This is a genomic window from Symbiopectobacterium sp. Eva_TO (genome assembly GCF_053848865.1).
The window spans coordinates 53,593-109,070 of the sequence record NZ_JBSPEY010000004.1; the positions used below are offsets into that span (position 1 = coordinate 53,593).

Sequence of the window (55,478 nt, forward strand, 5' to 3'; positions counted from 1 at the left end):
TGGCTCAACGGCGTTACCACCATCGGGCCACGTTGCATGCTCAGGCAGCATCATGAAACCCGCATCAGCATATTGAGCTTTAAGTTGCTCACCGCCGCCCTTCTCATGCTGATTGCCATCGTGAGGCCACGCCGTGGGAATTTTACTTGCCCATGATTTGACAGCGCCCCATGCTTGAACCGCTGTTTTCTCTTTGTCTTTCCACACGCGAGCGACATATATTGTGTCCGCGTCCTTGTCCCACCAGAGTTGAATCTGTGCTTGCGGGTGATCCCATCCGAAATCCATCGCGTCGATAACATAGAAATGATCAGGACATTCGAACGGCTGGCACTTAATCGTCTCTTCCGGTATCTGGAAGATGCGACCGCTACCCATCGTCGGGATGCCACGCGCACGAGCTTCACGCTCATGCTCTGGGTAGCCAGCAATGATTTGCTCTCGCAGCTCATCAGAATAATGTTCAGCGTCATAAATGGTCATGTTGACCACCTTCTGCGCCTTGCTGGGATTTTTGAGGAACTTGATTACAACGTCCGACATTCCCATTAACGGGGTAAATGTCAGGATGGAGAATTGCCCGTGCTTGTTGGTACGCGTCAGGCCTTCACCATAAATGCTATACGGCGGCTCTTCGTCGAACCACACCCCATGGATGGTGTCACCTTGCCAACGGGCGCGACCTTGTGAGTACGGCTTGAAGTAGCAGATAGACATGCCATCTTCAACACCATCGGCAGTGTGGTGCCTAACAAGCAGGTGATCGACAAGGTTCGGGAAGAAGGGTGACTTCTTCCAACTAATGATGTCCTCTTTCGGGATTGATCCGTAGCCGGGTTCATCATTCTCTTCGATACGACCACACAGAATGCGCTGTGTGGTCTTCGTTACTGTCTCGTTAGTCTCACCACCGACCCAGAACACAACCGGCTCATAGAAGCGCTTACCTTTCCAGTCCTCGCCGTATTTACCATCATCGGGATATCCTTTAGTGCCGGGATAGCGCCCGGTGAGATGAAAGGCCACCTCAGCACCACCGGTATAAGATTTACCCAACTGGTTGCCAGCCATAAAGCATCGCTCGGGGTAATCATGCCCTGCGTCGATAAATTCTCTTTGCTTGCTGTATGGAGTGAACTCGTAAAGCAGGTGGGTTTTGCGGTAGTTCTCTTCTTCTTCCAGTAATTCGAGCAATTCTATCTGCTCGTCTTCTGTTAGCTCATCGATATCAATCGTCGCTGCGTTTGCCACGTAAAAGCTCCTGAATTCGAGAAAGCCGCTTGCCGCGATCTCCCTTATCAGATGTCACGTCTTCAACCTGTGACTGTTCTTTGAGGCCCAGGTCTCGGGCAATGATGTTTGCGTTGAGCAGGTCAGCAGCAGCGCCAGAGAATTTCTGGTCGTAGATGACTTTCTCCGCTCGCGTAGTGACCATCATAAAATCTTCACGAGCGCGATATAGTTGCCACGTGCTTTCGGCAATATCTAAGAACAGGCATAGACCCGTTAATGTCATTGCTCGCATCTTTGCGATGGGTTCTTGCGTCACTTCCCCTTGATACGAGAAGGCCTTCATTTCCCACAATGGGTGCTCTTCTACCCACTCGAAGTATTCACAGCAGGCTGACCATAGCACCTCGGGCGAATCGAACTTAGGGTTGCGCCCATGACTGCTACGAGCCTCCCAGAATCGGTTACCCTTTGGCGCTGCCATAATCATTTCCTCATCCAAATAGTGTCAGCGCTTCTTTTGCCTCGCGGATAGCTTTTTCAGTGCGAGCAAGCGGGGTTTGTTCGGCGGCTGCGAGTGTGTACTGGTCTTTGAACAGCTCGTAATTCAGCTTAACGCCAGCAACAAATTCAATGGCCTTTTCTGCCGCTGCGGTGTCAGATTGAACCAGTCGCAGCAGTTCAAGATTCATTTGCTGAACGTCTGTTAATTCGGTGATTGCGGTCATTTTGGAGTTTCCTGCTATTGAGTGGGGATTCTTCCTGTAGGTGCACATAAACTTCATGCTGAAATATCGAACACTCTCGGGAGAATGCTCTGGATTTCGTCATTTCTTTTTGGACTGGTATTTCATCGCCCATGCCTTTGCTATGCGAAAGCAATCGTCAAACATCTTGCCCCTGGCGCTGGCGGAAGCACTGTGACGGTAATGGTCTACCGCCCTGTCTGCCCCCTTCAGGGCGACCGATGGCTCATAGCCCTGTTTCACCAGTTCGGCGACAACATGCTTTTCAATGAATGGCGTGTAGTCTTTCATGCTGCTTCCGGATCCTCGTCAGCATCGGGAAAGTCACCCAGATCCGGAATAGCTACCTGAGATAATTCACATATCAATTTTTCCGCTTCCCGAATCTTTTTCAGGTGCAGCTTACGGATTGTCATGCTTTTGCTGCCTGGACGACCAAATGTGTCCAACGACCATTCATTTACCTGCAATAAGCGGTTTTGCATCTCACCCAGCGTCAGTTCTTTAAGCTGGTTAATATTCATTAGTGCCAAATTTGGCTGAGATTCTTTGTCAACCAGATCAAGTAACCAGCGGCGTAATGCTTTGGCTATCTTAGTATCCGCCAGCATACCCAGCAGATGGCCTCCCCGCGGAGAAAACACACGCACACGATTGTATTGTATCTCTTTGTTTTTATTACGAGAGGTCACACTGACCACCCGGCTCATTTCGTCTGTAAATTCATTTTTATTGCGGTTATACAAGCGATTTACTGATTTCTCATCAGAGTATTCGAGCAATTCAGCCATATGTGCACTGGTAAACCAGATTTTCCCGTCACCGTTGTCGAACGGCACCACAGAGTGATTTTTAAACGTTAATGCTTTCATTGGTGTTTACCTTCAAAAAAGAGACCTCAGATCACACGAACAGCCAGCCCCTGAGCACACCCATTACTGGCGTTCTCCAAGGTCGCTTTTGTGAATAGTCTCAGGGTTGTGTTGATATGCGCGTGTGAAGCGCAGGCGAAAAAAAGCCCCGCGTTTGCGAGGACGGGAGTCTTTCAGGCTGCCAGTCGCTAGCATTGCCGCTGAATTAGCAGACTCATTGACAATGCTTTTGTGTCACTCACCACCAGTTAAAACGTCAGCAAAAATTGAGCTTCTTCAATCAGCACTTTTATTTTCTTCGCATGTGCCGCCTTAATACCTTTCCACTCGTTCAATACCGTGCCAAACACGCTGGCAACGGCTTTGTCCGTTTTTAATTCGGCGCAAGCTGCATTGAGTTCCTGAATGACGCTGCGCTTGCGTGGATTGGTAATCTGACCTTTAGTCCAGTATTCATAGAGCACGTCATCACACTCCTCCTGATACTGAACCACTTTGTCGCGGATTTCGGGCTTAACCTTGTTGGGACTGATGGTCTGAAGCCAGCCGTTTAATTTGCGCAGAGCCAGACAAAGCATCTTCTGTGGGCCACCAGACGTAGGGATGGTGATTTCCACCCCTCCTTTAGCAAAGCGCTGTTTTATCTTGGTTCTTTGTGATTTCCAAATCCATCCCCATTCCTTCGACGATAGGTTTCATCGGGGTATAGGGTTCGCCGTTATGGTTGATGACATACAGAGCATTTCCATGAAACGGAACGGTGATTGCTTGCATAGTGCTTATCCTTACTTAGGTAATGAACCTTTGGCGCATAGGAAATCAGCCCGTCGAAGGCAGCACTAGCCAGCTGCTTCCTCAAAGGCTCATTCCTAAACAAGGTCCGACGTGTGATGGGTGCATGCACTGCACCGATGAAAAAGGCCCGGATTAACCGAGCCTCAACGTTTCTCTTTCGCTTTTTGTCATACTAAGCCGCCAGTCGGTGTTGTTCTTCAATCAGTGGCTGGCAATGGTTTTTGTTGAATATTCCCATCAGCGTGGCCTTGCGTTGTTCAACGTCCCACCCCATGCCAATGAATACTGTGTTGGCGCGTTGCAGTTCGGTAATGCAATGGATCTGCTCTGGCGTCAGATAGTCACGGATAGATTCTTTCTTGCCTATTTCATGGTGGACTCGAAATTTTGCGGATGTCATACCAAGTGCAATGCGGTTTATTAAATCGGCCTCGTTGCTGAAGTGGTGCGGCGCAATGGTTTTCCCCTGAGCCTCACGCTCATGCTTGATAGCGTCAGTCATTGGGCGGTACTCAAGGCGGGCGGTATTGCGATCTATCTTTTTGCCCGCTAATGTCTTGCGCATACCAAAGAATTCAGCAACCAGACGCTTTTTAAAAGCACGCACAACCTCATTGTTGCGCATATAGGTAATTAAGAGTGTAGTTTGCTGCTCGTTGAGAAATGCAACACGAAGAGGCTTGCCACCACCTTGGCTTCTTTCAACCATACGGATTTCAAATCCGAGTGGCCCAAACTCTTCCAGATCGGCTTTATTACGGTCAACAAGCTTGATGATGGTGTCATGATCTTTCTTAACACCTTCAGCAATCGCCATAGTATTCGCTACGAGATCAAGTTTCTTTATTTCCACTAATTGCATCACTATTTCCTTTTGGTGATAGAGCCTGCCTCGTAGACATGAGTGGCCCAAGAGTGGTTAGCGATGAAACCGCCACTCTGTCTCAGGCTCATATCCCGAAAGACTCTTGGTTTTGTGCGCACGAGGATACACAGGCGAAAAAAAAACCCCGGATTAACGTGGTGGTTATTTCAAGCACTGCTCACGGACGTATTGCTGCAATCCGGTCAGTTGCTTTGTGATGGTTTCGATTCGCTCTCGGAGAGTGAAATAATTCCGTTGAGCGGTGTCACTAAGTCGGGCGCTGGTAGCATCATCCAGGCTGGGGGTGGAGGTGGTTTGCTTGATGACATTGACGCGCAGCCCGCACTTGCCAGCAGCAACACAGCGCTGCAAATCAGCCAGCTTGCTTTTAGCATCTGCGAGTTCTCCGGTGTATTTGGCATCAAGCTCGGCAACATCACGCTGTCTGGTCTGCAAGTCGGCGATGGTGTCTTTCGCCAGCGCCAAATCGTTTGCTGCGTTACTGTATGCGTCGTGGTAGTAGTAGACACCGAATGACAGTGCGGTAATGAGAGCAACGAGAACGGCGATCACTGTAGCCCTGATAGACATAGTTCACGCTCCTTCTCGCGCCGAGCAACGAGGCTAGGAAGAACTTTACCGCCGCCGTATACCCAACGCGGGAACTGCTCACACGCTGCCTGAATTTTTCCGGCACGGAACAACTGAAATATGGTTGAGGTCTGCACCTTTGCACAGCCAGCATTAAAAGCAATGCTTACCGCTGCGCTAAATGCGTTATCTGGTAATTTCTTACCACCTGCGTATTTATCAACGCAATTTTCAGCCTCAAGGATATTTTTCTGCCAGTCTGCGGCAATCTGCTGGTTTGTCTTGCGGGTGCCATCAACAACGCCATGCGTATTGCCAATGCCATCAGTCAAAATACCGGCTGAGCATACATAGGGGTCACGGCGGCATGATTCGGCATTACCGATAAGCTCCAGACCTGCTTTGTTAGTTCGCACCTGTCCGTTATTCATCACAATGCCGATGATCACCCCCACGGAGCAAATTACACCCGCGGCAGTTTTACGTTTGCTCATCACGCACCGCCTTTTTCCCTCAACTGGTATTCCTTCCTGCGGTAGTACCAGTTGATAGCAAAGGTGCCGACTGTGCAGACCATGCCGACGATGATCGCCCAATCACCCAGCGTTAACCCGGCCATTTTGTTTGCAAGCAACCATACGCTCTCTGTAGTTGATGCGGCGTAGGCTCTGGCAGAAGCGCCCAGCCCTATTAGCCCCGTCCCGCTTCCGTATGAAAGCCTGCTGTAGATAGTACTCATTCGTGTCATAGCCTCACCCTGCTAAGTGGGCGCTGTGTGATTTAGGAAATAAAAAGGCCGCGCGTTAGCGCAGCCTTGCAGAACTACAATAGATTACTCAGTTATATAATTTATATTGCATGAATGTAACCTAATGTTACCTATCTGTTGTTGATAAATCATTTTAGGAGTAAAGGCTGGTCTAATACTTACCGCCATTCGGCGTTTATTAATTTTCGCCGGTAAATGTTTTTCAGTATTATTTGAAATCTGATTCAAATTACAAGCAAGGGGTGACATTTCTCCAGGGCATGTAGCTGAAGTATTTTGGAAAGGTTGTACTGGAACACTTCTGTTTACATCAACAATCATGGCATAACCTATTAATAATGATTAAGAGATCATTATTATATTTTACAACTGATTGTAATTTATATAAATAAAAAGCCCCAACCAAAGTTGGGGCTTCATGTCCTGCGCGCTTTTGCCGCAGTATGGGGTGATTATGTGTTATAACGTTATAACAGTCAAGCACTTTAGCTGATCATTTGATCAGTTATTTAGCCTCATTCCGTCAATGACGCTGTAGGAATTTTTGAATATCCGCCTGCTGCCATCGTGCTAATGTATTCGTCAGTAGCAGATTATACGATTGGTTAGTTTCATCAAGCAGCTGTTTCATTTCTGACACCACGGTGTCTGCATCCTCACGATTCTTGAGAACTCGCCGAGCAGCTTGCTTTTCAGCGTCGTACATGACCTCTTTCAGTGCATTGGTGAAACTGTAAATGCGTTGGCACTCTTCCGCGAGGATCGGGATATGACTCACGCCAAAGTGCTGTGGGGAAGAGACGCCCGCCGCATAGCGCAGTGCATGCCAGATAGCATTGCTCCATGAGCGCTCGAATCGGAAGCCGTTTGCCATGCCCCAGATAAGCCTCGCAAGATGGGATGTATCATCGGTGGTTAGTGGCTCTCGGGCTTCAGGCTGGTAACGTGGCGGATTGTTAGCACGTTCAGTATTGAAGTAGCAATCTTCCAGTTGCTCGAATACTTCCCATGCCTGGTCGGTTTCAAGCATCTTGGCGTGTCTTGCGGCTCCGCGTTCTGTCCAGAGGATGAGACTGCGAGTTTTGGGTGAGATTTGCAAGTGTCTTAAAGACACTCTCAAATTATCAAGGTCACTTCCGGTTACTTTGTACAAATGCTTGCCATCAACGAACCGATCAGCATTACGGTTGTGATTTTTGCGGATTCTAGCTGGCTCTGTGCCGTAAAGTTCAGCTAAAAGCTCAGTGGTAATAACAGGAATATTTTTATGAGTGATAACACTCAAGGATTTTGTAGATACGCGGTTAGCCATAGCTGGCTCCTTCTCTGTTTAGTTTCAGTTCGGATTACCAGTTAGTAGCTGGTAGCCGGGTGTCAACTAGAGCCTAAACAGACGCTCCGGGCATATTCCCCTTGCGGGTATTGTATTACGCCTCTCCACCCGGCCTTCGGATGTGATTACGCCCTTTTACGGGCATAAAAAAGCCGCATGGCTATCGGGTGCGGTTAACCGCTGTTTAGATTCTAGTACATTCAGTATCTCGACAGCTGCGTGAGTTGTCAAGCCGCCTCCAAAAGTTCAGCCACACTACCCGCTATGTAAGCCTCGGCGCGAGCAAGAAAACCCGTTATATAGTAAGTGGGCTTCCCTAACTCTTGGCCTATCGCCCTGCAAGACGCCTTGCCCTTGTAATACGCCACCACGATATCGTACCCCAGCGGGTCGAAGTGCTTGAGTCGCCCTACCGCCCGGTCAACTGTCTCACCGTCGGCATCAGACAGCATGGGCCGGATATCGCTGCTGGCCGTGGCGAGGGGCCATGCTGCCTTGTACTCGGTGCCAATGCGTGAGCCGCTCCAGTTTCCCCATGCCGTCAACAGGTATCGAATATCTCTCATGTCACCGCCCCCCAGTTTTTGCCGTTCCTGATGCTGTAGATATGCTGCTTGCTGGTCTCGAATTTCCTTGCCACCTCCGCTACCGGCATACCGGAGGCCAGTAGCTCCCGGATAAGCGGAATATCTTCCGCCGTCAGTCGCCCTCTTTTTCTCATGCCACCTCCAACTCAGTGATGACGATATCCAGACTGCCTCCACGTTTTTGCTGCCCGCGCCTCACCCTGAAATCGTCTATCTGTTCGTCGTCCAGCATGAAGCCCGCATGCGTGAGCGCATCGAAAACCGCTTTTTGCAGGTTGTCGAGGTCACGGCGTCGTTTGTCTGGCGCGTTGGCGATGATGGAAATTTTTAGTCTTGCGGGCGTGTTGATATCGAGGTTTTGATGTTGAATTATCTGGATGATACTTTGCCGGTATGCTTTGCCTTTCTCGCTGATGTAGTGCCGATGTCGTGCGTGTCGCCAGTAGGTATTAAGCGATGGGGGCCACGGCAGTTTCAGGTGATATTCGGTCATCGCTTAATCTTCCCCTGCGCCAGTAAAATCGCCTGTGTGCGAATGACGCCTTCCAGATGATGCAGCCGGGCATAGTCGGCATCGGTGATACGCGTGCGGCGGTCTATTTCATCGTGACACCCTGAACAGGCCCATGCGCCAAAAAGGTCGTCAGGCTTCATGCCGGTGCCGCAAATGCCGGACATTCGGTAATGGGCCAGCACTACAGTTTCCGCGTTGCCGTTACAGATACCTGAGAGCATCACCTGACACTCCCGACCTCTGGCCTCTTTTCTAAGATTCGCCATATCTACCCCCAAATTTTGTTAACCATTGAGCGTGGTGTTGGTTTGAGGTAGTGCTGTTCGGGAAGGGTGACGACGACATCCCAATATTTGGGGTCGCTGCTCAGTGACCTGACAGCGCAATAGCCGTTTTCTTTGTAGTGCCTGACGAGGCGCTCCGCCTCTTCACTGGTTAACCCATCGTACTTGAAAGGTATTTTTTTCATCCAACTCTCCCAAAGTAATCCCCTGAATAACGTACCTCGCGCATCCTGACGCCGTTGCCGAGCGACCAGGCCTGGGCGTACTCAATCAAACTGTTCATGCGCTTTATGCCCATCTGAGCCGTGCTCTCACGGATGCTGCAAAACTCCCCCTCCAGCCCCGTAACCACCTCCCCCGGCCTGCCGGTAGCGATGGCATGTCCCGAGACAAACAGCGCCTTCCAGTCCAGCAGCGGGCGCGGTTTATCGGCCCACACCACCTGACGCGAAACATCGGTGCATAACGCATGGAACAGGTCGTTCTGCGGTAACGTTCGTTTAGCATCGTTGATGGTGATTTCGAGGGGGCGGTGTAGGTCGGTGGGCAGGGAATCAATAAACGCTTTCAGGTTTTTTCGTATTCTTTCATCACGCAGTAGGAAGCGTGTTTTATCCATGTCACCCTCCGCTTCTGGCGCGAAGCATTCTGTCCTGCTCTATCAACTTTCCAATAAGTGATAGAATGAAGTTTATCTTTTGCTCGCTCGGGGTTATCTCATAGCGTTGTAACAGCGTGACCTCTGGCCTATCCGCGCTACTCAATATCGTGGATATATCATTCAAATAGGGAGTTAACTTATTCATGGCTATGCTTTCCTTCAATACAACCTGTCCTCACTGTTTAAGAGAAAATGCAGTTCTTATTGGTTTAAATGAACAACAAAGGGGGACTACTGATATTTATGATGTGCACTTTGTATGCAATAGTTGCAATAAATCAGGAATAGCCGCCGTCAAAAGCTCTACGGCTCATGGCCCTTTATACTCAGTGCGAACTGGACAAAAGAACATTCTGGTGCCCGCTCCTTCTAGCACGTACTTACTTTATGAAATTTATCCTAAAGTTGAAATCAATAGTGCTCCAGACAATACCCCAGACAGAGCCGCAAAATTTTATGTTGAATCAAAGACCAATTTGCAAAGAGGTAATTTTGAAACAGCAGTGATGCTTTGCAGAAAGGTTATTGACATTGCCACCAGAAATATTCTCGGAGAAGATTCAAATAAAGAGAAACTCTCACAAAGAATATCCATGCTTCATGGCAAGGGGTTAATCACAGAACAGATGAAAGACTGGGCTCACATCGTCCGAATTGATTCAAACGGCGCTGTTCACTCCGATGAAGAGTTCACCCAGGAAGAGGCCGAAGAAATGCTCGGATTCACTGAAGTCTTCCTGCTTTATGCGTTTACCCTCCCAGCGATGGTTGAGGCAAAAAAACGATCCCACGAACAGCAATCATGATTGTGGGCTGGCTATGCAGGCCCCGCTCACTCATCTTAAGTTTCGCTTTTTTTAGGATTTGTAAACCATGTATTTTCGCATTTTTTCTATTTTGTCAACCAAATTGAGGATGTCCCCACCCAAACAAAAAGGGCCGCCATTGCCAGCAGCCCCACGATGCATTCTGTTAGATATGCTGTCATTCCTGTTTCCCTCGCTTTAAAACCCCATGACTTCTTTCAGCGGCTTTCTGTGTATCCCTTTTCATCATTCTGCCGCTGCCGTCAGTGTGTCGCACATGGTCATTTTTCATGCCTGTGATTCCACTCCTCCAGCGTCCTCGCGGCATGCCACCCAAGAAACAGCGGGAAGAACATTACGATGAGATAAGCCGCCCCACGATCAATATCAATAAGTGAACGGATGAAAATGTAACCCGTGCATATCAGGAATATCACGAACCCCATGACGCTGCCTCGCCTATCCATCACTCCTCCTGTTTGTTTGCCTAGCGCCAATCTGCAGATGATTTATCCTGAGAACGCTGGTTTTCTGCGTACTGCTTCGCCGCGGCTGATTGGTCTATGTTGATGAAATGCCCGTTGCGCCAGCCCATATAAAACGTCTTTGGTTGGCCTGAGCGATATTTACCGATAATGATTTCTGCGATGCCCTTCATGTCGCTGTTGCTGTGATAAGCCTCATCGCGGTATGGGAATATCAGAACATCAGCATCTTTCTCTATTGAGCTGGAGCCAGCCAGATCCCCCATGTTCGGGCGTTTTTCCGCTCGGCCCTCTACATTTCGATTAAGCTGGGCAAGAAGTATTACCGGGACCTTGTTTCTTAGGCAGAACTGCTTAAGCTTGCGCGTTACCTCAGCAATGGATAGGTCATAACGATCAGCCTTCGGCAGTTTCATGAGTTCCAGATAATCAATTGCCATGAAGCTAAGGCCGCCATCCATGTTCATTCGTTCAGCATGGGCTATGCACTCATCAACGGTAAATGAGCCGTCTATCACGTAATTATTTTCATCCAGCAACGTTCCAGTAGCCGCTGTCAATCTGGTGTATTGCTCCTGAATCATGTTGATGGGGTTTCTAAGAACTCCGATAGCCAGACCAGACCTATCTGCAACGTGACGCTCAACAACCTGCATATCAGACATTTCAAGCGAGAAAATTAACCCCTTCCCTTTTTGCCTTCCGATTGAGTTAGATATGTTTATCGCTAGCTCTGTTTTCCCCATGCCAGGACGCCCAGCAATGACGATCAGGTCGGTACGGTCAAACCCACCGTATGCCTCATCGAGTGGTTCAATGCCGGTTTTCAGATACATTCCAGACTCAGCACCGCCCATTCGTTTTTCCAACACCTGCAGGTAGTCATCCAGCAAATCACCAATGCGACGCGGTAGCCTGTCGTTGGTTTCGAACTGCAGCTTGCCAAGAATTCCTGATACCTCAGCGATCCGCTCGTTGATATCGTGCGTCCCAGCGCCATCCAGCAGCGATACAGCGCGGAGCAATTCAAGCTTACTCTTGCGCAACATCCAGCACTGACGTACGCGCTTAGCCCAGGCGATGATGTTTGCGGCAGACCAACATCGCTTAGCAACGGACATGACAAGCTCTTTCGTCTCCGCGGGAACGCTAGACTGAACAGCAAACTGATCTACCGGTTCCGCTTTCGCCAGCAACGCGGTGATCACCTCGTACATCTTGCGCAGGTGGAAATTCTCAAAGGCTTCTGCAGGTAGCTTCCCAGCGATATCCCGGCAGTCGATGTGGTCGCCCTTAATCATCATCGAGCCAACCAATTGCTCTTCAAATTCGTAACTGTCCATCAGGCATCCTCCGCAAGGATTTGGTCGATCTTTTCCTGACGCAAGGCGGTCTCAATGCCGTATTTTTTTCCTTCGGGATTGGCACCACAGGCCCATGCAGTGGGTGTGTAGCCGAAATCGATGTAGCCGTTGAGGAGACCGTCGATATCCCTTGGCTGCCTGCCCAGTTCGCGGCATTGCTTCAGGTAGGAGACCCATAAGCGTTTCACCCCGTTCTCGACAGTGGTGGTCACACTGCGAATTTTTGGCAGCCCGTGTTTTTCGGCTTTGCTGTTCCAGGTGTGCTTGAAACGTTCGCGATCAAACGTTGGCATAGCAGAGCGTGGATTCGTGCCTTTGGCTCTGGGATTGGTGCCTTTCTGCCGTGGGGTTAATTTTTCATCATCCGACAAGCCCACTTCGTGGGTTTGGGTATGTGTATTTATTGTCTTTTGAATAATGTCTTTGGTGTCCCCCTGTTTTGAGGGATTGCTATCCCCTAATTTGAGGGATTTTTTATCCCCTATTTTGAGGGATATTCCCTCATTTTGAGGGATACACCATTCGTCTACGTTTTTATTTGGCCCAAACCGGTTACCCTGCTGCTTGAGAAGCCCCATTCTGACAAGCTCTAACTTTGCCTCATTGCAGCGCTTAACAGGCAATCTGGCGATTGCTGATATCTGCGAGTCGCTTATCCTGTCCATGGTTTTATTCCATCCATAAGTGAGCCTCAGAACTGCCAGAAGCACCTTGAACTGACGCTTTGTTAGGTCTGCCCCGGCGTATTCTTCAAGAAGCATGTTTGCCAGCTTAGCGTAACCATCTTCGAGATCCGCCACGCGATGCTCCGTAAAATTTTGTGAGGATTGAACCAGTTTTAGTTTAGGTGCGGCCATCTTTTTTCACCCTCGATTTAGCCAGTCTGAAAACATAGATAAGCCGCTCAGCGAACGGCTTGTTATTAACGGCAGCGACAACTAATCCATCAGGTGAATCGGGATGCACACGTTCCTCTTTTTGCTTGAAATTCCGGCTGTTTCGTGCCATAATTCCTCCTGAAATCAACTGTTTTGTTGTTTATTAAGCCGACCAAGTGTTAGCGCATTGTTCGGCTTTTTCTTTTGTGCTTGCATCATGTTCCCCTCCTATGCAGCAAGGCATTCGTCGCCTGATACAGATTCAGCCGCTTCCAGTTGATACTTCGCAAACTCCATCGCTGAACGAAGCAGATAGCGGTATTCATCCAGCGGCATCTTCTTCTCTCCCTCGAAGACAAAATCCTGCACACCACTGGCGGCTAAGATATCCATCGTCTCGGTGAGCTTCTCTGAGCGGCGCAGGACGGTTGAATCGGCGACACCGAGCATTTTTGCGATGTTGGTCTGGCGTACCCGGACAATGGCCTGATATGCTGTTGTAACGAGGTGACGGCTAATGAACTCAATCGCAGAGTTTTTGCGTGTTTTTGCACGTTCCATTTGGGATGATTTCCTTGTTGAAAGAATAGGTTATCGGATGCACATGTAGATACACGGCACCAGTGTTTTGGTGATCAACAGACGTGACGAAGCCGTGAGCCAGTCACAGTGAGTGTGTTACTGTGGGATGTTGAGTTCGCCACGTTGTCGGTGGCTTCCGTAGGACGAGTGTCCGTTGTGAAGAGCGGTACTGCTGGTTAGGCGACAGAATCAGAATTCTGAAAATAATCAATTACATTCTTTTTGTTGTTTTCATATAGTGCGGGGTTGTACTTGAGTACGCCTTTTGTTCGATATTCAGCTTCTATGGCTCTAGCTTTAGGTATTAGTCGTCCTTTTCGTCTACACCACATTGATATCGCTTCTGGTGTAACACCATAAAATTTAGCAATATTTTTATTTTTCCCAAAATATGACTTTAATTGCTCAACGGTCATACCACCTCCCGCTTAATAAATTAACTTAGATTATAATGACTAGGTTTTTTTAGGTCAATAAAAACTAAAATATCTTAGTAAAATAATTTTTAGGAGCTACTTGTGGAAACGCTAGGTCAGCGCATTAAATCTTTGAGAAAATTAAAAAAATACACTCAGGTTACTCTAGGGAAAAGTATCGGCGTTACAGGCGTCACGGTTGGATACTGGGAGAAAGATTTAAACGAACCTGGAGGGAAGGCACTTAGCAAACTAGCAAAAGCACTTAATACTACAGAGAGTTATTTACTTTACGGCACCGACCCCGGCTCAGTGACAATGATACACGACTCTATGCATATGGTTCCTCTGCTATCTTGGGATGAGGCCATGGCTTTCATTGCAACCGGAGGAAATGAAATGCCTAAAAATGCAAATAATACAGCAACATTTGTTACTGCATCACAAAGGGCGTTTTGTGTAAAAATTGATGATGACACGATGGTAAACCCATATGGAAAACCTAGCATCCCGCAGGGATCAATGATTATTGTTGATCCATTAGTTGAACCCGAAAATGGCAAAATTGTTGCTGCTATTATCTCAGATAGCTCAAATCAACCACCGCGAAGTATGATGACAGTAAAGAAGTTAGTCATGGATGGCTTCAATAATTATTTAATGCCCCTAAACCCTCGATACGATAAGATTCTTGTAACAGATGCATGCAAGATTGTAGGTACTGTTATTGGCGTCCAGTTTGCACTGTAACCCTCTCCTATCCCTTTCATACAGTAAGCCATGACCGCTTAAAAATAAATATTCCTAAATTTACCTTGCCAATAAAACTAAGTTATTTTATATTTTGATTCATCAACCCACCAGACAGCCGCAAGCCAGACGGTGGACCAGCAACCCGCAACGGCAATACCCCGGCAGGCAAGACCTCGAGTTACCCGCCGATTGCCTGAGCGTAAGTAGCCAGCCCGAGGCACACGAACATGACGGCGGTTGTGGCAGATTAAACGCTCTTTCAAAACGAGCCTCGCGCTCTACGGAAGGCACCGACAACGTGCCGAACCTTTGCCCAGATGTTTTTGGGGTGTGGTGGGCTTAATAAAAATTATAGCCAACACCAGGGCCACCACTGGCTCACCACACCACCAAAACTATCTGTTGGAGGACTCATGGCTACTATCATTTACCGTAAATCCGTTAATCCTGTTAGCAAAACAAACGCCGCTATTCGCCGTCATGCCAGACGCAAGGCAGAAGCCATCCGTCGTGAACTGGTGACATCCCGTATTGATAAGGCATTGGGGCAGAAGCCAGAAAAACGCAAAGCGCTTAACCGAATTGAATTAGCCTTCAAGCGCAAACGTGCGCCACGGATTAATTTCGGCATACTGGCCAGTTTCAGGAAGCAAATTAACCGTTTCGCCAAAATGTACGACATGGTTAAGCGTATTAACCATCGCATCTGGTACAGCAAGCCGAAAACGGAGTATGGCATTACCGCCAGAGCAAGACAGACGTATACATCGTGGGGTGTTCGTGAAGTTTGAGGAGGGTCTTATTTGCCTGCCGCAAGTCGCCCCATGCGCAGCAGGCTCTCAGAAATGTGAGAATGTTACCGCCCGTTAGGCATAGTAGCACTAAAATTAAGGCAAGGATCCCATAACATGAGAAAGAGCATCCCCCGAAAAATCAGAAACCCATCCACAGGCACTGCACTGAAAAGGGAAATCCGGAAATCCACTCCCGACTTGTTTAAGACAGTTGGGGCAATAAACCGCGCTGATATAGCCACCAGAGGAATTTTTTCTAAAGGCCGCTCCCATGTGCTGGACAAACTCATCCTTTGCCCGATAAGTCGCTATTTCCTTCTCAAGTTCTACGTTTTTAGCTTTTACCTCGGCAAGTTCTTTTACGGCGGCTTCGTTGGCTTTTTCAATTACTTCAATCTGCTCATAAATGAGAGTAATACGCTCGCGCAAGACCTCGTTGCTTTGAAACGTGGAAAGCGCGCCGATGGCACTTTTGATCGAAGTGATAAGTAATCCGATATCCATACGAGTATCCCTTTAGACTGTGGAATCACCAGTCTATCCGATTTCCTTCGACTGTGGAAAGCAGGGAAACCCTCGCCGCCTGAGAGGGTCACCAAAGCAGGCACTTAACACGGAGGCCACCATGCAAAATCTCATTGACGAAAATATTTTGATAGCCAACGGAGGATTGAATGATGCAACTTAATAAGCCTCATATCACGACCTTCAATCACCCTAATTTCGGTAACATGGTCGCTGTCACCAACGGCAGCAATAATATTAATGATTCACGTTATTTGATGAGTACTGACATCCTCCCTTGTGATGACAATGAGACAAGAGTATATAAGTCAACTATTTTCTATCTGACGGAAGAAAATAAGTGGCTCAAAAAGCAGGTAAAAAAATTAACGGGTATCTATGACTGAAGCACTTTCAGCATTCCCATCATCCGCTTATCGCCGACTCATCCACCACACTGATAATAGATAACACTGAACTACCGCTTTATACCTACGCCGATATTCGCCGGCATATACATCAATCCAAATAGTTAAACGGAGAACGCCATGCAATATGCCTTTGCAGGGTGGCCTATTGCTGGCCGCTCGGAAACACAATTAGACCGAATTATTAAAATAGCTAAAGCCGCTGCCAAATGGCTTAAAGACACGTTAAACCAGCGAGGTGAGCCGTGAAATCTAATCCGTATTTTATAAAAGCCCAAGAGCTATGCAGGGAAGCCGTTCTATACGTAAACAACGAGAAATGGATTGCAGCTATGAAATTATTGCGGAGGGCGAAATATGCTTAGCCCAAACAAGTTATCAGAAATTCGAAAAATTATTGAAACGATGACGGACGACGTCATTGAAGACTGTTACGCAGAGGCTGAGCAATTGGCGGAGAAGTCTATCGAAAGGTTTCGTGTTCCGCTTAGAAAGCACTGGCCTGATGCTTACACAGCTCAAGCCTGTGAATACATGGAAAGCAGCGACGTTGATTATCAGGAAGCAGAGGGTGAACGTATTTTTGACGCCATTTTCCACCGTGTGAAGGTTGAGCGGGCACTCTGGATTTACGACAGGCAGAACAGCACGGAGGATGCAGCATGAGCACGGCATTAACAACAATGGCAGGGAAGCTGGCTGAACGCCTCGGCATGGCACCAGGCACCGAATTAATAAGCACCCTCAAGAATACGGCGTTCAAGGGGGGTAACGTCACGGACGAGCAATTTACCGCCCTACTTATCGTTGCCAACCAGTACGGGCTTAACCCGTGGACGAAAGAGATTTACGCATTCCCTGATAAGGGCGGCATTGTCCCGGTTGTTGGTGTCGATGGTTGGGCCAGAATCATCAACGAGCACCCACAGTTTGACGGGATGGAATTCAGCTACGATAAGGACGAGGGCGCATCGACTTGCAAGATTTACCGCAAAGATCGCAAACACCCCACTGTAGTCACCGAATACATGGGCGAGTGTAAGCGCAATACCCAGCCGTGGCAATCACACCCCACCCGAATGTTGCGCCATAAGTCACTTATTCAGTGTGCGCGCATGGCCTTTGGCTTCGCTGGCATTTACGACAGCGACGAAGCAGAGCGGATCATCGAAAGCAGCCCGGCAAGCGTTGTTGTTGGACAACAAACAGACGAGCGCCGCCCTGCACTCATTGCCCGGTGCGAAGAAGCGGCTCAGATGAGCATGGAAGTTTTCGCTGAAACATGGAAAAACCTGACCCACGAAGAGCGCCAGATTATCGGCAATGCCGAAAAAGAGCGTATCAAGGAAAGCATTCCCGTCGATGCAGAATATAGCGAGGTGGATCATGCAACAGCGCAGTGATGAATGGTTTTCCGCCCGGTGCGGCAACGTGACCGCCAGTCGCCTATCTGACGTAATGGCTAAAACCAAATCGGGCTATTCCGCCAGCCGTCAGAACTACATGGCAGAGCTTATCTGCCAGCGCCTAACTGGAAAGGTGGAAGAAAGTTACTCAAACGCGGCCATGCAGCGCGGCACTGAACTTGAACCGGTAGCGCGAGAGATGTACCTGCTTAACCAGTTTGACGCAGAAGTTACAGAAGTGGGATTTATTCCCCATCCCGATATCGTAGGATTTGGTGCGTCGCCTGATGGCTTGGTCGGAAATGATGGCCTGATAGAAATAAAATGCCCCAACACATGGACGCATTTAGAGACCATCAAGACCGGTAAGCCGAAAAACCAATACCTCCTACAGATGAACGCCCAAATGATGTGTACGGGCAGGAAATGGTGTGATTTTGTCAGCTATGACGACAGGCTACCGCCAGACCTTGCCTATTACCAGTTGAGAATTCATCAGGACGATAAGCTGGTTACTGAAATAGAGGAGGCGTTAAGGCAGTTTCTGTCTGAGCTTGAAAGAGAACTTGAGGTTATTAGAAACTTAGCCAAGGTGGCGGCATGAGTACCTCCACGTCGTCGGGCGGCTGCGCAAACAGGTTCCGCCTGACCCAAGGGGTATAGTGCACCGTCACATTTTGAGAATGGCAGCAATGATACTGACGGCAGCGGCGACCATTAGCCCAAGCCGGATGGTCATCTGCATGCCAAGCTTCTCAAATTTATCATTAATTTTATCAAAACCGGCAGTCATATCCTTGCGGACATCGGCTATCTGAACAGTTAAATCTTTGCGCACGTCTTCAAGGTCACGCTTGGTAGCGACATCCGCAACCTCATGAGACTTGCGTACGACGAGCGAAATCGCCTTGGCCTGCTGACTGGTAAGCCCGGCGGTTTGAAGCTCTTCTGATGCCTGCAAGGTATCAAATGCAACCTGGCCCATAATGTTATTCTCCTTTTTGGGAAGTATAACACAACCATTTTCATTGTGAACTCAGTGAGAAATCGTCGCTGACTGAAGGGAGCTTGATATCCCAACAGCCAGCTAACCCTAAACCTACTCCTAATAAATAAGGATAAGGCTAATGAAAAAGTCTAGTTTTCGTGTGCCCATTTGTGAAGCACAATCGTTAATGTCACGTTTCATCTCTCAAGATACTAGGGCGAAGAAATGAGAATATTCGATTCAAAAAAATTCGCGCAGTTAAATCATATTTTTCCTGAATTAACGCCAGCACAATTTGAAACCGCAATGTTATTTGCTCTGGGAATGACCAAAAAAGAGATTGCCTGGGCACGTAATGTTTCCTATCCAGTGGTAAGAGATACATTGCAAGAAATAAAAAATAAACTTGAATTTTATTCTTTAAGTCATCTTGTTTCGACGATTCATATACGTTTGGTTTTGTTTGCACTGTGCCAATGTACTTTGACAAACAAAGAGCACTGCTGATTAGCCAACTAAAATTGCGACTAAGGCCAGGGCAGATTCCAAGAATTCATTAATCACTAATCCCGCCCCGGGAGCGTGCCGGGGTTCCATTAATCACATTCACTTGTGAGGAGCTTTAACATGCAAAATTTAACCATTGCACAAACATTAACCATGTCCAGCCGTGAAATCGCGGAGTTGACTGACAAGCTACATAAGAACGTCAAGCGAGACATCGAAAAGATGCTCGTTGACCTGGGAGAAGATACGCTCAGTTTTGAGCACATCTATCTGGACTCCATGAATCGCCAGCAGACTGAATATCTTCTCGACCGCGACCACACCGAATGCCTGCTTACCGGCTATAGCGCTGTTCACCGTATGCGCGTTATCAAACGCTGGCATGAGCTTGAAGAGCGTGCAAGCCAGTTCGCTATCCCACAAACCTATCCAGAGGCCCTGCGCCTCGCCGCCGAACTGGCAGAGGAAACCCAGCAGCTAAAACTGATCAACAAAGAACAGGAGGAAGAAATCCACGACCTCAAGAGTCTGTTCAAGGAGGGCATGACCCCCACCCAGTTCTGCAAAATGCTCAACGGTGTTAACACCCAGAAAGTGAACCAGTGGTTAGCAGAGCGTAACTGGCTCTACAACGAAAGCCAATCCGGTACCCGTTGGCGGGCAGCATCCTACGCCCGCGACAAATACCTGACTGAGCACCAACATCTGATTAGCGTTCATGGTGCCGATGACTTCATTAAGCACCAGCCGGTACTCCTTCGCAAAGGTGCTGAACGCCTCTACGTCCTTTACCGCCGTGGAAAAGTGCCCATGAAACTCAACTGGAACGGCGATTTTACCCACCAAAAGCACGTCAGCGTTGCATCGTAAGAGGTTTACTCATGCAAGATTTAATATCTAAACATATTTAGACCATGTCCAGCCGCTACGAGCGGTTTTTTTACGCCTGAATGAAGGAGATGAAGATGGGTGGCTATACGAAAGGCCCGTGGAAATGGTGGACAAGTAATAGCTTTCGCCGCCTGAGTGGTCCAGACGGTAAGGATGGTGGCGTACTTTGCCCGACTGTGAGCAAAAGTGACGGGCACCCTGATTTAATCGTGAGCAAGGCTAATATGGAGCTGATTGAAGCCGCACCGGATTTGCTTGAGGCGCTGGAAGGTGCTTTAGGCTGGCTCAATAACGGGCTGGCACGCAAGCATTACGATAAGGCAGTTGCCGCCATAGCCAAGGCCAAAGGTGAATCATGAAGCGAACAGCGCTAACAGCAAAGCTAGCCATAGCCGCTCTTGTAGCGGCTTTTTTGTGGGGGTCATACATGATTTGGAGCGCGATATGATGCGAATACCCTTTACCCATCCTAATACTAGCACAACATCCAAACAGCCTTGCATCGTGAGAGGAACAACGAATGAAACCTAAAATACCTAACAGGATAAGAGAGCGGGAGAAGCTATTTAAGCGCTTATACCGTGAAGGACTTATTCATGCAAGACGCATACGACGAACCGGTTATTTATCAATACGGCTCTCCCTCTACTGGCGCATGTTATCCAAAGATAATGGCCAGAGCTGGAAGACCATGAGCCACGCCAAATACGACACCCAAATAGCAATATAAAAACAGGAGCACCCATGAATTATGCATTCGCGGGTCATGCTGCCCTCATGGGGAGCTATCACCCGGAAGAAACCCAACTGGATAAATGGGTTCAATGGCTGAGAAACGGATACAGAAGGCTTATCGATATCCTCGGGCAGCAAGGCAAACCTCTACGACCTGCATCAGTACTCTAACCAAGGCTGTTACAGCCTGAAATCACCTGCATCACCGCACACCCTGTCGGCAACCTTCACTGTACCGTTTCCGAGATTCACAAATTCCCCGCCTGCCACCATGACAAATGGCGCAACGGCTTAATTTTAGCAGAGGTAAATAATGGCATACATCACCTTATCCGAGTGGAATCGGCGGCAACCCCGTCCGCGCTGTATGGAAACGCTAAGACGAGCAGCTAGAAATGTACGTTTTGACCCGCCAGCAATACGTGATGGTCGCGAATATCTGGTTGACGAAACCGCCACGAGGCTAAGTCAAAACGACACACTTCATTCATACAGACCTGTTAACTCATCATTAGTATCGAGGATAAAACATGGCACGCCGGAGAAGTCATAAGAACCGCGACTTGCCGCCAAACCTGCAACCGCGCAATGGCGGCTATTTTTGCTACCGTGACCCGCGCACCGGAAAAGAATACGGCCTGGGTCGCCATCGACAGGAGGCCATTACGCAAGCCATCGCCGCCAATATGGCAATTTATGGCTCATCAAAACAATCACCGCTCGTTGACCGCATCAACGGCACACAGGTGACCACAGTTAGTCAATGGACTGAACGCTATCTGACGATACTCGACGGCAGAAAACTCAAGCCGAAAACGATGAGCGAGTACAATAAATACCTGAAAACCGTTAACACCCATTTAGGCGAATTTGTTCTTCAGAAAGTAGAAACCAAAGACATTGCCTCGTTCCTTAATCAGTGGGTAAAGGCAGGAAAACCGACAATGGCGAACCGCATCAGAGCATTGCTGCTTGACTTGTTTCGTGAAGCCATTGCCGATGGGCTGCTCAAAAGCAATCCAGCCGAGGTTACGCGTAATCAGCGGGTGGACATTCAGAGGGAGCGTATAACGCTGGATGAGTGGAGGCTTATACGCAAGGCAGCGGATACATTACCCGCATGGGTTGGGCCCTGCCTTGACCTTGCTTTAGTCACCGGTCAACGTTTAGGGGATATACAGGCGCTACGCTGGGAGGATTTCAAAGACGGACGCCTTTACATCAAGCAAGCGAAAACAGGCATGATGCTTGCGTTCTCCAAGGCAACCCGCATCGACTGCCTCAATTTATGCCTTTCCGATGTACTGAACCAGTTTAGAGAATTAAACAACGGGAGGGCACATATCGTCGCAGACGCCAAATACAAGCAATTTGCCGCAAAAACGATATCTTCTGCATTTCGTGAGGCACGCAAGGCATCAGGGTTAATATGGGAACGTAACCCTCCCTCATTTCATGAAATCAGAAGTTTGTCAGCGCGTCTCTACACCGATGAGAAAGGTAGGGATTACGCGCAAAAACTCCTGGGTCATAAATCAGCAACCATGACCGATAAGTATCGGGATGTAAGAGGGGCAGAATGGATGGAGGTGTAATTATTTCGATCGAATTTCGAGTAATTTCGATCGATTGTTTGTAACCCATTGAATAAAAATGCTGATATTTCTCTGCCGCTGTAAGCCACACAGCGTCATGCAAACGGCAGTCTTCTGCCGTTTGTTCAGCGAGCACCAACACCAGTGGAAAAACAGGACAAATCAAATCGATCAGGGAAGTGAACGACTAAAGGCGGAGGCATCCTTCGCCAAGGCGTCAATATAGGCGCCAATCATTTTAATGCGCTGCACCAGGGGATTTCGTTCCGGCGACGCATCCATAGAGTTTAACTGAATCACTAACTTTTCGATCTGCGCGCACAGCTCCGCTTCCCGCTGTTGGGCCTGCGTGAGCTGCTGCTGCCAGCTTTCACGATCCTGACGCCAGCCTTGCTGCTGCAACCTGACACAACGTTCCAAATCGGTAAGCGTACTTTCCAGCGCCGGTTCCCACTCATCCACCCACATAGCGATTCCTTAGCACTCTGATCCCGCGAATTATAATGATTGTTGGCACGGACAACAAACCTTCTGGCATACCGTCCCGATTATCGAGTCTCGCCACAGTGAATGACACAAATCACATTAAATAAACATTTATTTCACATATTATCTAACACTCGCTACAGTAAACTCATCAGACCAGTCTCTTACGCGGTTTCTGTGGAGAGCACCATGCACGCCTACCCCAAGCTTTTTTCGCCCCTCAATTTGGGCTTCACCACGTTAAAAAACCGCGTCATCATGGGTTCGATGCACACTGGTTTGGAAGAGCATCCACAGGGCACTGAACGGTTGGCGGCATTTTACCGAGAACGTGTGCAGGGTGGTGTAGCACTGATTGTTACTGGCGGTATTGCGCCCAACGCCAAAGGTGCCGTGGTCGCTGGCGGAGCGACGCTTGAACATGAAGGGCAGCTACCTCACAATCTCCCAATAACTGCTGCGGTGCATGAAGCGGGGGGGAAAATTGCGCTGCAAATTCTGCATGCCGGGCGCTACAGCTATCAACCCGATCCCGTTGCACCTTCCGCCCTTCAGGCACCGATCAGCCCCTTCCTTCCCCACGCTATGCCCCATGAGGAGATTTTACACACCATCGCTGATTTTGCGCGCTGTGCGGCGCTGGCCCAGCAGGCAGGCTATGACGGTGTGGAAATCATGGGCTCTGAGGGTATCTGATTAATCAGTTTCTGGTTTAACGCACCAACCAGCGGCATGATGACTGGGGTGGTAACGAACAGAACCGCCGCCGCTTCGCGTTGGAGATTGTGCGTGCAGTGCGCCGTGCGGCCGGGCCACACTTTATCATCATCTATCGCCTGTCCATGCTCGATCTGGTGGAGTCCGACTCCTCATGGCAAGAGGTAGAAACGCTGGCTCAAGAGATGGAAGCCGCTGGTGTCACGTTGCTTAACACCGGTATTGGCTGGCACGAAGCACGCATCCCGACCATCGCAACGCTGGTGCCGCGCGCGGCCTTTGGCTGGGTGACCCAGCGTTTGATGGGCAAGGTAAACATACCTCTTATCACTACCAACCGCATCAACGATCCGGCTCAGGCAGAACAGATGCTGGCACAGGGCTGCGCCGATATGGTTTCCATGGCGCGTCCCTTTCTGGCGGATTCACACTTGCTTGAGAAAGCAGAAACGGGCCGCAGCGATGAGATCAATACCTGTATCGGCTGCAATCAGGCCTGTCTCGATCGCATATTTGTCGGCAAGGTAACGTCATGTTTAGTCAACCCGCGCGCCTGCCACGAAACAACGCTCCCGGTAATCGCAACAGACACACCGCAACGAATTGCCGTCGTTGGCGCTGGTCCGGCAGGGCTCGCTTTTGCCATTAACGCAGCACAGCGCGGCCATGCAGTGACGCTGTTCGAAGCGGACAGTAACATCGGCGGTCAGTTTAATCTGGCCCGGCAAATTCCCGGCAAACAAGAATTTACAGAGACACTGCGCTATTACCGCCGTATGTTGGTGCTCACTCACGTATTAGTCCGCCTCAACACCAAAGCCACGATCGACGATCTTAAAACCTTTGATACCGTTATCCTGGCGTGTGGCATAACGCCACGCACCCCGGAGATTCCCGGCATTGATCACCGAAGTGTAGTGAGCTACTTACAGGTGCTGCGCGATAAGGTTGCCGTTGGCAAACGGGTGGCGATTATCGGTGCAGGCGGTATCGGTGTTGATGTTGCCCATTATCTGAGCGCCCCCCCGCAAGCCGATTTCTATACCGAATGGGGTATCGATCGTACTCTCGATAAACGGGGCGGCGTATTACCGCTCGCCGCCGGAGCACCCACAGGCGCAGTGCATCAGCATGAAATTGTGCTACTGCAACGCAGGAAAACTGGGTGAGCATCTTGGCAAAACCACCGGATGGATACACCGAGCGCAGCTACTGCGTCACGGCGTAAGTTTTATGGACGGCGTGCAATATAGGTGCATTGACGATGCTGGGCTGCATATTATTCATGAGGGCCAGGAGAGATGCATCGCCGCCGATACTATCATCGTCTGTGCAGGACAGGATCCACGGCGCGAGCTCTATGCGCCATTGCAGGCCAACGGGTGCGCCGTGCATCTGATTGGCGGTGCGGATGTCGCCGCCGAACTGGATGCCCGGCGGGCCATCGACCAGGCCACCCGGCTGGCGCTAACGCTGTAGCCGATGACTCAAGCCCCGTTCAGCGAGACGATGCCAGCTTCACCGCGCGCAGCACCACAAACTTGTTGTTGCCCGCCAGCTGTTCGCAGTTGCCGAACAGGTGTTTCAGCTTCGGATAGTAGTTGAGGTGGCGATTGCCTACGATACGCAGCTCACCGCCGTGCCCTAAACAGCGACGCGCATCGCTGAACATGTTCCAGGCCAGATGGTCGGTGATGGTCTGCTGCTGGTGGAACGGTGGGTTACACAGCACCGCTTGCAGCGAATCAGGGGCAATGTTGGCCAGCGAATTATTCACTACAAAACTGGCACGCGGCAGGTCTTGCGGACAGTTGATTTCAACATTCATGCGACTGGAAGCCAGCGCCATATAAGATTCATCAATAAAGCTAACCAGCGCTGAAGGGTTTTGCGCCAGCGCCACCAGCCCGACAATCCCGTTACCGCAGCCTAAATCCACCATCTTGCCTTCAATATCACTCGGCAGGTGCTGCATAAAAAAGCGCGTACCGATGTCCAGACTACCGCGTGAGAACACGTTGGCATGGTTGTGGATGCGGTAACCATACCCTTCCAGTTCCCACTCAACGGTTGGTGAATACTCACCTACATTGATTTGTGCCACGTCGCAGTGAATCAGGCGTGCCTTTTTCCACGCCAGCGAAGTCCGCGTCGGGCCAATAATTTTTTCAAACAGCTGCAACGTGGAAGTATGAATATCGCGCGCCTTCGCGCCTGCAATAATTCGCGTATGCGGGGCGACGACCGAGCGTAGCATACGAAGCTGATGCTCCAGCATCGCTAAGGTTTTTGGCACCTTGATAACCACCAGCGATGGCGCATCAGGTAACGCCGTCAGGCTGTCTTGCAACATGACGGACTCCGGCGTAAAGCCGTTGAGAGACAGATTATGCCGCGTCGCCAGTTGGCTCAAATAGCTGTCGCTGACGCAGAGCGGCTCATACGCCTGTAATCCACAGGCCAGTGCACCGAATGTGTCGTTCAGAATCACAACGGGCTCTGGCGCAAGCTCCATGGCAGCAATCTCGTTCAGCAAAAACGCGTCTGCCGCTTCCCAGGCTTGTAAGGTGGAATTCTCAGACGTTTTCGGATAACGCACCAACGTGAGCGTTCGCGTTTCCAGTTCCAATTGGCTCATCGGCCTCTCCCGCGTCATAAAGGTTGCGCAGTGTACCCCGTAACGTCGCGGAGCAGTAAATGCTTTTCGTCAGTCAGGGCGAATCCAGGCGCGTGACGCCCTGTTGCCGCGGTTTTCCCCTACGCAGAACCGCGGCGCGACGATTGCCTTGCGCCCACATCATGTTACTCTGTTTTCCTTACGCTCTCGCCAGGAACATCGATCCGTCATGATTCGTTTCGCTATTGTAGGAACCAGTCAAATCACGCGCCAGTTTGTTGATGCTGCACATGAAACCGGTAAGATGAAATTGATCGCCATCTACTCCCGTTCGCAGGAAAAAGCGCAGCAATTTCAAACGGACTATCTGGTTGAACACTGCTTCACCTCTCTGGAGGCGATCGCCCAGTCCGACCTGATTGATGTGGTTTACATCGCGAGTCCAAATAGCCTGCATGCGGAACAATCCATCCTGTTTCTTGAACATGGCAAACATGTGGTCTGCGAAAAACAGTTGGCATCGAACCATGCCCAGGCGCAGAGAATGATCGCGTGCGCGCAAGCCAATCAGGTCGTGTTGTTTGAAGTTTTCAAAACCGCGAGCTTGCCCAATTACGCCCTGGTGACGCAGGGCCTGGCGCGCATTGGTCGGTTGCGTAAAGTGTTTCTGAATTACTGCCAATATTCTTCCCGTTACCAGTCCTATCTGGCGGGAGAGAATCCCAACACCTTCAATCCGGCGTTTTCTAACGGCTCCATCATGGATATTGGCTACTACTGCCTGGCATTCGCTGTCAGCCTGTGGGGAGTTCCTCACAACGTTCAGGCCAGTGCGGCCCTGTTGGAAAGAGGCGTGGACGGGCACGGCAGCGTCTTACTGAATTACGGGGATTTTGACGTGATTATCGCGCATTCCAAGGTGAGCAACAGCGCCATCCCCACTGAAATCCAGGGGGAGGAAGGTTCGCTAGTCATCGACAGGTTGTCGGAATGCCAGCAAGTGAGCTTGGTGCCGCGCAACGGTCAACGAATCGATTTATCCCAACCGCAGCACATCAACAGCATGCTGTATGAAGTGGAAACCTTTGCCTCACTGGTCGCCCAGAATGATGTCAATCACGCCTTTCTGGCACGCTCACTCACCGTCGCGCGCTTACAAACAGAAATTCGCCGCCAGACTGGCGTGGTGTTCCCCGCCGACAGCAACGTACTTTCTGAGGATCAATAACGGAGCAGGTGAAAAGCGCTCACAAAATTTGACCTGGATCGACTTTTCACCTATCTTTGCTGATGCAAAGGGGAGTAACTTTTCCGCCGATTAATCGTCATTACGAAGTCATGTGTCAAGCTTGCTATAAAGTGAGTAGAGATATGCTTCCGGTTATCGGGCAATACCAATGAGCATTCCGCATTGGCGTTGTAAGTGAGACCTTGCCGGAAGGCGAGGGACATTTGCAACGCGAGTGACCAAACGACCTGTGTCTTCCGATACATGTCGTTTTTTTTACCTGGCCTGCTACCGCGCCAGATAAAAATGAGGCCTGACGGTGTTAATTTTTGTTGCAAGGAGCCAGTTATGAACTCCATCGGTACGCCGTGGTTGTGGGGCAGCTTCGCTGTCATCCTTATCGCCATGCTGGCGGTAGACCTACTCTATCAAGGGCGCAAGGGTGCCACTACCATGACATTTCGCCAGGCTGCAGCCTGGTCATTGATTTGGGTTACGCTGTCGCTCGCCTTCAACGCCGGATTTTGGTGGCATCTGAAAGGCACACTCGGCGTAGAAGTCGCCAACACGCAAGCCCTCGCCTTCCTCACTGGCTATCTGATCGAAAAAGCACTTGCTGTCGATAACGTCTTCGTCTGGCTGATGCTGTTCAGTTATTTCGGCGTGCCCGCGCAATATCAGCGGCGTGTGCTGGTTTATGGCGTGCTGGGTGCCATCATCCTGCGAACGCTGATGGTGTTTGGTGGAAGTTGGCTGGTTACTCAGTTCCAGTGGTTGCTCTACGTATTTGGCGCGTTCTTACTGTTCACGGGCCTAAAAATGGCGTTTTCCAAAGACGATGGCGGCGATCTTGGCGACAAGCCATTAGTGCGTTGGCTACGCGGACACCTGCGAATGACGGATACCATTGAAAACGAACGCTTCTTCTTGCGACGCAACGGGATTCTGTATGCCACCCCGCTGTTTTTAGTCTTGATTCTGGTTGAGATCAGCGATGTTATCTTTGCTGTTGACAGCATCCCGGCTATTTTTGCGGTTACTACCGACCCGTTCATTGTGCTGACGTCCAACCTGTTCGCCATTCTGGGTCTGCGCGCCATGTATTTCCTACTGGCTGGCGTGGCGGAGAAGTTCTCGCTGCTCAAGTATGGTTTGGCCATCATTCTGGTGTTTATCGGCACCAAGATGATGCTGATCGACCTTTTCCATATTCCTATCGCTATCTCTCTGGGCGTTGTAGCCAGCATTCTGGCCATCACTCTGCTGATTAACCTGTGGGTGAATCAGCGCGCCGCTCGCTAAACCACAAATCGCCTCCGTAAAAGGAGGCGATTTGTGAATGACCCGCCGCACAAATTCGTGTGCCATTGCTTTTTTTAATGCCTCTTTTCCCTATACTGCTCTGCGCAAACACTTTGTTACAGGTTATGAAAAAAAAACCATTGCTTCTCCAGAGGTTTTCATCCTGCAACGTTCTACCACACAACCCTTGTTAAGTTACGGAACGGGAACACCGTCTATTTTATGAAAAATTCTCAATCTGCTTTTTTACGTTATTTGCTGCAAGGCAGTCTGGTGCAACAAATTGTTATCGGGCTGGTTTTGGGCATCCTGCTTGCTATGGTTTCGCGCGACAGCGCCCTTGCAGTAGGTTTACTTGGCACACTATTCGTTGGTGGGTTAAAAGCCGTTGCCCCCGTATTAGTGTTGCTGCTGGTCATGGCCTCCATCGCTAATCATCAGCAAGGGCAGAAAACCAATATCCGCCCAATATTAGTGCTTTATGCCATCGGTACCTTTTCCGCTGCCCTGGTTGCAGTGGTACTCTGTTTTCTTTTCCCGACAACGCTCGCACTCAATGCACAAGCAACGGATGTTGTGCCGCCAACGGGCATTGTTGCCGTACTCAAAGGCTTGCTGATGAGTGTGGTAGCTAACCCGATCCATGCACTGATCAACGCGAACTACATTGGAATTTTAGTGTGGGCTGTCGGCTTTGGTATTGCTTTTAGCCACGCATCACCCAGTACAAAAACATTTATTACCGATGCAGCACACGCAGTTTCCCTGTTGGTGCGCGCCGTTATTCGTTTTGCGCCGCTTGGGATCTTTGGCTTAGTGTCTTCGACACTGGCTGAAACGGGCTTTGGCGCACTGCTGGGGTATGCTCATCTGCTCACCGTGCTGGTTGGCGGCATGTTGATCGTGGTGTTTGTCGTGAACCCGCTGATCGTGTTCTGGAAGATTCGTCGTAACCCGTACCCGCTGGTGCTGACCTGTTTGCGTGAAAGTGGCATCACCGCCTTTTTCACGCGCAGTTCTGCCGCCAACATTCCGGTGAACATGGAACTATGCCGTAAGCTGAATCTGGATGAAGACACTTACTCTGTCGCCATCCCTCTGGGAGCCACCTGTAGTGGCACACTGATACTGGCCACCTGAGCGGAGGTGATATGCTCACCTCATCAACACGACAGGTGACCTCATGGGTAAACATTTTACGGCGGAATTTAAGCTCGAAGCCGCAAAGCTGGTTGTCGACCACGGCTACACATACGTTAAGGCCGCAGAGGCGGTTAATGTCAGCCATTCTGCCATTAGTCGCTGGGTCAATAAGCTTCGCCTTGAACGACAGGGAAAAACGCCAACGGGACTTCCTCTTACCCCTGAACAGCTCGAGCTGCGTGAGATGAAGAAAAAAGTCCAATGCCTTGAAATGGAGAACGAAATCCTAAAAAAGGCTACGGCGCTCTTAATGTCGGACTCACTCAACGGTTCACGGTAGTCGACAGGCTGAGGGCGCGATACCCGGTCACGGCGTTGTGCCAAACTTTTGAGGTACATCGCAGCAGCTACAGGCACTGGCAGGCTTCCGCTAATGAACCCGACGGTGAGCGCGTGGTTAAGTGTAGCCGCGTCATGGAAGCCTGGAACGCCAGCGGCGGCTCTGCCGGCGCTCGAAGTATCGCGACCATCGTCACCGGCAGCTCCGGTGTCAAAATGGGGCGCTGGCTGGCTGGCAAGCTGATGAAGGAGCTGGGTATCGCCAGCTGCCAGCGACCGGCTCACAAATACAAACGCGGCGGCAATGAACACGTTGAAATACCGAACTATCTCAACCGCCAGTTCGCGGTTACCGCGCCGGATCAGGTCTGGTGCGGCGATGTGACCTACATCTGGACGGGCAAATGCTGGGCTTACCTTGCGGTGGTGCTAGAGCTGTTCGCCCGCAAACCGGTGGGCTGGGCCATGTCGACGTCGCCGGACTCGGCGCTGACAGTTAAAGCGTTGCAGATGGCCTGGGAACTCCGGGGACAACCAACAGGAGTCATGTTCCACAGCGACCAGGGCAGCCACTATACCAGCCGTCAATACCGGCAAGCCCGGTGGCGCTGCCGGATAAAGCAGAGTATGAGTCGGCGGGGTAACTGCTGGGATAATGCGCCAATGGAGCGGTTCTTCCGCAGCCTGAAGACAGAATGGGTGCCGACAAAGGGTTACAACAGCTTCAGCGAAGCCCAGGACGCGATTATCCGCTACATCACGGGGTATTACAGCGCTATCCGGCCTCACTGGTATAACGGCGGCTTAACTCCAAACGAATCTGAGCGACTGTTCTACATACAGTCTAATGCGGTGGCCAATATTAGTTGACCACTACACCCATTCAGGCCCAAATACCAGACGCAACACCACCAGCACAAAGGTCAGAAAGAATCCTAAGAGCGCGATGGCGCTACCTATCACGCTGAGCAGACGTAAAGGCGTCGTGGTCAGGCAGGTCACCAGGTCATACATCAGGCTGATCAAACTGATCACGCTGTACTTGGAATCACCGTGCAGGCGTTCAGCGTGCTCGACAGGAATATCCGTAGCCTTACGCGCGAAGATATTGGCAAGGATAGGGATAAAGGTGCTGCGTTCGTGGCAGGTCAACATGGCATCGACGATATGGCGCCGATAAGCGCGCAGCATACAGCCATAATCGCCCATGGCCTTGCCAGTGGTACGCTGGATAAACCGGTTTATCAGGCGTGATGACATTTTGCGAAACAGGCTATCCTGACGATTTTGACGCACCATGCCCACCACGTAATAGCCTTCATCGGATTTTGCCACCAGACGCGGGATCTCTTCCGGTGGATTCTGGAGATCGGCATCCAGCGTAATAATTAAATCGCCCGTGGCATGGCTAAATCCTGCCATGATCGCAGCATGCTGACCGTAATTTCGGTTAAGCAATACGGCTATCACGTGGCTATCTGGCATTTCGCTGGATTGCACCATCAGCCGCGCTGAGTTGTCATTGCTGCCATCATCAACCATACAATCTCATAGTCCTTACTCAACGTCTCACAGGCAGCCACCGTGCGCTGAATCAGGGCAGGCAGGCTCTCTTGCTCGTTGAATACCGGGATGACAACGGAGACTTTTTTTATCAAAGGAAAGGTGAACATATCAACCGCAGGCAAGTTCGCGCAGCGGATCGATAACGCGTGATGTGTCGTCATAAGTCATATCCGGAAACAGGGGAATGGATAACAGGAGTTCGCTGTTCCACTCTGTATGAGGAAGTTCAAGTGCGGGAAAACGCTCACGGTAATATTTCTGGGTATGGACGGCGCGAAAATGCAGGCCGGAGCCAATCCCTTGCGCTTGCAGTGCAGCCATTAACGCATCGCGTGAAATACCGCAGCGTTCAGCATCTACACGCAAAATAAACAGGTGCCAAGCGTGGTGATGGGGCCATTCAGGCTGACGTAATGGCAGCAGTGGCGTATCGGCAAGCGCCGATAAATAGCGTTGCGCAATCTCCTGGCGCCGCTGGTTAACGTTCGCCAGCTTGCCAAATTGCACTAACGCAATCGCGGCATGGATATCACTGAGATTGTATTTGTACCCCGGTGTTATCACTTCTGCCTGCGGTGCACGTCCCTGTGCAAGTCTGTCATAAGCATTCACGCCAAGGCCGTGAAATTTAAGGCTGCGGATACGCTCGGCAATCTGGTCATCATCGGTGACCACCAGTCCGCCCTCGGCGCAGGTCATATTTTTGATGGTGTGAAAAGAGAAAATCGCAGTGCCTCTCGCTCCGACAGGGGCTCCGCGATACTCGGCCCCAACGGCATGTGCCGCATCTTCAATAACGGGGATACTGTGACGGTGCCCGATAGCGCGAATCGCGTCCATATCGGCGGGTGCGCCGGCGTAATGCACGGGAATAATGGCGCGCGGGGCGTGATAGCCGCAGCAATGGCCTCCGGCGTGACCATCAATGTATCGCGATCGACGTCTACCATCACCGGCACAGCGCCAAGCAAGACAATCATGTTGAGGGTTGAAACCCAGGTCAGTGAGGGGGTAATAACTTCATCGCCAGGGGAAATATCCAGCGCCATCAAGGTTACGTGCATCCCGCGGCTTTGTTGAATAAATAGATTTTATGCTGGCAGCCCAGTGAAACGACGGATCCTCGCAACGCAAAATCATGCAGTTAGGCTTCATGAGAAAACTGTACACCTGAGGGGACAGGCATTTTCTACCAAAAGTGGCTTGGCAAAACAGCATGACTCACTATTATTCAACAAAGCCGCATCCCGCCTGTCGCGGAACTGACAGCAGTGGCGTGCTTGTTGCCGGTCAATGCACAAAAAGCAGCTTCCAGTTGCTGATTTTTTGGCCCTGAAGTGATCCACCCGGATAACATGACCGTATTCACGGCAGCAATCTCTTCCTTTCCCAAAGAAGTGCGAGAAAAAGGTAAAAAATCAAGCATGACAATATCCTGGTGATAAAATAACAAACGTAAAAAACATCATGATTTCACCGCCTTATTTTCTATTACCTCGCAAAAGGAAATAAGAAAAAAGTTGGCTGATAAATATAGTCGAGTCCTGTTTTTTAGCCATTACAAATAATGGTACAGGTACGCATTACTAAAATAACTCGGATGAACACCCTAAACACGCCTCATCGGAATTGTGTTTAAAATACGTTTAATTAAACTATTCAATTAAAAGTTCAATCAGCTCTTCTTATTTTATATATTCATTTAGGTTTTATTTATAAAATAATAATAGCCATTAGCGTCACAATAACATGACGTTCAAAAATAAAAATCATATTATCACTGTGCAAATGACGGTATGGCGGGGTCGATATTCAGGCGTTATTTAAGCAAATGGGGGGCTTTGTTGAATAATAGGGAATCGTGCTGTTTTACTATGCCCATTTTGGTAGAAAATGCTTATCACCTCAGGCATTCCGTTTTCTCATGATGCTTAACTGCATGATTTTACGTTGCTGGAAACAATCGTTTTACTGGGCTGGTAGCATAAAATCTGTTTATTCAACAAAGCCCAAATGGGGTCAATGAAATTGCCTGAGTTTCACACTGAATCAAGCATTCTCCACAGCCATGACAGCGCGCGCTGTCTACATCAGGCAAGCCACGCTCACCGAGAGAAAGCGCCTGACTCGGGCAAGTATCGATACAACTGCGGCAATGGCGTTGCTGACTGATACAGGGAGTGGCGATCGCCGGACGTAATCCGGTATCAAAGTGTGCCTGCGGCAATAGCGCTCCCGAGGGACAATGCTTGATGCATGACTGACAGCCATCGCAACTGGCGTATTCAATGGCCAACTGCGGATAACCTTCTTCATTGACGATCAGCACCCCCATTGGGCAAGCATTAACGCACTGTTGGCAACGGTCACACTGTTGATAAAACTGTGGTGCAGGCAGCGCACCGGGAGGAAGTGGCGCACGTGGTTGAGCGTTATCGGGTAGCGGCTCATGCTGGTGCGAAGCATTAAGAAAGGCGCGGAACAACCCGCGCCGACTGACGTAGCGATGAGACAAATATCCGCGATAGTAGCGCTCATCCTTTTCCATCAGAAAAACATCCGTGGTGTTTCGGGCTGCAACCCATAATAACGCTGCATCCCCTGTAGCAGTAAGCGGGTCACGGCTGCCAGTTGGGCATAGAACGGGCTGTGGGGATTTTGCTGCAAGCGTTCCAGATAGCGATCGCTCCAGGGCAGCAAATACGTTTCCAACAGCGTGTGCGCAGCCTGCTCTTTCTCTTGTTCCAACAGCGCAGGGAGCGCCAGCAGCATCAATCCTAACTGATCCTCCGGTTCCTGCTGCGCACCGGTAAACTACAGTCCGTGCCGGTGTAGGAAAGCACGATAGCGTACCGTACTTTCTCCCATTAGCAGATTGTCGTTTTCCAGATAGACCGACGCCCAGGGTGGCGCAAACATCTCTCCCTGCCCTTCGAACAGTACCGAGTATTGCCAGATAAACGCTTCTGCGTCAGGCACTGGCCAGTGCTGACACAGCGCTTTCATTTCGGTGCGTTCTGCCCAAGGACACAGCGTAGGCAGCGCAGATAAACTCGCCACGATAGCCTGCACATCGGGGTGTGTCGGCGGATAGTAAAAGAGTGCGCCCAAAAAACGTGGCAACACGGCTATAGATGACATCGGGCTCTCCCCTTAGGATGCCGCCCTGTGCAATAGCATACAGGGCGGCACGGCATTACATCGGCAACGTCCACAGGTTATAGAACGCGACACGGCCCGCCAGCTCAGCGACAATCACTACCAGCGCACAGGCCACCAACAGTGAGCGTCCGGTTTTATAACGAACATGTACCATCGCCCCCACGATGCCCACAGCGAGCAGGATAGCCTGCGCACTAAACCAGGCTAGCTGTGCACTGGTCAGCGCACTGTCTGCGCTCATCAAGGTTGCCATGTAGCCAGGACGAAGGCAGAAGCTCGCCAGCGTAGCCAATACGCTAACAGCCAGTCCAATGCGGCGCGCCCCCAATACCGCTGCCAGCGCACCGCCACCAATCATCGGCGTCAGCAACATTATCAACAGCGTGTAGTTGGTGTTCCAGGTCGTCACGGTCGGCAACTGATAAATGCGCGGGATAGCCAATAAGAACAGCACACCCACCACGGCAGCGATCCAGGTCAGCGCACTGAACAGGCGTTGTGCGCCGCGATTAAGCAGCAACCCCAGAGCTCCGAGACCGCCAAATGCGCAAAACAGCGACGAAAGCACGATTTCGTTGCTCATCGGCGAGTGCCCGGCGCGCAGCAGCACGTTCATGGCACGCAGTGGCTGCCCGAGATGCAGCCCCGCGATCGGCAGGGCCAGGCCAAACAGACACATTGCAGCAAACAGGCCAATCGCTAACGGCCGTGCCTCCACTTGTTTTAGCATCCCCGCCACCAACAGCAGGATAAACGCCCCCACCGCACTCTGCGTGAGCACGGTAAAAAACACCAAAGGCAACTCATGCATGGCGCACCTCCTGCAAGTTTTGAATAGCACCATCTTTATCGCCGCTCGGTCGCGCTTTCGGGTGCGGTTTGACGATCAGATTCGGGTGCGTCAGCGACGCAGAGGGTAACGGTGCGATCTCGTTTTCGCTGCCGTATTTGGCACGCAGTTCATCAATGTGCCCAAAATCCAGCGCGCGCTGCGGACAGGTATCGACACAGATCGGACGCAGATTTTTCTGCAACCGATCCAGGCAGCCGTCACATTTGCGCATCACCTTGGCGTGCGCATCAAACTGCGGCGCACCATAGGGGCAACGCATCTCACAGTAACGGCAGCCAACGCACACGTCCTCATCCACCAGCACTAGCCCATCCTCTTTGCGCTTGTGCATGGCACCGGTTGGACAACCGGCCACACAGGTTGGATCGTCACAGTGGTTACAGGCAATCGACAGGTAGTAGCTGTAGGTGTCGTTTTGCCAGGACTCGCCCTTTTTTACCCAATTGACACCACCGTACTCATAGACACGGCGCAGCTTCGGGCCAAGATCCAAATCTTTATTATCCTTGCAACTGACCTGACAGGTTTTGCAGCCCGAACAGCGCGAGGAGTCAACGTAAAAGCCATATTGTGTCATCAGTCATTTCCCCTTAAGCGCGCTGAATCTCAACCAGGTTGGTGTGTTGCGGATTACCTTTCGCCAGCGGCGAAGGATCCTGGGAGGTCAGGGTGTTAATGCACCCGCCAACATCTACGCCCGCGCTGTCAAGGCGCGTCCAGGCCCCCTGCGGCATAGCTGCAACGCCAGGGAGAATGCGCTGTGTGACTTTGCAGGGGATTTCTACCACGCCGCGATCGTTGAATACACGCACGCGATCGCCAGATTTCAGTTGGCGCTCCGCCGCATCGATCGGGTTGATCCAGACTTCATCCGGCACGGCTTCATGCAGGAATTGCACGTTGCTGTAGGTGGAGTGGGTGTGGCCCTTGGTATGGAACCCACTGAGTTGCAGCGGATATTTGGCTGTCATCGTTTTATTGAGATGAGATTCACGCACCACGCAGAACTCAGGAATTGCAGGGATACGATCACCTTCCGGTAACGTCCAGGTTTGAGCCAGTTTGGCTAGCGCTTCGGAATAGATCTCAATCTTGCCTGACGGTGTTTTCAGCGGATTGGCCTGAGGGTCTGTCCGGAAATCCAGGAAGGCAATGCTCTGTTTTTCCGTCGCGATCTGTTGATCGATAACGCCCTTCTCTTTCGCAACCGACCATTCCGGCAAGTAAGTGCGTTTCTCTTTCACCTGTTGGTAATGTTTTTCGACCCACTGCGCCTGCGTGCGGCCTTCGGAAAATTGCTCTTTCAGTCCGAGATGACCAGCAATATCGGCACAGATGTCGTAGGTACTGCGCACTTCCCACATCGGCGTGATGGTTTTCTGGATAGCAATCATGTAGTTGTGCGAGTCCGTTGAATACGAACTATCAACCAGATCTTCCGCTTCCAGATAGCTGGTTTCCGGCAGCAAGATATCAGCAAATTTGGCGCCAGGTGTGATGTGGTTATGAATCACTACGATGGTTTCACACAGGGTGTCATCCGCCAGAATTTTACGCGTGCGGTTGATATCACCGTGCTGGTTCAACAGCGCCTGCCCTGCCTGGTTGGCCACCATTTTAATGCCGACGCGCAGCTTATCCGCGCCTTTCACGCCCATGGTCGTGGCCGTCATTTTTTCGGGATTAAGGATGGCATCCGTCCAAAGATAGCAAGGGATCGAGGTTTTGATCGGGTTGCTGCCCACTGGCAAGGTTGGAACACCGTAAGGTGTGCCATAAGGCAAGTTACCGTTGTTGGTGCCCTGCAACCCAAAGTGACCAGTAAGCGCTGGCAACGTCTGGATCGCGCGCACAGTTTGCTCACCGTTGGCGTGGCGCTGCGGCCCCCAGCCCTGGCCAATATAGCCGGCGCGCGCACCCGCGATTTCCCGCGCTAATTGACGAATGCGCACCGCTGGAATGCCAGTGACGTTCGCCGCCCATTCAGGCGTTTTGGCAATGCCATCTGGCCCGGTTCCCAGAATATAATCCTTGTAGCTGGCATTCGGTGCCGCAGACGCGGGCAACGTGCTGGCATCAAACCCGACGCTATAACGGTTGACCAACGCTTCGTCGATCAGGTTTTCGCTAATCAGGGTGTGAGCCAACCCCGCGACCAATGCCGCATCGGTGGTTGGGCGAATCGCTAACCACTCTGCAATGCTGAGTGATAACGGAATCGGTGTAACGCGGATCGATGATCACCACACGAGCCTGCGATTTTTCTAACGCACGACGCAGTTCCTCCACCTGTCCGCCGCCGGACATACGGGTTTACGACAGGTTGAGGCCAAAAAACACCACCAGATCGGAATGGGCGATTTGCGTAAAGTGGCTGCCAACATAGGTGCCGTGCGTATACGGCGTGGCAGTCGCGATTTGCGCGGTAGAGTAGGTGTTGTGATAGTTCAGGTAGCCGCCCGTCAGGTTCAGCAGGCGTTTCCACGCGTGCGTTCCCTGATTGTGATGATAGGCACCGGATTGGTAGTTGTAGTTGATCGCCTCATTGCCATATTTCTCAGCAATGCGCTTCATTTCCGAGGCGACAAACGCGGTCGACTCTTCCCAACTGATGCGTTTGAATTTGCCTTCACCGCGTTTACCGACACGCTTCATCGGGTATTTGATACGATCCGGGCTGTAAACGCGCCAGCGGTTAGAACGCCCGCGCAAACAAGGACGAATCTGGTGTTCACCGAACACTCTGTCATCTTTGGCATCTTCCGGCTCGATACGCACGATGCGATCGTCCTTCACAATCACCTTCAACGGACAGCGACTGCCACAGTTAACCAAACACGCGCTGTGACGAACGGTTTCATTGTCGTTCACCACACCGGTTGGGACCACCGCCGGCTGGGCATTGGCAGAAAACGGCAAGGTGATGGTACTGGTAATCGCCACCGCCGAGCCGATTTTCGCGGCATCGATCACTGCGTCCCGACGAGATATTTCCTGGTGTAAAAGGTCTTAAATAATTTTCTTCATGATTATTATCCCACTTTGCTTACCCTGCTAACCATAAAGGCTTGCTAATAATGTGGGATTGATATCGATCAAGCGGGTAAGGCCTATTACCCCCGAAAGGGTAGAAATGTGATCGTGAAACGTCTCTATTTACTTAAATATATAACGTTTTTGGTTTTAAATGCTGCTTTTTTGCAAAAATGCAGGTAATGATAATGAGATTTATTGCTATTTGTGAATAGTGTTTTATCTATATATAAGTAAATGAAAATATCACCACACAGAATTTATAAAAGATATTTACCTTGAAGAGCAAAAAACAGCCCTCCTCTCATTTACACATAAAATTAGCAGGTTAAATGAAAAAATCTCAAGTTCCGCCCGGAGACGTTATCGGGGAAATACGGGAAAGTATGTACATCAGCCTGCGGCAATTGGCTAAAGCAAGGGTACTACACATATCAACGCATAGATTTGGGTATAAGGAAGCAGACGGCGAGATAATCAGAATTTGGTGAAAGGATTGTGGTATCTGGGTTTAGTTGACTCTGCTAGGCATTGCGAGAAGTATGTTTGGAGCGAGTGAAGGGAATCGAACCCTCGTATAGAGCTTGGGAAGCTCTCGTTCTACCATTGAACTACACTCGCATCAGGTGTGCGTTGGGCATTATAGCGCTATCCGCTTACCGGGCAAGCAAAAACCCGGCGAAAGTGGTGGCGTATTGAGCAATCAGTCAGCCAGAGTCAGCGGGATCAGCAGCGTTTGGTAACCGTGATAGATGACTTGCACAGAAAAATAGGCAAACAGCAGTGCCGATATGACATAGCAGTAAAAGGTCAGCCGCCCTTGTAGCGCCTGTCGGCCAAACTTAATCATACCTGCCAGGAACAGCGTCCACAGTAATCCACCGATAAAGAAACCGCTGAGAAATACGCTCACCATCAGCGTTGAGCCGTCCGTTGACTGCGCGATAATCGAGCCGCCAATCGCTGCAAACCACAGCAGCGCGGTCGGTGATGCCAGCGCCATCCCCATGCCGCTCAGAAAATCGTAGCCGCGAAACCGTTTTGTTACTGCTGGAAGATCAATCACATCCGCGTCCACAGGCGCTAATCGTTGCGTCTGATAATCACGCCAGGCCATGCGCGCCATGTTCCAGGTCATCCATAGCAGAATAGCACCGCCGCCAATCCACAGCGCCCAGCGTACCGGCAGCGCAGTAAAGATAACCGCTAAACCAAACGCAGAAAGTGCCGCGTAAACCAGATCGCCAAAACAGGAACCAAAGCCAATCATAAAAGCGGCGCGCGGCCCATCACGCATCCCTCGGTTAATGATCGCCGTATTCACCATTCCCAAATCCAGGCACAGCGAGAGGGAAAGCAAAATACCATTAAGCACCACTAACAACATAACCGCCACAGCTCCGCAGACATCAATAATGAACGCAAGTTTACGGGGTCGATGACAGGACGTATTGTCAGAAATTGATACGCTGAAAACGCCCCGGCGTCATGGCGTTAAAGCGGTTGAAGGTTTTGGTGAAGTGTGACTGATCGGCAAAACCCAGACTAAGGGCAACCTCACTGATGCTCATGCCCTGACGCAGCAGCTCACGCGCTTTACCAATACGGCGCTGCATCAGCCAGGCCAGCGGCGGCATACCGGCTTCCTGATGAAAGCTACGCACCAGATGCGCCACGGTGATGTGTTCATCGCGCGCCAACGTATCCAGATTGGGCTGTTCTGCCAGGCAATCGAGCAAACGCGCTTTGATGCGTTTTACCCTGCTGCCCTCGCTGACCATCTTCAACGGCGCAGGGCTGCCCATATCGTTGTCCATCAATGCTGCCAATAGCATCACCAGCCGCTCCTGATACATCGCGCCATCACTCTGCTCATCGCTGGGGTTTGCCAATAGTTTCAACTGTTGCGCCAGAACGGGAGCCTGTTGCACGCCTTGTGCAAACCGAAAGGCACGACCAAAGAAATGCTCAAAAGCGCCGGGTTGTACGTAGAGCGAAGCACATTGCCAGCGACCATCGCTATTATCACCGCTTTGTAGCTGATGCGGATTGTAGGTGGTCACCATCTGGGGATCGACATCAAAAGTGTTGCCATCCAGCCAGACATGCTCAACGCCGTTAAGATTGGCGCTAATCACATATTCATCATGGGTATGGCGGGGAAATCCGCCGGTATTTTCTAACAACGCCAGTTCAAACCAGCCATCACGATAGGTGATCATGGAGCCACTTCCCCCCGAAACAGAAGAGTGACGGTAGCATTTTTCTCTGTGGATTTACCAGCATGGCTCGTGGGATGACAACGCATAATGTGTATTAGCTCAGACCTGATCTGACAGTTACCGGTTATTTATACAGGTGTCTGTCAGATTAAATCTGGTTCAGATTTTTTTCTGCCCAGACTCGTTTACCATCAAGTAACGTGGCCATTGGCGTACGCCCGCAGCACATTTTACCCTGATGAGTTCGCTCATTATTGTAATGCCACAACCAGTTGTCCAGATCCTTTTGTAGACTTTCTAGGTCCTCGTATAACGTCTTACGGAACGCAACCTGATAAAAATCCTGCAAAATAGTTTTATGGAAGCGCTCGCAGATACCGTTTGTCTGCGGAGACATCGCTTTCGTTTTCGTATGGTCTATATCGTTGATAGCCAAGTACAGCTGATAGTCATGTTGTTCCACTTTACCGCAGTACTCCGTCCCCCCCCCCCTGTCCGTCAGTATTCTTAGCATTGGCAGCCCCTGAGCTTCGTAGAACGGCAGCACGCGATCATTGAGCAGGTCGGCGGCAGAGATCGGTGCTTTACTCGTGTAAAGCTTGCAGTGCGCCACTTTCGAGTACGTATCCACGAACGTCTGCTGGTAGATACGGCCAACACCTTTCAGATTACCCACGTAGAAGGTGTCCTGCGACCCCAGATAACCCGGGTGAGCAGTCTCTATTTCACCACAGGCTTCGTCGTCGTGCGCCTTCTTCTCCAGTGCAGCGATTTGAGCATCAGTAAGTACGATGCCTTCTCTGGCAACTTTTTCCTCAAGTGCCTTCAGGCGCTTACGAAAGTTTTCCAGATCGTGTCGTTGCCAGATGGAGCGCACACCGCTGCCAGAAATGAAGACGCCTTTTTTACGCAGCTGATTACTGGTCCGGTGCTGGCCATGAGCCGGGAACTCAATGGCGTAATCAACAACCGCACGTTCAGTGGCTTCATCAGCACGGTTTTTCAGGTTGGGAACCCGGCGGTTTTGGTTAACCAGAGCGTCAATGCCGCCTTCTGCCGCCAGTTCCTGATAGCGATAAAACGTGTCGCGTGACACCCCCATGATTTTACAGGCTTTTGATACGTTACCGAGTTCTTCGGCGAGATTGAGCAGGCCGGCTTTGTGTTTGATGATGGGATTGTTAGTATGAAGCATGAGAGTTACCTCGTGTTTTGTATAAGGATTCGACACCCATATCAAAACCGGTAACTCTCAACCTTTCAAGGTCCAGTGTCAGATCAAGTCGCGACTAATACACATAATGAACCCCATGCAAGCATGGGGTTCATTATGCGTCAGTCGTTCGAAGACGTTTACTTCTGCGGACGCATCGCCGGGAACAGAATCACGTCACGAATGGTGTGGCTGTTGGTAAACAGCATCACCATACGGTCGATGCCAATGCCCAGGCCCGCCGTTGGCGGCAGACCGTGTTCCAACGCGGTGACGTAGTCTTCGTCGTAGAACATGGCTTCGTCGTCGCCCGCATCCTTTGCGTGTACCTGATCGGCAAAGCGCTCTGCCTGATCTTCTGCGTCGTTCAACTCGGAGAAGCCGTTACCAATTTCACGTCCACCGATGAAGAACTCGAAACGATCGGTGATTTCCGGGTTTTCATCATTACGACGCGCCAACGGTGAAACTTCCGCTGGATATTCGGTGATAAAGGTCGGTTGGATCAGATTCGCTTCTGCGGTTTCTTCGAAGATCTCGGTCACGATACGGCCCAGACCCCAGCCTTTTTCGATCTTGATCCCCAGAGACGTTGCAATGGCAGACGCTTTATCGAAATCGTCCAGATCCGTCACGTTGGTTTCCGGACGATATTTGCAGATAGCCTCGCGCATGGTCAGCTTCTCAAACGGTTTACCAAAATCAAACGTTTGATCGCCGTAGGGCACTGTGGTGCTGCCCAGCACGTCTTGCGTCAGGGTACGGAACAGGCTCTCGGTCAACTCGATGAGATCTTTATAATCGGCATAGGCCATATAAAGTTCCATCATGGTAAATTCCGGGTTGTGACGCGGCGAAACGCCTTCGTTACGGAAGTTACGGTTGATTTCGAACACGCGTTCAAAACCACCAACCACCAGACGCTTCAGGTAAAGTTCCGGCGCAATACGCAGATACATGTCAATATCCAGCGCATTATGATGAGTCACAAAAGGACGCGCGGAAGCACCGCCGGGGATCACCTGCATCATCGGGGTTTCAACTTCCATAAACCCGCGCTCCACCATGAAACGGCGGATACCAGACATGATCTGCGAACGCACGCGGAACGTATTGCGCGATTCGTCGTTGGCGATAAGATCCAGATAGCGTTGGCGATAACGGGTTTCCTGATCCGCCAGACCGTGGAATTTGTCCGGCAGCGGGCGCAGCGCCTTGGTCAGCAAACGCAGTTCAGTACAATGGATGGAAAGCTCACCGGTCTTGGTTTTGAACACCTTGCCGCGCGCGCCCAGAATATCGCCCAGATCCCATTTTTTGAACTGTTCGTTGTAGATGCCTTCCGCCAGGTCGTCACGCGCCACGTACAGCTGAATGCGGCCACCCACATCCTGTAACGTCACGAACGAGGCTTTACCCATGATGCGGCGCGTCATCATACGACCCGCCACAACCACTTCAATGCCTAGTGCTTCCAGCTCTTCGTTTTCTTTATCGTCGTAAGCCGCGTGCAGCGCATCAGAAGTGGAATCACGGCGGAAATCATTAGGAAAAGCGATACCGTGTTCACGCAGCGCCGAGAGCTTTTCGCGGCGCGCTTTCAATTCGTTGTTCAGATCCAGCGCCTGATCGGCACCCTGTGATTGTGACTCAGCCATGTGACTTGTTATAACCCCGCTTTTAAACTTGCTTCAATAAATCGGTCCAGATCGCCATCCAGCACAGCCTGGGTATTACGCGTTTCCACCCCGGTGCGCAGGTCTTTGATTCGGGAATCATCCAGTACGTAGGAACGAATCTGGCTGCCCCAACCGATATCGGACTTGTTATCTTCCAGCACCTGCTTCTCAGCGTTTTTCTTTTGTATCTCAAACTCGTACAGCTTCGCTTTCAGCTGTTTCATCGCCTGATCTTTGTTCTTGTGCTGGGAACGGTCATTCTGACACTGGGTAACAATGTTGGTGGGTATATGGGTAATACGCACCGCAGATTCGGTACGGTTAACGTGCTGTCCACCGGCACCGGAGGCGCGATATACGTCAATACGCAGATCTGCCGGGTTGATTTCGATATCAATATCGTCATCCACTTCCGGATACACAAACGCGGAACTGAATGAAGTATGGCGGCGACCACCAGAGTCAAACGGGCTCTTACGCACCAAACGGTGCACGCCCGTCTCGGTGCGCAACCAACCAAACGCGTAGTCACCGATAATCTTGATGGTAGCCGATTTGAGACCCGCGACTTCCCCTTCAGATTCTTCAATCACTTCGGTCTTAAAGCCTTTGCTCTCAGCCCAACGCAGGTACATGCGCAGCAACATACTGGCCCAGTCTTGCGCTTCCGTGCCGCCGGAGCCGGATTGAATATCGAGGTAGCAGTCGGCGCTGTCGTATTCGCCGGAGAACATGCGGCGGAATTCGAGCTGTGCCAGCTTGGCTTCCAGCGCGTCCACTTCAATGATGGTGTCGTTGAACGTCTCTTCGTCGTCCTCTTCCACCGCCAGTTCGAGCAGGCCGGAAACGTCTTCCAGTCCCTGTGTCATCTGATCGATGGTATCGACGATCGCTTCCAGCGAGTAGCGCTCTTTGCCCAGCGCTTGTGCACGCTCAGGTTCATTCCAGACGTCGGGCTGTTCCAGCTCGGCGTTTACTTCTTCCAGGCGTTCTTTCTTGGCATCATAGTCAAAGATACCCCCTCAGAACAGCTGTCCGGTCAGACAGGTCCTGAATGCGGTTTTTTACCGGATTAATTTCAAACATGATTAGCGTCTTACGTTAGCCGTCAAACGACGGAGAAAAAATGGATATAAACGAACGATTCTAGCGTAATATACGCCAGGTTTACAGCCGTCTGGCGCAATTTTCCCCCTACGAGCGATGACTCGCTACACCGGCCACAAATGCTGTATCAACAATTGCACGCTGCGTTTACCGCGAAATTCGTTAACCTCAAGGCGGTAGGCCAGTTCCGCCTCACGAATGCTGCTGTTGGGCCAGCAACGGGTATCCACATTAAACGCGATACCGTCCAGCAGCGGCCCGCCGTTAACCGGCTCCACCATCAGCTTCAGATGGCGCTCTTTCAACAGTTTCTGCTGCAAGATACGAAAACGCCCATCAAACGTGGGTTCAGGAAACGCTTGTCCCCACGGCCCGGCATCGCGCAGCATCTCTGCCGTCACCAGATTCAGTTCGGTTTGTATCAGTTCACCGTCCGACCAGATAACCCCTTCCAGATGCGATTCATCCAGCCACTCGCCGACCAGTTCACCAAAGCGCTCACGGAAGGTATCAAACTGATGTTCTTCCAGCGATAGTCCAGCCGCCATCGCGTGACCGCCAAACTTAACCATCAGCCCCGGATAGCGAGTATCCAGGCGTTCCAGCGCATCGCGCAAGTGCAGACCGGGTATTGAACGGCCAGACCCCTTGAGCACGCCCTCGCCCGCCGGTGCGAACGCAATCACTGGTCGATGAAAACGCTCTTTAAGCCGTGATGCCAAAATACCGACCACGCCCTGATGCCATTCGGGATGGTACATCGCCAATCCCAGCGGCAGTTGTTCAAGGCCGTGTTCCAGCTTTTCGCACAGTTGAATGGCTTCCGCCTGCATCTCTTGCTCGATTTCACGCCGCGCCAGATTGAGCGCATCCAGCTCGCTCGCCTGCATCCGCGCTTCGACGATGTCATCGCACAGCAGCAGCGCCACGCCAATCGACATATCATCCAAACGCCCTGCCGCATTCAGGCGTGGCCCAATCGCAAAGCCCAGATCGCTGGCTACCAGTTGGCTGGCATCGCGGTTGGCGATTTCCAACAAGGCGCGAATGCCAGGGCGACATTTACCGGCACGAATGCGATTCAGCCCCTGCGATACCAGAATACGGTTGTTGGCATCGAGTGGCACCACGTCGGCCACTGTGCCTAGCGCCACCAAATCGAGCAGTTCCGCCAGTTTTGGTTCCGCCAACCCTTTTTGGCTAAACCAGCCGCTGTCGCGCAGACGCACAAACAGCGCCATCATCAGGTAAAACGCCACGCCGACGCCGGCCAGCGATTTAGAAGGAAAGGGACAGTCGCGCAAATTGGGATTAATTATCGCATCAGCGGCGGGCAACGTTTCCCCCGGCAAGTGATGGTCAGTGACCAACACCTGAATACCACGCTGGTGCGCATCATCCACGCCGGCATGGGATGAAATACCGTTATCCACCGTCAGGATCAGCTCTGCGCCCAGCTTCTCGGCCTGCACCACCACTTCCGGGCTCAGGCCATAGCCATCTTCAAAACGGTTCGGCACCAGATAGGTCACCTGGCTACCGCCCATGCTGCGCAGTGCCAGCACGGTAAGCGCGGTGCTGGTCGCGCCATCGGCGTCAAAATCACCGACGACGACGATGCGCCGTTGTTCTGCCAGCGCCTGTTGCAGAAACACTACCGCGTCGTCAATGCCATCGAGCAGGCGATAATCGAGCAGGCCGCGCAGGCTGCGATCCAATTCCTGGCCCCCGGTGACGCCGCGCTGCGCGTACAGACGGCGTAGTAACGGAGGAAGCGTTGCGGGAAGCTCACTGCCTTCCGCCAGCGGACGCCGGCGGAGTATGGTTTTTAATTCCACTTTATTTTCAATTCCACTGCGTGACGGCGTGCATTACACGTTATCGCTTTTAATGGGGCAACCTGACGAGAATTTATGCGCCCAGCTTAGCCGCAGCACGATGCGCGTTCAGCATGGCTAACATCTCTTTCGGTGCCTGATAACCCGGAACCACGGTGCCGTCCTCTAGCACGATCGCTGGCGTACCTTGCACACCGAACTGAATACCGAGTTCATAATGCGCACCGATATTGGTCTTGCAGGTTGCCGGGGAAATAGCCTCACCGCGCGACGCGTCGTCATACGCTTTGTTACGGTTAGCGGTGCACCAGATAGACTGCATGTCTTTTTCCGTCGGCGAATTCAGCCCCTGACGCGGGAAAGCCAGATAACGGACGGTAATACCCAGATCGTTGTAGTCTTTCATCTGCTCATGCAGTTTGTGGCAGTAACCGCAGGTGATATCGGTGAAAACAGTAATCACATGTTTTTCCTGCGCCGCTTTGTAGACGATCATTTGATCCTGCAAGGCATCCAATTTTCCTTTCAGAATCTGGTTGGTCACGTTCACCGGCGTGCCGCCATCCACGGCGTAGAGCAGCCCTTGCAGCAAATGTTTACCATCTTCCGTTACGTAGAGTACGCCGCTTTCCGTCAGCACCGTTTTAAGGCCAGCGACGGGCGCAGGCTGGATATCCATCTTTTCAATGCCCAGTTTGGTCAGTGTCTGTTTAATCGCCGCGTCGTCGGCGTGTACTGCGCTACTCGTCGCCGCGAGCAGTAAAGAAAGCGCCATTAGCCCTTTTTTCATCGTATTCAGTCCCGTTCATGATGTATTCCGCCTGTAAAGGGCGCGTTTAGCCGTCTGGCCCTTATGTAGCCTGCAATGTCAGGCGCGCGGATGATGCTGTTGATGCAACTGCTTCAGCCGTTCAGTGGCAACGTGCGTATAAATTTGCGTTGTTGAAAGATCGCTATGCCCCAACAACATCTGTACGACACGCAAATCAGCCCCGTGGTTCAGCAAGTGCGTAGCGAATGCATGGCGTAAAACATGCGGTGAAAGCTTCTCACTGTCAATGGATGCCAACACGGCATAGTGTTTGATACGGTGCCAAAAGGTTTGGCGCGTCATCTGCTGCGCCCTGGAGCTTGGAAACAACACATCAAGCGTTTGTCCATTCAGCAGCCAGGGCCTGCCGTGCTCGAGGTAGCGCTCCAGCCAATAAATAGCCTCTTCCCCCAGCGGCACCAGCCGTTCTTTATTGCCTTTACCAATCACCCGCACGACGCCTTGGCGTAAACTGACATCTGCAATGGTCAGCCCCACTAGTTCCGAGACGCGTAGCCCCGTGGCATAAAGCACCTCAAGCATAGCTTTATCGCGCAGCTCAAGCGGTTCATCCACACAGGGCGCTTGCAACAACGCACTCACCTGCGCTTCGCTGAGATCTTTGGGCAAGCGCTGGGGCAATTTGGGAGAAGACAATACCGCGCTGGGGTCGTCACTACGCCATTTTTCCCGGTATAAATACTGAAAAAAGCGACGCATGGCACTCAGCAAACGCGCCGAACTGGTCGCTTTGTATCCCCCTTCCACGCGTTCGGCAAGATAAGCTTGCAGATCAAGCGCCTGCACCTGCAATAAATCACTGTCAGCACGCTCCAGCCAATCGGCCAGTGCGGTTAAATCTCGCCGGTAAGAGGTCAGCGTGTTGTCAGCCAGGTTTCGTTCCAGCCACATAGCTTCAAGAAACTGTTCGATGTGTGCCCGATCCTGTGCTTGCATACGCTTCTCCTCGCTGTGCGGCGTGCAGGGTAAAACTCTGACGTTATTATGCCCGAAGTGACGGTAAAAGGTGCAGGATCATCACCTGAATTCGCGCCGCCGATTTTTTATGCAAATTTATTTTATGCTGTATTATTCACCGCTCCGCACTACAAAATAGGGTAAAGTATAACTTATATCACAGGAAGTATTTACAATAGCGCAACTCGCCAAAGCAGGCTCTGTAGCCGCTTTTGCGCTTTTTGGGCTAGCATTGAAATGCTTTTTTTCTGTGACTAAATAGCTGTTCCTAATACCGCTACACTTTTGCCTGTCCATGTTTTCCACTGGGAAACGGGCTGACGGTTTCCATGAAGCGGCGAACCTTGTTCAGTCACTGCCACATTGAACAGCATTGATGATTGCGGGTAATGGTTTCATGCAACGCCTGCCATAACCGCTCTACATGATTTACCCATGGTGAGTACACCGGCTGATAAATAACCCTGAATTTCGGGTTTTCTTCCAGCCAGCGCTGCGTCTCCCGGCTTTTGTGAATAATGTAGTTATCAACTATCAGCGTGAGCGTTTTTGCCCGTCTGTACGTTGCTCTCAGATGCTCTAACATACTGATAAACAAACACGAACTTTTACTGTTTCCTCCAACATCGCTGACTTTTCCCGTCCCGCTGTGTAATGCACCCGCCAGATAATATTTCTCGTTCTGGCCCGGCGTCACGATGCGTTTCTGCTTCCCGCGAACCTGCCAGTCCGCGCCAATTTTGGGATTCAGATGAATATCCACTTCGTCTTCGTAAAAGACGGGATGTTCCGCGCTGCATTGTTCCAGCGCCATCGCGATGGCCTCCATTTTTTCTTCCTTATGCGGGTCGCGGATACGCAGCGTAGGAGCTGCGCGTCGCCACACCAGACCGGCAGAAGGCCGCCAACGGCGCACCGTGGAAGCATGCAACTGGCAACCGGTTATCTCATTGATTTTTATCGCTAGCAGTTCCGTGCTCCAGCGCGAACGCTGATAGCCAAAATCATGAGGGGAACGCTTTACGAGCTGGATTAACAGTGCGCAGATCTGTTCAAACGGCCAGCGACGGCCACGACCGGGCCGCAGAGATTTGAGGCCTTCAATGCCGTACAGGGTGAGCCAGTTAATCCATCTGCCGATTGACGAACGGGCGCAGCAAAGCATTCTGGCGACATCGCTCACGCGCTCGCCCCGGTGCAACATCAGGATGGCGGTCAGCCTGCGGGCGTGATTCTTGTCACGCGTTTTATGGAGAGTTTTCTTCATCAGGCGTCGTTCGTTACGGGGTATCGGTGCTATGCTCGACATCGCTCAGTCCGGTTGATGATTTGGGATCTTTATCGATTGATCAGATCGCTCTACTCGGACTGAGTTCCCTTCAGGTGATCTACTATTCGGAACAGTTATTTAGAATGACAGTTCTGTCGGGCTTTGTTGAATAATAGGGAATCGTGCTGTTTTACTATGCCCATGTTGGTAGAAAATGCTTATCACCTCAGGCATTCCGTTTTCTCATGATGCTTAACTGCATGATTTTACGTTGCTGGAAACAATCGTTTTACTGGGCTGGTAGCATAAAATCTGTTTATTCAACAAAGCCGTTCTGTCGATAAAAAAAGATAATAGAGTCCTATGCAAGCCACCATCACGCCCACTCTCGATGCAGAGGCGGACGCAGCCCCGGTTAACTCCCGCAGTAAGGTTGTTGTCGCTTCATTGATCGGAACCGCGATCGAATTTTTCGATTTTTATATCTATGCCACTGCCGCTGTGCTGATTTTCCCGCACATCTTCTTCCCGCAGGGCGATCCGACCGCCGCGACGCTACAGTCGCTCGCAACCTTTGCCATTGCCTTTGTAGCACGTCCGATCGGTTCTGCGCTGTTTGGTCACTTCGGTGACCGCGTCGGCCGTAAGGTGACACTGGTTGCTTCCCTGCTAACCATGGGGATCTCTACCGCGCTGATCGGCCTGCTGCCGACCTACAATAGCATCGGCATTTTCGCACCGTTGCTGCTGGCCTTGTCGCGTTTTGGTCAAGGCCTTGGTCTGGGCGGCGAATGGGACGGAGCCGCGTTGCTGGCTACCGAAAACGCGCCAGCCCACAAGCGTGCACTTTATGGTTCATTCCCGCAGTTGGGCGCACCGATCGGTTTCTTCTTTGCCAACGTCACGTTCCTGCTGCTCTCCTGGTTGTTAAGCGAAGAGCAATTCATGACCTGGGGATGGCGCGTACCTTTTGTTGCCTCTGCGGTATTGGTCTTGATCGGCCTGTATGTTCGTGTCTCTCTGCACGAAGCGCCCGTGTTTACCAAAGCTATCGAAGCGGGCAAGAAAGTCCGCATTCCGCTGGGAACGCTGTTGAGCAAGCATCTGAAAGCGACCATTCTTGGCACCTTCATCATGCTTGCCACCTATACGCTGTTCTACATCATGACGGTCAATTCCATGACCTTTGGCACCTCGCCAATCCCCAAAGGGCTGGGTTTCTCGCGTAACAGCTTCCTGTGGATGCTGATGGTAGCGGTTATCGCCTTTGGTCTGCTGATCCCGGTTGCCGGGTTGCTGGCAGAGGCCTATGGCCGCCGTAAGACCATGATCGTCGTTACCTGCGGCATGCTGGTGTTCGGAATGTTGTTCCCGTCCCTGTTAGGGTCTGGCAGCCAACCGTTGGTGATGCTGTTTCTGGAGTTGGGACTGGGCCTGATGGGCTTAACCTTCGGCCCGATGGGCGCGTTGCTACCTGAACTTTTCCCCACTGAAGTGCGTTATACCGGTGCCTCGTTCTCCTATAACGTATCGTCGATTCTGGGAGCATCGGTTGCGCCTTATATCGCCGCCTGGCTGACCGCCAACTACGGGCTGTTCTACGTAGGCGTTTACCTGTTTGCTATGGCATCTTTAACGCTTATCGCATTATTGCTGACCAAAGAAACGCGTCACCAAACGCTTGGTTAAGCCTCACAGGCAAGCGTGAATACGGGTGAAGGGTAATTCTTCACCCGCAGTCTGCTGACAACTCACCTTACTCCTCGTCATCCTCGGCGAAAGCAGGGGATGTCTCTGAGAAAAAACGCGTTTCTTCTGCAAGAGATTCCCGCCTTCGCGGGAATGACAAAGCGATACCCTAAATAATTCGAGTGACAGGAAAGCAGTGAGTGAACGCGGCCAACGCACCTGCAATTTGAAGTATGACGGATATATACCTCGCTGTAAGATTCGGTTAGGCTAATGGCAAGTGATGTAGCCCCCTGTAACACCAGACAGTAGCTGTATCTCCAGATAAGAGATAGGCTTAGATATATGTCTAACAATCATGCTAATTTTGAAATGACCGGGATCCTGTTAGGGCAAGAAGTCCGTAAGCGTAAAACTCCGCAAGAGAAAATCGCCATCATTCAGCAGAGAATGGAGCCGGGGATGAACGTCTCCCATGTAGCCCGCCTGCATGGCATCCAGCCCAGCCTTTTGTTTAAGTGGAAGAAGCAATACCAGGAAGGAAGCCTCACCGCCGTTGCGGCCGCAGAAGAAGTGGTTCCAGCTTCGGCGCTGGCGACTGCCCTCAAGCAGGTCCGGGAGCTACAGCGCCTTCTGGGTAAGAAGACGATGGAAGTTGAGATCCTCAAAGAAGCAGTGGAGTACCGCCAGTCGCGAAAATGGATAGCGCACGCGCCCTTGTTGCCAAAGGACGGGGAATAGCTCTGGTCAGCCGCGCCATGAGCGTGTCGCGTGCGCAGCTGTCACTGCGGGTTAACCGTTCTGCCGACTGGCTGGACAGGCGCAGCAACCGGCGTAATGACGAAGCTGATGCTGAGATATTATCGGACATCCTCCGTATCATCAGCGACATGCCCAGTTACGGTTACCGCCGAGTGTGGGGTATCCTGCGTAAGCAACGTCGTGCAGAGGGATTTCCACCGGTGAACGCCAAACGGCTTTACAGGATAATGAGCGAGCATAACCTGCTGTTGTTGCATGATAAAACTGAACGTCCGAAGCGGGAGCATAAAGGCAAAATCGCGGTAGCAGAGAGCGATATGCGCTGGTGCTCAGATGGCTTCGAGTTCGGTTGTGACAACGGCGAGAAGCTGCGGGTGACGTTCGCACTGGACTGCTGCGACCGGGAGGCCATAGACTGGGCAGCGAGCACCAGGGGTTATGACAGTTCAACCGTGCAGGATGTGATGCTGAGGTCGGTGGAAAAACGCTTCGGTAGCGCGCTGCCGGATAAACCAGTGCAATGGCTGACGGATAATGGTTCAGCGTACACAGCGCATGAAACGCGGAAGTTCGCCAGAGAACGGAATCTGGAGCCCTGCACAACAGCAGTGAGCCGTCCACAGAGTAACGGCATGGCAGAACGGTTCGTGAAGACGATGAAGGAAGATTACATCGCCTTCATGCCAAAACCCGATGTGCGAACAGCGCTGAAGAATCTTGCAGCGGCGTTCAATCATTACAATGAAAACCATCCGCACAGTGCGCTGGGATACAACTCCCCAAGAGAATATCGGCGCCAGCGGGCATCGTTAACTTAAGATACAAAAGCTGTCCGGAGATGGTGGGTCAAGATCAGTTAGGCTAATGGCAAGTTTGTTTAACACGCTGCAATTGCATATGAAAATTGGTTTGTTCTACGGCTCCAGCACCTGCTACACCGAGATGGCAGCGGAAAAGATTCGCGATATTTTGGGCGAATCGCTGGTCGACCTGCATAACGTAAAAGATGTCGATCCGCAGAAGATGGAAGAATATGAATTCCTGATTCTGGGTATCCCAACGTGGGATTTCGGTGAAATTCAGGAAGATTGGGAAGCCATTTGGGGACAGCTATCCTCGTTGAATCTACAAGGAAAAATCGTTGCGCTGTATGGCATGGGTGACCAGCTAGGCTACGGTGAATGGTTCCTTGATGCCCTCGGTATGTTGCATCAGCAGTTGGCCGCGAGCGGCGCAACCTTTAATTGGCTATTGGCCCATCGAAGGCTATGAGTTCACCACCACCAAGCCGCTCACACCAGATGGAAAACACTTTGTCGGGCTGGCGCTTGATGAAGTGAATCAGTATGACCTGAGCGATGAGCGCTTGCAGCAGTGGTGCGAGCAGATTTTACAGGAAATGGCAGAGCAGCTGTAATCGTCGGGAGATATCCCGATATACATCGGCCGGCAGCACGCTGCCGGCTGAACCTGAAACTAATGCACGTCCGGGTTTTCTTCCGCCCACGCTTTACTCTCCAACAACAACTGACGCAAATGCCGCCATTCCTGCTTATCCATGTTGTCGGATGCCAGCCAGAGCCGCTGTCGTCGTTTGCCGTCACTGCGCCGCAGCGACAGTAAGATGCCGTTTTTCAACATCCAAGGACGGCGGATAATGCGCCAGCGATGATGCTGCCACTCAAGGTTCGCTTCAGCCTGCAACACGATTTCACCATGACGCGCTTTGATATTACGCTGGCTACGGATAAACCCGAACACCACCAGCGTAATCAGCGATAGCCAAAGCACCGCATAACCGTCCGGCCACGGTGCCAGCAGAATCAACAGCAACAACAACCCGTGCACCAGCAAAGAAAATACCTGCATGCGCCAGGAGACGCGTAAATCACAGCGCCACAGGGCCACGATCTTTATTTCGCGTCTGAATAAGAGAGAGCATGCGTTTCAGTTCCCCATCTTCCGGTTCACCGTTGTTCATCAACCAGTTGAACAAGTCAGGGTCATCGCACTGCAATAAGCGCACAAACGCGCGTTTATCATCATCGTTTAGCACATCATACTCATGTTCAAAAAAGGGCATGATGGCGATATCCAACTCTCGCATTCCTCGGCGGCACGCCCAGTGAATTCGCGCCTTATTATCGATATCCATTGCTTTTCCTACTTTTTATCGACGCCAACGTGTAGTGTAACTCGGATGTCTAGATAAACACTCAACTAAATGTAACATTTTGACATATTTTAGCGCATATCAGCGTATCGCGCAGAAGGTCATCGATCGTGCGCACGCTCAGTAACGCTTTCAAATATGCTAACTGAAAATCATGGGGGCAATGGCACGAATAACTGCTTGCAAACCCTGCAAGCTCTTTTACCATTAGGCCAAACGCAAACCTTCGCGAGGATGGTTACATGGCTACCCCACTTCCCTTTGCTGCACAAACGGTTAAATCAAACGCCATCACGGCCTCGGCGCATCTTCCCGCTACGCTGATAGCACTTGATGACTGGGCACTGGTGACACTTACCGGTCCGGACACACGCACTTACCTGCAAGGCCAGGTGACGGCCGATGTTAATGCGTTAGCCCCCGATCAACATGTACTTTGCGGCCATTGTGATGCCAAGGGCAAAATGTGGAGCGCACTGCGTCTGTTTGCCCACAACGATGGTTTCGCCTATCTGGTACGTCGCAATCTGCGTGATACGCAGTTAAACGAGTTAAAAAAATACGCCGTCTTTGCCAAAACCACTATCACCGCAGAGGACAATCTCCAGCTTATCGGTGCTGCGGGAAGCACTATACGCGAACGTTTAGCCGAGGTCTTCTCTGCACTACCGGACAGTGAACATCCCGTTGTCAGCCACCCCTTCGGTACACTGCTGCATTTTGCCCTTCCTGCTGAGCGTTTCCTTCTGGTACTGAACGACGAAGGTGTCGCCGCGCTGAGTGCCACACTGGCAGACAACGTGCAATGGGCCGACAGTCAACAGTGGCTGGCACTGGATATTGAATCCGCACTGCCGATTATTGACAACGTAAATAGCGCGCAGTTCATCCCGCAAGCAACGAATATACAG

At 51.1% G+C, this 55,478-nt stretch carries 59 protein-coding genes, 1 tRNA gene and 11 pseudogenes (2 of these 71 only partly in view); 25 read left to right on the top strand and 46 right to left on the bottom strand.

Annotation, left to right across the window (positions count from 1 at the left end):
• From ACWWJF_RS02110 to ACWWJF_RS02190, 17 genes and pseudogenes are all read right to left on the bottom strand, one after another.
• Positions 1-1,251 carry the 5' portion of a terminase large subunit domain-containing protein gene (locus ACWWJF_RS02110; protein ID WP_455868549.1) on the bottom strand. 255 nt of this gene lie to the left of the window's left edge, so the window shows 1,251 of its 1,506 coding nt (coding positions 1-1,251); the start codon lies at positions 1,249-1,251; its stop codon lies off the left edge, out of view.
• Positions 1,229-1,714 (bottom strand): DNA-packaging protein, encoded by a 486-nt coding sequence (locus ACWWJF_RS02115; RefSeq protein WP_455870894.1) that lies wholly within the window; start codon positions 1,712-1,714, stop codon positions 1,229-1,231. Before ACWWJF_RS02115 ends, ACWWJF_RS02110 begins: the two co-directional genes overlap by 23 nt.
• A gap of 10 nt (positions 1,715-1,724) precedes the next feature.
• Positions 1,725-1,958 carry a DUF2560 family protein gene (locus ACWWJF_RS02120; protein ID WP_291972560.1) on the bottom strand — a complete coding sequence of 78 codons (234 nt, stop codon included), beginning with the start codon at positions 1,956-1,958 and terminating at the stop codon, positions 1,725-1,727.
• 99 nt (positions 1,959-2,057) lie between these two features.
• Positions 2,058-2,267, bottom strand: coding sequence for a hypothetical protein (locus tag ACWWJF_RS02125; protein WP_455868550.1), 210 nt, complete (start codon positions 2,265-2,267; stop codon positions 2,058-2,060).
• On the bottom strand, positions 2,264-2,848 hold the full coding sequence (locus ACWWJF_RS02130) for a BRO family protein (RefSeq protein WP_455868551.1): 585 nt from the start codon (positions 2,846-2,848) through the stop codon (positions 2,264-2,266). The genes ACWWJF_RS02125 and ACWWJF_RS02130 overlap by 4 nt, the downstream gene beginning before the upstream one ends.
• Positions 2,849-3,096: 248 nt before the next feature.
• Positions 3,097-3,622: pseudogene (locus ACWWJF_RS02135) on the bottom strand (phage antirepressor N-terminal domain-containing protein).
• A 193-nt stretch (positions 3,623-3,815) separates the two neighbouring features.
• Positions 3,816-4,505, bottom strand: a complete 690-nt coding sequence (locus tag ACWWJF_RS02140; RefSeq protein ID WP_455868552.1) for a Rha family transcriptional regulator — start codon at positions 4,503-4,505, stop codon at positions 3,816-3,818.
• A gap of 165 nt (positions 4,506-4,670) precedes the next feature.
• Positions 4,671-5,099, bottom strand: a complete 429-nt coding sequence (locus ACWWJF_RS02145) for a lysis protein (RefSeq protein ID WP_455868553.1) — start codon at positions 5,097-5,099, stop codon at positions 4,671-4,673.
• Positions 5,078-5,593 (bottom strand): lysozyme, encoded by a 516-nt coding sequence (locus ACWWJF_RS02150; RefSeq protein WP_455868554.1) that lies wholly within the window; start codon positions 5,591-5,593, stop codon positions 5,078-5,080. Before ACWWJF_RS02150 ends, ACWWJF_RS02145 begins: the two co-directional genes overlap by 22 nt.
• Positions 5,593-5,847 (bottom strand): phage holin, encoded by a 255-nt coding sequence (locus tag ACWWJF_RS02155; protein ID WP_455868555.1) that lies wholly within the window; start codon positions 5,845-5,847, stop codon positions 5,593-5,595. The genes ACWWJF_RS02150 and ACWWJF_RS02155 overlap by 1 nt, the downstream gene beginning before the upstream one ends.
• Before the next feature lie 84 nt (positions 5,848-5,931).
• Positions 5,932-6,189, bottom strand: a complete 258-nt coding sequence (locus ACWWJF_RS02160) for a hypothetical protein (RefSeq protein WP_455868556.1) — start codon at positions 6,187-6,189, stop codon at positions 5,932-5,934.
• A 616-nt stretch (positions 6,190-6,805) separates the two neighbouring features.
• Positions 6,806-7,180, bottom strand: a pseudogene (locus ACWWJF_RS02165) (ORF6N domain-containing protein); the annotation flags it as partial.
• A 248-nt stretch (positions 7,181-7,428) separates the two neighbouring features.
• Positions 7,429-7,767: an antiterminator Q family protein gene (locus tag ACWWJF_RS02170; protein ID WP_455868557.1), complete on the bottom strand. Its 339-nt coding sequence runs from the start codon at positions 7,765-7,767 to the stop codon at positions 7,429-7,431.
• Positions 7,764-7,922, bottom strand: a complete 159-nt coding sequence (locus ACWWJF_RS02175; RefSeq protein ID WP_455868558.1) for a helix-turn-helix domain-containing protein — start codon at positions 7,920-7,922, stop codon at positions 7,764-7,766. The genes ACWWJF_RS02170 and ACWWJF_RS02175 overlap by 4 nt, the downstream gene beginning before the upstream one ends.
• Entirely contained in the window at positions 7,919-8,281 is a 363-nt protein-coding gene (locus tag ACWWJF_RS02180; RefSeq protein WP_455868559.1) for a RusA family crossover junction endodeoxyribonuclease, read from the bottom strand. Before ACWWJF_RS02180 ends, ACWWJF_RS02175 begins: the two co-directional genes overlap by 4 nt.
• On the bottom strand, positions 8,278-8,568 hold the full coding sequence (locus ACWWJF_RS02185) for a DUF1364 domain-containing protein (protein ID WP_455868560.1): 291 nt from the start codon (positions 8,566-8,568) through the stop codon (positions 8,278-8,280). Before ACWWJF_RS02185 ends, ACWWJF_RS02180 begins: the two co-directional genes overlap by 4 nt.
• Before the next feature lie 199 nt (positions 8,569-8,767).
• Positions 8,768-9,205 carry a recombination protein NinB gene (locus ACWWJF_RS02190; protein WP_455868561.1) on the bottom strand — a complete coding sequence of 146 codons (438 nt, stop codon included), beginning with the start codon at positions 9,203-9,205 and terminating at the stop codon, positions 8,768-8,770.
• Between the two features lie 185 nt (positions 9,206-9,390).
• Between ACWWJF_RS02190 and ACWWJF_RS02195 the strand changes: the two genes are divergently transcribed.
• Entirely contained in the window at positions 9,391-10,053 is a 663-nt protein-coding gene (locus ACWWJF_RS02195) for a DUF4145 domain-containing protein (RefSeq protein ID WP_455868562.1), read from the top strand.
• Positions 10,054-10,540: 487 nt separating this feature from the next.
• Here the strand turns inward: ACWWJF_RS02195 and ACWWJF_RS02200 are convergent, their stop codons facing one another.
• The 5 genes from ACWWJF_RS02200 to ACWWJF_RS02220 form a co-directional block, all read right to left on the bottom strand.
• The gene (locus ACWWJF_RS02200; protein WP_455868563.1) at positions 10,541-11,881 is read right to left on the bottom strand and encodes a replicative DNA helicase; all 1,341 of its coding nucleotides are present in this window, start codon (positions 11,879-11,881) and stop codon (positions 10,541-10,543) included.
• Positions 11,881-12,759, bottom strand: a complete 879-nt coding sequence (locus ACWWJF_RS02205) for a replication protein (protein ID WP_455868564.1) — start codon at positions 12,757-12,759, stop codon at positions 11,881-11,883. Before ACWWJF_RS02205 ends, ACWWJF_RS02200 begins: the two co-directional genes overlap by 1 nt.
• On the bottom strand, positions 12,746-12,910 hold the full coding sequence (locus tag ACWWJF_RS02210; RefSeq protein ID WP_455868565.1) for a hypothetical protein: 165 nt from the start codon (positions 12,908-12,910) through the stop codon (positions 12,746-12,748). The genes ACWWJF_RS02205 and ACWWJF_RS02210 overlap by 14 nt, the downstream gene beginning before the upstream one ends.
• 98 nt (positions 12,911-13,008) lie before the next feature.
• Complete coding sequence (locus ACWWJF_RS02215; protein ID WP_455868566.1) at positions 13,009-13,341, bottom strand: hypothetical protein; 333 nt, start codon at positions 13,339-13,341, stop codon at positions 13,009-13,011.
• Positions 13,342-13,538: 197 nt separating this feature from the next.
• A complete protein-coding gene (locus tag ACWWJF_RS02220) occupies positions 13,539-13,778 on the bottom strand; it encodes a Cro/CI family transcriptional regulator (protein ID WP_455868567.1) in 240 nt (79 codons plus the stop codon).
• A 102-nt stretch (positions 13,779-13,880) separates the two neighbouring features.
• On the opposite strand from ACWWJF_RS02220, the gene ACWWJF_RS02225 reads away from it, so the two are divergent.
• Both ACWWJF_RS02225 and ACWWJF_RS02230 read left to right on the top strand, forming a co-directional pair.
• On the top strand, positions 13,881-14,528 hold the full coding sequence (locus ACWWJF_RS02225; protein WP_455868568.1) for a LexA family protein: 648 nt from the start codon (positions 13,881-13,883) through the stop codon (positions 14,526-14,528).
• A 416-nt stretch (positions 14,529-14,944) separates the two neighbouring features.
• Positions 14,945-15,322, top strand: a complete 378-nt coding sequence (locus ACWWJF_RS02230) for an antitermination protein (protein ID WP_455868569.1) — start codon at positions 14,945-14,947, stop codon at positions 15,320-15,322.
• A 96-nt stretch (positions 15,323-15,418) separates the two neighbouring features.
• On the opposite strand, the gene ACWWJF_RS02235 is transcribed toward ACWWJF_RS02230, so the two are convergent.
• Positions 15,419-15,829 (bottom strand): hypothetical protein, encoded by a 411-nt coding sequence (locus ACWWJF_RS02235; protein WP_455868570.1) that lies wholly within the window; start codon positions 15,827-15,829, stop codon positions 15,419-15,421.
• Positions 15,830-15,999: 170 nt separating this feature from the next.
• Between ACWWJF_RS02235 and ACWWJF_RS02240 the strand changes: the two genes are divergently transcribed.
• From ACWWJF_RS02240 to ACWWJF_RS02260, 5 genes are all read left to right on the top strand, one after another.
• On the top strand, positions 16,000-16,236 hold the full coding sequence (locus ACWWJF_RS02240; protein ID WP_455868571.1) for a hypothetical protein: 237 nt from the start codon (positions 16,000-16,002) through the stop codon (positions 16,234-16,236).
• 141 nt (positions 16,237-16,377) lie between these two features.
• On the top strand, positions 16,378-16,506 hold the full coding sequence (locus ACWWJF_RS02245; RefSeq protein ID WP_455868572.1) for a protease FtsH-inhibitory lysogeny factor CIII: 129 nt from the start codon (positions 16,378-16,380) through the stop codon (positions 16,504-16,506).
• Between the two features lie 108 nt (positions 16,507-16,614).
• On the top strand, positions 16,615-16,923 hold the full coding sequence (locus ACWWJF_RS02250) for a hypothetical protein (RefSeq protein WP_455868573.1): 309 nt from the start codon (positions 16,615-16,617) through the stop codon (positions 16,921-16,923).
• On the top strand, positions 16,920-17,660 hold the full coding sequence (gene bet, locus ACWWJF_RS02255) for a phage recombination protein Bet (RefSeq protein ID WP_455868574.1): 741 nt from the start codon (positions 16,920-16,922) through the stop codon (positions 17,658-17,660). Before ACWWJF_RS02250 ends, bet begins: the two co-directional genes overlap by 4 nt.
• A complete protein-coding gene (locus tag ACWWJF_RS02260; protein WP_455868575.1) occupies positions 17,644-18,267 on the top strand; it encodes a lambda exonuclease family protein in 624 nt (207 codons plus the stop codon). Before bet ends, ACWWJF_RS02260 begins: the two co-directional genes overlap by 17 nt.
• A 66-nt stretch (positions 18,268-18,333) precedes the next feature.
• Here ACWWJF_RS02260 and ACWWJF_RS02265 read toward each other — a convergent pair whose 3' ends face one another.
• Complete coding sequence (locus ACWWJF_RS02265; protein ID WP_455868576.1) at positions 18,334-18,648, bottom strand: DUF1640 domain-containing protein; 315 nt, start codon at positions 18,646-18,648, stop codon at positions 18,334-18,336.
• 228 nt (positions 18,649-18,876) lie between these two features.
• Between ACWWJF_RS02265 and ACWWJF_RS02270 the strand changes: the two genes are divergently transcribed.
• The 7 genes from ACWWJF_RS02270 to ACWWJF_RS02300 all read left to right on the top strand — a co-directional run bounded on the left by ACWWJF_RS02270 (position 18,877) and on the right by ACWWJF_RS02300 (position 22,379).
• Positions 18,877-19,158 carry a helix-turn-helix transcriptional regulator gene (locus ACWWJF_RS02270; RefSeq protein ID WP_455868577.1) on the top strand — a complete coding sequence of 94 codons (282 nt, stop codon included), beginning with the start codon at positions 18,877-18,879 and terminating at the stop codon, positions 19,156-19,158.
• Positions 19,159-19,278: 120 nt separating this feature from the next.
• Positions 19,279-20,028 (top strand): Rha family transcriptional regulator, encoded by a 750-nt coding sequence (locus ACWWJF_RS02275; protein WP_455868578.1) that lies wholly within the window; start codon positions 19,279-19,281, stop codon positions 20,026-20,028.
• An 80-nt stretch (positions 20,029-20,108) separates the two neighbouring features.
• A complete protein-coding gene (locus ACWWJF_RS02280; RefSeq protein WP_455868579.1) occupies positions 20,109-20,408 on the top strand; it encodes a hypothetical protein in 300 nt (99 codons plus the stop codon).
• A 161-nt stretch (positions 20,409-20,569) separates the two neighbouring features.
• Positions 20,570-20,779, top strand: coding sequence for a ParE family toxin-like protein (locus ACWWJF_RS02285; RefSeq protein ID WP_434064595.1), 210 nt, complete (start codon positions 20,570-20,572; stop codon positions 20,777-20,779).
• Between the two features lie 14 nt (positions 20,780-20,793).
• Positions 20,794-20,955 (top strand): protease FtsH-inhibitory lysogeny factor CIII, encoded by a 162-nt coding sequence (locus tag ACWWJF_RS02290; RefSeq protein WP_455868535.1) that lies wholly within the window; start codon positions 20,794-20,796, stop codon positions 20,953-20,955.
• Positions 20,956-21,151: 196 nt separating this feature from the next.
• Entirely contained in the window at positions 21,152-21,337 is a 186-nt protein-coding gene (locus ACWWJF_RS02295) for an excisionase (protein ID WP_455868536.1), read from the top strand.
• Entirely contained in the window at positions 21,315-22,379 is a 1,065-nt protein-coding gene (locus ACWWJF_RS02300; RefSeq protein WP_455868537.1) for a phage integrase Arm DNA-binding domain-containing protein, read from the top strand. The genes ACWWJF_RS02295 and ACWWJF_RS02300 overlap by 23 nt, the downstream gene beginning before the upstream one ends.
• Positions 22,380-22,550: 171 nt before the next feature.
• On the opposite strand, the gene ACWWJF_RS02305 is transcribed toward ACWWJF_RS02300, so the two are convergent.
• Positions 22,551-22,847 carry a hypothetical protein gene (locus ACWWJF_RS02305; protein WP_455868580.1) on the bottom strand — a complete coding sequence of 99 codons (297 nt, stop codon included), beginning with the start codon at positions 22,845-22,847 and terminating at the stop codon, positions 22,551-22,553.
• A 207-nt stretch (positions 22,848-23,054) separates the two neighbouring features.
• Between ACWWJF_RS02305 and ACWWJF_RS02310 the strand changes: the two are divergent.
• A pseudogene (locus ACWWJF_RS02310) lies at positions 23,055-25,061 on the top strand (oxidoreductase).
• A gap of 19 nt (positions 25,062-25,080) precedes the next feature.
• Here the strand turns inward: ACWWJF_RS02310 and rlmG are convergent.
• Entirely contained in the window at positions 25,081-26,220 is a 1,140-nt protein-coding gene (gene rlmG / locus ACWWJF_RS02315) for a 23S rRNA (guanine(1835)-N(2))-methyltransferase RlmG (protein WP_455868581.1), read from the bottom strand.
• Positions 26,221-26,428: 208 nt separating this feature from the next.
• Here rlmG and ACWWJF_RS02320 point away from each other — a divergent pair, with 208 nt between their 5' ends.
• The 5 genes and pseudogenes from ACWWJF_RS02320 to ACWWJF_RS02340 all read left to right on the top strand — a co-directional run bounded on the left by ACWWJF_RS02320 (position 26,429) and on the right by ACWWJF_RS02340 (position 31,081).
• On the top strand, positions 26,429-27,427 hold the full coding sequence (locus ACWWJF_RS02320) for a Gfo/Idh/MocA family protein (protein WP_455868582.1): 999 nt from the start codon (positions 26,429-26,431) through the stop codon (positions 27,425-27,427).
• 348 nt (positions 27,428-27,775) lie between these two features.
• On the top strand, positions 27,776-28,729 hold the full coding sequence (locus ACWWJF_RS02325) for a TerC family protein (RefSeq protein WP_455868583.1): 954 nt from the start codon (positions 27,776-27,778) through the stop codon (positions 28,727-28,729).
• Between the two features lie 37 nt (positions 28,730-28,766).
• On the top strand, positions 28,767-28,955 hold the full coding sequence (locus ACWWJF_RS02330; RefSeq protein WP_455868584.1) for a hypothetical protein: 189 nt from the start codon (positions 28,767-28,769) through the stop codon (positions 28,953-28,955).
• Positions 28,952-29,839: pseudogene (sstT, locus tag ACWWJF_RS02335) on the top strand (serine/threonine transporter SstT); the annotation flags it as partial. The gene ACWWJF_RS02330 and the pseudogene sstT, both read left to right, overlap by 4 nt.
• 73 nt (positions 29,840-29,912) lie before the next feature.
• Positions 29,913-31,081, top strand: a protein-coding gene (locus tag ACWWJF_RS02340; protein WP_455868476.1) for an IS3 family transposase whose coding sequence is annotated in 2 segments (ribosomal slippage) — positions 29,913-30,168 and positions 30,168-31,081 — 1,170 coding nt in all. Because the reading frame shifts where the segments join, the coding sequence is not laid out codon by codon here.
• A 9-nt stretch (positions 31,082-31,090) separates the two neighbouring features.
• On the opposite strand, the pseudogene ACWWJF_RS02345 reads toward ACWWJF_RS02340, so the two are convergent.
• The 18 genes and pseudogenes from ACWWJF_RS02345 to ACWWJF_RS02430 all read right to left on the bottom strand — a co-directional run.
• Positions 31,091-31,884 (bottom strand): annotated as a pseudogene (locus ACWWJF_RS02345) (glycosyltransferase); the annotation flags it as partial.
• A 1-nt stretch (position 31,885) separates the two neighbouring features.
• Positions 31,886-32,841, bottom strand: a pseudogene (locus tag ACWWJF_RS02350) (DegT/DnrJ/EryC1/StrS family aminotransferase).
• Positions 32,842-33,029: 188 nt separating this feature from the next.
• Positions 33,030-33,203: pseudogene (locus tag ACWWJF_RS02355) on the bottom strand (DegT/DnrJ/EryC1/StrS family aminotransferase); the annotation flags it as partial.
• Between the two features lie 573 nt (positions 33,204-33,776).
• Positions 33,777-34,325 carry a 4Fe-4S dicluster domain-containing protein gene (locus tag ACWWJF_RS02360; protein ID WP_455868585.1) on the bottom strand — a complete coding sequence of 183 codons (549 nt, stop codon included), beginning with the start codon at positions 34,323-34,325 and terminating at the stop codon, positions 33,777-33,779.
• A pseudogene (locus ACWWJF_RS02365) lies at positions 34,325-34,918 on the bottom strand (TorD/DmsD family molecular chaperone). Before ACWWJF_RS02365 ends, ACWWJF_RS02360 begins: the two are co-directional and overlap by 1 nt.
• A gap of 55 nt (positions 34,919-34,973) precedes the next feature.
• Positions 34,974-35,750, bottom strand: coding sequence for a dimethyl sulfoxide reductase anchor subunit family protein (locus ACWWJF_RS02370; protein WP_455868586.1), 777 nt, complete (start codon positions 35,748-35,750; stop codon positions 34,974-34,976).
• Complete coding sequence (locus ACWWJF_RS02375; protein WP_455868587.1) at positions 35,743-36,369, bottom strand: DMSO/selenate family reductase complex B subunit; 627 nt, start codon at positions 36,367-36,369, stop codon at positions 35,743-35,745. The genes ACWWJF_RS02370 and ACWWJF_RS02375 overlap by 8 nt, the downstream gene beginning before the upstream one ends.
• Before the next feature lie 13 nt (positions 36,370-36,382).
• Positions 36,383-38,783: pseudogene (locus ACWWJF_RS02380) on the bottom strand (DMSO/selenate family reductase complex A subunit).
• A 589-nt stretch (positions 38,784-39,372) separates the two neighbouring features.
• Positions 39,373-39,446, bottom strand: a tRNA-Gly gene (locus ACWWJF_RS02385).
• An 82-nt stretch (positions 39,447-39,528) separates the two neighbouring features.
• Positions 39,529-40,212, bottom strand: a complete 684-nt coding sequence (locus ACWWJF_RS02390) for a LysE family translocator (protein WP_455868588.1) — start codon at positions 40,210-40,212, stop codon at positions 39,529-39,531.
• Between the two features lie 67 nt (positions 40,213-40,279).
• Positions 40,280-41,047 carry an AraC family transcriptional regulator gene (locus ACWWJF_RS02395; RefSeq protein WP_455868589.1) on the bottom strand — a complete coding sequence of 256 codons (768 nt, stop codon included), beginning with the start codon at positions 41,045-41,047 and terminating at the stop codon, positions 40,280-40,282.
• A 148-nt stretch (positions 41,048-41,195) separates the two neighbouring features.
• Positions 41,196-42,242 carry an IS481 family transposase gene (locus ACWWJF_RS02400; RefSeq protein WP_455868590.1) on the bottom strand — a complete coding sequence of 349 codons (1,047 nt, stop codon included), beginning with the start codon at positions 42,240-42,242 and terminating at the stop codon, positions 41,196-41,198.
• Between the two features lie 158 nt (positions 42,243-42,400).
• Positions 42,401-43,918 carry a lysine--tRNA ligase gene (gene lysS, locus ACWWJF_RS02405; protein ID WP_455868591.1) on the bottom strand — a complete coding sequence of 506 codons (1,518 nt, stop codon included), beginning with the start codon at positions 43,916-43,918 and terminating at the stop codon, positions 42,401-42,403.
• Between the two features lie 8 nt (positions 43,919-43,926).
• A protein-coding gene (gene prfB, locus ACWWJF_RS02410; RefSeq protein WP_455868592.1) for a peptide chain release factor 2 occupies positions 43,927-45,025 on the bottom strand; the annotation gives its coding sequence in 2 pieces (ribosomal slippage) (positions 43,927-44,949 and positions 44,951-45,025; 1,098 coding nt in all).
• 125 nt (positions 45,026-45,150) lie between these two features.
• A complete protein-coding gene (gene recJ / locus ACWWJF_RS02415) occupies positions 45,151-46,884 on the bottom strand; it encodes a single-stranded-DNA-specific exonuclease RecJ (protein ID WP_455868593.1) in 1,734 nt (577 codons plus the stop codon).
• 73 nt (positions 46,885-46,957) lie between these two features.
• Positions 46,958-47,674: a bifunctional protein-disulfide isomerase/oxidoreductase DsbC gene (dsbC, locus tag ACWWJF_RS02420; protein WP_455868594.1), complete on the bottom strand. Its 717-nt coding sequence runs from the start codon at positions 47,672-47,674 to the stop codon at positions 46,958-46,960.
• Between the two features lie 78 nt (positions 47,675-47,752).
• Complete coding sequence (gene xerD, locus ACWWJF_RS02425; protein WP_455868595.1) at positions 47,753-48,652, bottom strand: site-specific tyrosine recombinase XerD; 900 nt, start codon at positions 48,650-48,652, stop codon at positions 47,753-47,755.
• A 298-nt stretch (positions 48,653-48,950) separates the two neighbouring features.
• Positions 48,951-49,982: pseudogene (locus ACWWJF_RS02430) on the bottom strand (IS630 family transposase).
• A gap of 324 nt (positions 49,983-50,306) precedes the next feature.
• Between ACWWJF_RS02430 and ACWWJF_RS02435 the strand changes: the two are divergent.
• The 3 genes and pseudogenes from ACWWJF_RS02435 to fldB all read left to right on the top strand — a co-directional run bounded on the left by ACWWJF_RS02435 (position 50,307) and on the right by fldB (position 53,811).
• Entirely contained in the window at positions 50,307-51,632 is a 1,326-nt protein-coding gene (locus tag ACWWJF_RS02435) for an MFS transporter (protein WP_455868596.1), read from the top strand.
• 372 nt (positions 51,633-52,004) lie between these two features.
• Positions 52,005-53,212, top strand: a protein-coding gene (locus ACWWJF_RS02440; protein WP_455870895.1) for an IS3 family transposase whose coding sequence is annotated in 2 segments (ribosomal slippage) — positions 52,005-52,326 and positions 52,326-53,212 — 1,209 coding nt in all. Because the reading frame shifts where the segments join, the coding sequence is not laid out codon by codon here.
• 79 nt (positions 53,213-53,291) lie between these two features.
• Positions 53,292-53,811 (top strand): annotated as a pseudogene (fldB, locus tag ACWWJF_RS02445) (flavodoxin FldB).
• Between the two features lie 59 nt (positions 53,812-53,870).
• On the opposite strand, the gene ACWWJF_RS02450 reads toward fldB, so the two are convergent.
• Positions 53,871-54,302, bottom strand: a complete 432-nt coding sequence (locus ACWWJF_RS02450) for a protein YgfX (protein ID WP_455868597.1) — start codon at positions 54,300-54,302, stop codon at positions 53,871-53,873.
• Entirely contained in the window at positions 54,283-54,549 is a 267-nt protein-coding gene (gene sdhE, locus ACWWJF_RS02455) for an FAD assembly factor SdhE (RefSeq protein ID WP_455868598.1), read from the bottom strand. Before sdhE ends, ACWWJF_RS02450 begins: the two co-directional genes overlap by 20 nt.
• A gap of 260 nt (positions 54,550-54,809) precedes the next feature.
• On the opposite strand from sdhE, the gene ygfZ reads away from it, so the two are divergent.
• Positions 54,810-55,478, top strand: partial view of a tRNA-modifying protein YgfZ gene (gene ygfZ, locus ACWWJF_RS02460; protein WP_455868599.1) — the 5' portion only. It continues 333 nt past the right edge of the window; 669 of the gene's 1,002 nt are visible here — the first part of the coding sequence; the start codon lies at positions 54,810-54,812; its stop codon lies off the right edge, out of view.

Excerpts from the sequence above, each read along its gene's own strand:
- ACWWJF_RS02115 (WP_455870894.1), bottom strand. The coding sequence starts at position 1,714 with ATGGCAGCGCCAAAGGGTAACCGATTCTGGGAGGCTCGTAGCAGTCAT.
- ACWWJF_RS02120 (WP_291972560.1), bottom strand. The coding sequence starts at position 1,958 with ATGACCGCAATCACCGAATTAACAGACGTTCAGCAAATGAATCTTGAA.
- ACWWJF_RS02125 (WP_455868550.1), bottom strand. The coding sequence starts at position 2,267 with ATGAAAGACTACACGCCATTCATTGAAAAGCATGTTGTCGCCGAACTG.
- ACWWJF_RS02130 (WP_455868551.1), bottom strand. The coding sequence starts at position 2,848 with ATGAAAGCATTAACGTTTAAAAATCACTCTGTGGTGCCGTTCGACAAC.
- ACWWJF_RS02140 (WP_455868552.1), bottom strand. The coding sequence starts at position 4,505 with ATGCAATTAGTGGAAATAAAGAAACTTGATCTCGTAGCGAATACTATG.
- ACWWJF_RS02145 (WP_455868553.1), bottom strand. The coding sequence starts at position 5,099 with ATGTCTATCAGGGCTACAGTGATCGCCGTTCTCGTTGCTCTCATTACC.
- ACWWJF_RS02150 (WP_455868554.1), bottom strand. The coding sequence starts at position 5,593 with ATGAGCAAACGTAAAACTGCCGCGGGTGTAATTTGCTCCGTGGGGGTG.
- ACWWJF_RS02155 (WP_455868555.1), bottom strand. The coding sequence starts at position 5,847 with ATGACACGAATGAGTACTATCTACAGCAGGCTTTCATACGGAAGCGGG.
- ACWWJF_RS02160 (WP_455868556.1), bottom strand. The coding sequence starts at position 6,189 with ATGATTGTTGATGTAAACAGAAGTGTTCCAGTACAACCTTTCCAAAAT.
- ACWWJF_RS02170 (WP_455868557.1), bottom strand. The coding sequence starts at position 7,767 with ATGAGAGATATTCGATACCTGTTGACGGCATGGGGAAACTGGAGCGGC.
- ACWWJF_RS02175 (WP_455868558.1), bottom strand. The coding sequence starts at position 7,922 with ATGAGAAAAAGAGGGCGACTGACGGCGGAAGATATTCCGCTTATCCGG.
- ACWWJF_RS02180 (WP_455868559.1), bottom strand. The coding sequence starts at position 8,281 with ATGACCGAATATCACCTGAAACTGCCGTGGCCCCCATCGCTTAATACC.
- ACWWJF_RS02185 (WP_455868560.1), bottom strand. The coding sequence starts at position 8,568 with ATGGCGAATCTTAGAAAAGAGGCCAGAGGTCGGGAGTGTCAGGTGATG.
- ACWWJF_RS02190 (WP_455868561.1), bottom strand. The coding sequence starts at position 9,205 with ATGGATAAAACACGCTTCCTACTGCGTGATGAAAGAATACGAAAAAAC.
- ACWWJF_RS02195 (WP_455868562.1), top strand. The coding sequence starts at position 9,391 with ATGGCTATGCTTTCCTTCAATACAACCTGTCCTCACTGTTTAAGAGAA.
- ACWWJF_RS02200 (WP_455868563.1), bottom strand. The coding sequence starts at position 11,881 with ATGGACAGTTACGAATTTGAAGAGCAATTGGTTGGCTCGATGATGATT.
- ACWWJF_RS02205 (WP_455868564.1), bottom strand. The coding sequence starts at position 12,759 with ATGGCCGCACCTAAACTAAAACTGGTTCAATCCTCACAAAATTTTACG.
- ACWWJF_RS02210 (WP_455868565.1), bottom strand. The coding sequence starts at position 12,910 with ATGGCACGAAACAGCCGGAATTTCAAGCAAAAAGAGGAACGTGTGCAT.
- ACWWJF_RS02215 (WP_455868566.1), bottom strand. The coding sequence starts at position 13,341 with ATGGAACGTGCAAAAACACGCAAAAACTCTGCGATTGAGTTCATTAGC.
- ACWWJF_RS02220 (WP_455868567.1), bottom strand. The coding sequence starts at position 13,778 with ATGACCGTTGAGCAATTAAAGTCATATTTTGGGAAAAATAAAAATATT.
- ACWWJF_RS02230 (WP_455868569.1), top strand. The coding sequence starts at position 14,945 with ATGGCTACTATCATTTACCGTAAATCCGTTAATCCTGTTAGCAAAACA.
- ACWWJF_RS02235 (WP_455868570.1), bottom strand. The coding sequence starts at position 15,829 with ATGGATATCGGATTACTTATCACTTCGATCAAAAGTGCCATCGGCGCG.
- ACWWJF_RS02240 (WP_455868571.1), top strand. The coding sequence starts at position 16,000 with ATGATGCAACTTAATAAGCCTCATATCACGACCTTCAATCACCCTAAT.
- ACWWJF_RS02245 (WP_455868572.1), top strand. The coding sequence starts at position 16,378 with ATGCAATATGCCTTTGCAGGGTGGCCTATTGCTGGCCGCTCGGAAACA.
- ACWWJF_RS02250 (WP_455868573.1), top strand. The coding sequence starts at position 16,615 with ATGCTTAGCCCAAACAAGTTATCAGAAATTCGAAAAATTATTGAAACG.
- bet (WP_455868574.1), top strand. The coding sequence starts at position 16,920 with ATGAGCACGGCATTAACAACAATGGCAGGGAAGCTGGCTGAACGCCTC.
- ACWWJF_RS02260 (WP_455868575.1), top strand. The coding sequence starts at position 17,644 with ATGCAACAGCGCAGTGATGAATGGTTTTCCGCCCGGTGCGGCAACGTG.
- ACWWJF_RS02265 (WP_455868576.1), bottom strand. The coding sequence starts at position 18,648 with ATGGGCCAGGTTGCATTTGATACCTTGCAGGCATCAGAAGAGCTTCAA.
- ACWWJF_RS02270 (WP_455868577.1), top strand. The coding sequence starts at position 18,877 with ATGAGAATATTCGATTCAAAAAAATTCGCGCAGTTAAATCATATTTTT.
- ACWWJF_RS02275 (WP_455868578.1), top strand. The coding sequence starts at position 19,279 with ATGCAAAATTTAACCATTGCACAAACATTAACCATGTCCAGCCGTGAA.
- ACWWJF_RS02280 (WP_455868579.1), top strand. The coding sequence starts at position 20,109 with ATGAAGGAGATGAAGATGGGTGGCTATACGAAAGGCCCGTGGAAATGG.
- ACWWJF_RS02285 (WP_434064595.1), top strand. The coding sequence starts at position 20,570 with ATGAAACCTAAAATACCTAACAGGATAAGAGAGCGGGAGAAGCTATTT.
- ACWWJF_RS02290 (WP_455868535.1), top strand. The coding sequence starts at position 20,794 with ATGAATTATGCATTCGCGGGTCATGCTGCCCTCATGGGGAGCTATCAC.
- ACWWJF_RS02295 (WP_455868536.1), top strand. The coding sequence starts at position 21,152 with ATGGAAACGCTAAGACGAGCAGCTAGAAATGTACGTTTTGACCCGCCA.
- ACWWJF_RS02300 (WP_455868537.1), top strand. The coding sequence starts at position 21,315 with ATGGCACGCCGGAGAAGTCATAAGAACCGCGACTTGCCGCCAAACCTG.
- ACWWJF_RS02305 (WP_455868580.1), bottom strand. The coding sequence starts at position 22,847 with ATGTGGGTGGATGAGTGGGAACCGGCGCTGGAAAGTACGCTTACCGAT.
- rlmG (WP_455868581.1), bottom strand. The coding sequence starts at position 26,220 with ATGAGCCAATTGGAACTGGAAACGCGAACGCTCACGTTGGTGCGTTAT.
- ACWWJF_RS02320 (WP_455868582.1), top strand. The coding sequence starts at position 26,429 with ATGATTCGTTTCGCTATTGTAGGAACCAGTCAAATCACGCGCCAGTTT.
- ACWWJF_RS02325 (WP_455868583.1), top strand. The coding sequence starts at position 27,776 with ATGAACTCCATCGGTACGCCGTGGTTGTGGGGCAGCTTCGCTGTCATC.
- ACWWJF_RS02330 (WP_455868584.1), top strand. The coding sequence starts at position 28,767 with ATGACCCGCCGCACAAATTCGTGTGCCATTGCTTTTTTTAATGCCTCT.
- ACWWJF_RS02360 (WP_455868585.1), bottom strand. The coding sequence starts at position 34,325 with ATGGAAAAGGATGAGCGCTACTATCGCGGATATTTGTCTCATCGCTAC.
- ACWWJF_RS02370 (WP_455868586.1), bottom strand. The coding sequence starts at position 35,750 with ATGCATGAGTTGCCTTTGGTGTTTTTTACCGTGCTCACGCAGAGTGCG.
- ACWWJF_RS02375 (WP_455868587.1), bottom strand. The coding sequence starts at position 36,369 with ATGACACAATATGGCTTTTACGTTGACTCCTCGCGCTGTTCGGGCTGC.
- ACWWJF_RS02390 (WP_455868588.1), bottom strand. The coding sequence starts at position 40,212 with ATGTTGTTAGTGGTGCTTAATGGTATTTTGCTTTCCCTCTCGCTGTGC.
- ACWWJF_RS02395 (WP_455868589.1), bottom strand. The coding sequence starts at position 41,047 with ATGATCACCTATCGTGATGGCTGGTTTGAACTGGCGTTGTTAGAAAAT.
- ACWWJF_RS02400 (WP_455868590.1), bottom strand. The coding sequence starts at position 42,242 with ATGCTTCATACTAACAATCCCATCATCAAACACAAAGCCGGCCTGCTC.
- lysS (WP_455868591.1), bottom strand. The coding sequence starts at position 43,918 with ATGGCTGAGTCACAATCACAGGGTGCCGATCAGGCGCTGGATCTGAAC.
- dsbC (WP_455868594.1), bottom strand. The coding sequence starts at position 47,674 with ATGAAAAAAGGGCTAATGGCGCTTTCTTTACTGCTCGCGGCGACGAGT.
- xerD (WP_455868595.1), bottom strand. The coding sequence starts at position 48,652 with ATGCAAGCACAGGATCGGGCACACATCGAACAGTTTCTTGAAGCTATG.
- ACWWJF_RS02435 (WP_455868596.1), top strand. The coding sequence starts at position 50,307 with ATGCAAGCCACCATCACGCCCACTCTCGATGCAGAGGCGGACGCAGCC.
- sdhE (WP_455868598.1), bottom strand. The coding sequence starts at position 54,549 with ATGGATATCGATAATAAGGCGCGAATTCACTGGGCGTGCCGCCGAGGA.